At 71.6% G+C, this 57,671-nt stretch carries 43 protein-coding genes and 4 pseudogenes (2 of these 47 running past the window's edge); 24 read left to right on the top strand and 23 right to left on the bottom strand.

What is annotated here, in order from left to right; all coding sequences use genetic code 11:
* A protein-coding gene (locus F1D61_RS10580) for a protein adenylyltransferase SelO (protein WP_203157800.1) crosses the window boundary here: on the bottom strand, positions 1-899 show its 5' portion. It extends 535 nt beyond the left edge of the window; the window shows 899 of its 1,434 coding nt (coding positions 1-899); the start codon lies at positions 897-899; its stop codon lies beyond the left edge, outside the window.
* Between the two features lie 401 nt (positions 900-1,300).
* Between F1D61_RS10580 and F1D61_RS10575 the strand changes: the two genes are divergently transcribed.
* The 3 genes from F1D61_RS10575 to F1D61_RS10565 all read left to right on the top strand — a co-directional run bounded on the left by F1D61_RS10575 (position 1,301) and on the right by F1D61_RS10565 (position 2,745).
* The gene (locus F1D61_RS10575; RefSeq protein ID WP_203157799.1) at positions 1,301-2,080 is read left to right on the top strand and encodes a cold-shock protein; all 780 of its coding nucleotides are present in this window, start codon (positions 1,301-1,303) and stop codon (positions 2,078-2,080) included.
* 111 nt (positions 2,081-2,191) lie between these two features.
* Positions 2,192-2,410, top strand: a complete 219-nt coding sequence (locus F1D61_RS10570) for a hypothetical protein (protein ID WP_246775818.1) — start codon at positions 2,192-2,194, stop codon at positions 2,408-2,410.
* A gap of 128 nt (positions 2,411-2,538) precedes the next feature.
* Positions 2,539-2,745 (top strand): hypothetical protein, encoded by a 207-nt coding sequence (locus F1D61_RS10565; RefSeq protein WP_203157797.1) that lies wholly within the window; start codon positions 2,539-2,541, stop codon positions 2,743-2,745.
* Positions 2,746-3,316: 571 nt separating this feature from the next.
* On the opposite strand, the gene ppa is transcribed toward F1D61_RS10565, so the two are convergent.
* Both ppa and F1D61_RS10555 read right to left on the bottom strand, forming a co-directional pair.
* Positions 3,317-3,850 carry an inorganic diphosphatase gene (ppa, locus tag F1D61_RS10560; protein ID WP_048428447.1) on the bottom strand — a complete coding sequence of 178 codons (534 nt, stop codon included), beginning with the start codon at positions 3,848-3,850 and terminating at the stop codon, positions 3,317-3,319.
* Positions 3,851-4,102: 252 nt separating this feature from the next.
* On the bottom strand, positions 4,103-4,609 hold the full coding sequence (locus F1D61_RS10555; protein WP_203157796.1) for a GNAT family N-acetyltransferase: 507 nt from the start codon (positions 4,607-4,609) through the stop codon (positions 4,103-4,105).
* 197 nt (positions 4,610-4,806) lie between these two features.
* Between F1D61_RS10555 and F1D61_RS10550 the strand changes: the two genes are divergently transcribed.
* Positions 4,807-5,532, top strand: coding sequence for a fused DSP-PTPase phosphatase/NAD kinase-like protein (locus tag F1D61_RS10550; RefSeq protein ID WP_203157795.1), 726 nt, complete (start codon positions 4,807-4,809; stop codon positions 5,530-5,532).
* Positions 5,533-5,775: 243 nt separating this feature from the next.
* On the opposite strand, the gene F1D61_RS10545 is transcribed toward F1D61_RS10550, so the two are convergent.
* On the bottom strand, positions 5,776-6,096 hold the full coding sequence (locus tag F1D61_RS10545) for a 2Fe-2S iron-sulfur cluster-binding protein (RefSeq protein WP_093566727.1): 321 nt from the start codon (positions 6,094-6,096) through the stop codon (positions 5,776-5,778).
* A 142-nt stretch (positions 6,097-6,238) separates the two neighbouring features.
* Positions 6,239-6,556 (bottom strand): Hpt domain-containing protein, encoded by a 318-nt coding sequence (locus tag F1D61_RS10540; protein ID WP_203157794.1) that lies wholly within the window; start codon positions 6,554-6,556, stop codon positions 6,239-6,241.
* Between the two features lie 449 nt (positions 6,557-7,005).
* Here F1D61_RS10540 and F1D61_RS34800 point away from each other — a divergent pair, with 449 nt between their 5' ends.
* Together F1D61_RS34800 and F1D61_RS10530 are read left to right on the top strand one after the other, a co-directional pair.
* Positions 7,006-18,030, top strand: coding sequence for a hypothetical protein (locus F1D61_RS34800; RefSeq protein WP_203157793.1), 11,025 nt, complete (start codon positions 7,006-7,008; stop codon positions 18,028-18,030).
* Positions 18,031-18,319: 289 nt separating this feature from the next.
* Positions 18,320-18,814, top strand: coding sequence for a hypothetical protein (locus F1D61_RS10530; protein ID WP_203157792.1), 495 nt, complete (start codon positions 18,320-18,322; stop codon positions 18,812-18,814).
* Positions 18,815-19,020: 206 nt separating this feature from the next.
* Here the strand turns inward: F1D61_RS10530 and F1D61_RS10525 are convergent, their stop codons facing one another.
* Entirely contained in the window at positions 19,021-19,461 is a 441-nt protein-coding gene (locus tag F1D61_RS10525) for a DUF1489 family protein (protein WP_203157791.1), read from the bottom strand.
* Positions 19,462-20,716: 1,255 nt separating this feature from the next.
* Between F1D61_RS10525 and F1D61_RS10515 the strand changes: the two are divergent.
* The 6 genes and pseudogenes from F1D61_RS10515 to F1D61_RS10490 all read left to right on the top strand — a co-directional run bounded on the left by F1D61_RS10515 (position 20,717) and on the right by F1D61_RS10490 (position 26,484).
* Positions 20,717-21,882, top strand: a pseudogene (locus tag F1D61_RS10515) (MFS transporter).
* A gap of 154 nt (positions 21,883-22,036) precedes the next feature.
* The gene (locus F1D61_RS10510) at positions 22,037-23,119 is read left to right on the top strand and encodes an ABC transporter permease (protein WP_203157790.1); all 1,083 of its coding nucleotides are present in this window, start codon (positions 22,037-22,039) and stop codon (positions 23,117-23,119) included.
* 63 nt (positions 23,120-23,182) lie between these two features.
* Positions 23,183-23,931, top strand: a pseudogene (locus tag F1D61_RS10505) (ABC transporter ATP-binding protein); the annotation flags it as partial.
* Positions 23,932-24,115: 184 nt separating this feature from the next.
* Entirely contained in the window at positions 24,116-25,195 is a 1,080-nt protein-coding gene (locus tag F1D61_RS10500) for an MlaD family protein (RefSeq protein ID WP_203157789.1), read from the top strand.
* 119 nt (positions 25,196-25,314) lie between these two features.
* Complete coding sequence (locus F1D61_RS10495; protein ID WP_203157788.1) at positions 25,315-25,914, top strand: ABC-type transport auxiliary lipoprotein family protein; 600 nt, start codon at positions 25,315-25,317, stop codon at positions 25,912-25,914.
* Positions 25,915-26,139: 225 nt separating this feature from the next.
* Entirely contained in the window at positions 26,140-26,484 is a 345-nt protein-coding gene (locus F1D61_RS10490; RefSeq protein WP_203157787.1) for a MarR family transcriptional regulator, read from the top strand.
* An 11-nt stretch (positions 26,485-26,495) separates the two neighbouring features.
* On the opposite strand, the gene F1D61_RS10485 is transcribed toward F1D61_RS10490, so the two are convergent.
* The 4 genes from F1D61_RS10485 to F1D61_RS10470 form a co-directional block, all read right to left on the bottom strand.
* Complete coding sequence (locus tag F1D61_RS10485) at positions 26,496-27,116, bottom strand: helix-turn-helix domain-containing protein (RefSeq protein WP_203157786.1); 621 nt, start codon at positions 27,114-27,116, stop codon at positions 26,496-26,498.
* A gap of 136 nt (positions 27,117-27,252) precedes the next feature.
* A complete protein-coding gene (thiD, locus tag F1D61_RS10480) occupies positions 27,253-28,053 on the bottom strand; it encodes a bifunctional hydroxymethylpyrimidine kinase/phosphomethylpyrimidine kinase (protein WP_203157785.1) in 801 nt (266 codons plus the stop codon).
* A gap of 28 nt (positions 28,054-28,081) precedes the next feature.
* Positions 28,082-28,786, bottom strand: a complete 705-nt coding sequence (gene thiE, locus F1D61_RS10475; RefSeq protein ID WP_246775817.1) for a thiamine phosphate synthase — start codon at positions 28,784-28,786, stop codon at positions 28,082-28,084.
* A 125-nt stretch (positions 28,787-28,911) separates the two neighbouring features.
* On the bottom strand, positions 28,912-29,895 hold the full coding sequence (locus tag F1D61_RS10470) for a DMT family transporter (protein WP_203157783.1): 984 nt from the start codon (positions 29,893-29,895) through the stop codon (positions 28,912-28,914).
* Positions 29,896-30,163: 268 nt separating this feature from the next.
* Here F1D61_RS10470 and F1D61_RS10465 point away from each other — a divergent pair, with 268 nt between their 5' ends.
* The gene (locus tag F1D61_RS10465) at positions 30,164-31,039 is read left to right on the top strand and encodes a UDP-2,3-diacylglucosamine diphosphatase (protein ID WP_203157782.1); all 876 of its coding nucleotides are present in this window, start codon (positions 30,164-30,166) and stop codon (positions 31,037-31,039) included.
* Entirely contained in the window at positions 31,036-32,139 is a 1,104-nt protein-coding gene (locus F1D61_RS10460) for a glycosyltransferase family 4 protein (RefSeq protein WP_203157781.1), read from the top strand. The genes F1D61_RS10465 and F1D61_RS10460 overlap by 4 nt, the downstream gene beginning before the upstream one ends.
* Before the next feature lie 66 nt (positions 32,140-32,205).
* On the opposite strand, the gene F1D61_RS10455 is transcribed toward F1D61_RS10460, so the two are convergent.
* The 3 genes from F1D61_RS10455 to F1D61_RS10445 all read right to left on the bottom strand — a co-directional run bounded on the left by F1D61_RS10455 (position 32,206) and on the right by F1D61_RS10445 (position 33,614).
* Positions 32,206-32,778: a Fic/DOC family protein gene (locus F1D61_RS10455; RefSeq protein WP_203157780.1), complete on the bottom strand. Its 573-nt coding sequence runs from the start codon at positions 32,776-32,778 to the stop codon at positions 32,206-32,208.
* Between the two features lie 7 nt (positions 32,779-32,785).
* Entirely contained in the window at positions 32,786-32,992 is a 207-nt protein-coding gene (locus F1D61_RS10450; protein ID WP_203157779.1) for a hypothetical protein, read from the bottom strand.
* A 178-nt stretch (positions 32,993-33,170) separates the two neighbouring features.
* Entirely contained in the window at positions 33,171-33,614 is a 444-nt protein-coding gene (locus F1D61_RS10445) for a DUF488 domain-containing protein (RefSeq protein ID WP_203157778.1), read from the bottom strand.
* Between the two features lie 202 nt (positions 33,615-33,816).
* On the opposite strand from F1D61_RS10445, the gene F1D61_RS10440 reads away from it, so the two are divergent.
* Positions 33,817-34,677: a glycoside hydrolase family 25 protein gene (locus F1D61_RS10440; RefSeq protein ID WP_203157777.1), complete on the top strand. Its 861-nt coding sequence runs from the start codon at positions 33,817-33,819 to the stop codon at positions 34,675-34,677.
* 311 nt (positions 34,678-34,988) lie between these two features.
* Here the strand turns inward: F1D61_RS10440 and F1D61_RS10435 are convergent, their stop codons facing one another.
* Positions 34,989-35,999: a 1-aminocyclopropane-1-carboxylate deaminase gene (locus F1D61_RS10435; protein WP_203159010.1), complete on the bottom strand. Its 1,011-nt coding sequence runs from the start codon at positions 35,997-35,999 to the stop codon at positions 34,989-34,991.
* 167 nt (positions 36,000-36,166) lie between these two features.
* Between F1D61_RS10435 and F1D61_RS10430 the strand changes: the two genes are divergently transcribed.
* From F1D61_RS10430 to trmFO, 6 genes and pseudogenes are all read left to right on the top strand, one after another.
* Positions 36,167-36,631 carry an Lrp/AsnC family transcriptional regulator gene (locus F1D61_RS10430; protein WP_203157776.1) on the top strand — a complete coding sequence of 155 codons (465 nt, stop codon included), beginning with the start codon at positions 36,167-36,169 and terminating at the stop codon, positions 36,629-36,631.
* 199 nt (positions 36,632-36,830) lie between these two features.
* Positions 36,831-39,818 carry an excinuclease ABC subunit UvrA gene (gene uvrA / locus F1D61_RS10425; protein ID WP_203157775.1) on the top strand — a complete coding sequence of 996 codons (2,988 nt, stop codon included), beginning with the start codon at positions 36,831-36,833 and terminating at the stop codon, positions 39,816-39,818.
* 354 nt (positions 39,819-40,172) lie between these two features.
* A pseudogene (locus tag F1D61_RS10420) lies at positions 40,173-41,179 on the top strand (transporter).
* A gap of 253 nt (positions 41,180-41,432) precedes the next feature.
* A complete protein-coding gene (locus F1D61_RS10415; RefSeq protein ID WP_203157774.1) occupies positions 41,433-42,404 on the top strand; it encodes a S1C family serine protease in 972 nt (323 codons plus the stop codon).
* A gap of 815 nt (positions 42,405-43,219) precedes the next feature.
* Complete coding sequence (locus tag F1D61_RS10410; RefSeq protein ID WP_082173034.1) at positions 43,220-43,369, top strand: DUF1127 domain-containing protein; 150 nt, start codon at positions 43,220-43,222, stop codon at positions 43,367-43,369.
* A gap of 174 nt (positions 43,370-43,543) precedes the next feature.
* Positions 43,544-44,973, top strand: a pseudogene (gene trmFO / locus F1D61_RS10405) (methylenetetrahydrofolate--tRNA-(uracil(54)-C(5))-methyltransferase (FADH(2)-oxidizing) TrmFO).
* Positions 44,974-45,211: 238 nt separating this feature from the next.
* On the opposite strand, the gene F1D61_RS10400 reads toward trmFO, so the two are convergent.
* The 5 genes from F1D61_RS10400 to yajC all read right to left on the bottom strand — a co-directional run bounded on the left by F1D61_RS10400 (position 45,212) and on the right by yajC (position 49,548).
* Positions 45,212-46,078: a phytoene/squalene synthase family protein gene (locus F1D61_RS10400; RefSeq protein ID WP_203157773.1), complete on the bottom strand. Its 867-nt coding sequence runs from the start codon at positions 46,076-46,078 to the stop codon at positions 45,212-45,214.
* Between the two features lie 24 nt (positions 46,079-46,102).
* The gene (locus tag F1D61_RS10395; protein WP_246775816.1) at positions 46,103-46,492 is read right to left on the bottom strand and encodes an Mth938-like domain-containing protein; all 390 of its coding nucleotides are present in this window, start codon (positions 46,490-46,492) and stop codon (positions 46,103-46,105) included.
* Positions 46,493-47,440, bottom strand: coding sequence for a protein translocase subunit SecF (gene secF / locus F1D61_RS10390; RefSeq protein ID WP_203157772.1), 948 nt, complete (start codon positions 47,438-47,440; stop codon positions 46,493-46,495).
* A gap of 84 nt (positions 47,441-47,524) precedes the next feature.
* The gene (secD, locus tag F1D61_RS10385; RefSeq protein WP_203157771.1) at positions 47,525-49,132 is read right to left on the bottom strand and encodes a protein translocase subunit SecD; all 1,608 of its coding nucleotides are present in this window, start codon (positions 49,130-49,132) and stop codon (positions 47,525-47,527) included.
* Between the two features lie 86 nt (positions 49,133-49,218).
* Entirely contained in the window at positions 49,219-49,548 is a 330-nt protein-coding gene (gene yajC / locus F1D61_RS10380; RefSeq protein WP_203157770.1) for a preprotein translocase subunit YajC, read from the bottom strand.
* Positions 49,549-49,782: 234 nt separating this feature from the next.
* On the opposite strand from yajC, the gene F1D61_RS10375 reads away from it, so the two are divergent.
* A complete protein-coding gene (locus F1D61_RS10375; protein ID WP_203157769.1) occupies positions 49,783-50,676 on the top strand; it encodes an ATP-binding protein in 894 nt (297 codons plus the stop codon).
* Positions 50,677-50,949: 273 nt separating this feature from the next.
* Here the strand turns inward: F1D61_RS10375 and F1D61_RS35340 are convergent, their stop codons facing one another.
* Entirely contained in the window at positions 50,950-51,987 is a 1,038-nt protein-coding gene (locus F1D61_RS35340) for a peptidoglycan DD-metalloendopeptidase family protein (protein ID WP_432443241.1), read from the bottom strand.
* 123 nt (positions 51,988-52,110) lie between these two features.
* On the opposite strand from F1D61_RS35340, the gene F1D61_RS35335 reads away from it, so the two are divergent.
* Positions 52,111-52,692: a hypothetical protein gene (locus F1D61_RS35335; RefSeq protein ID WP_246776029.1), complete on the top strand. Its 582-nt coding sequence runs from the start codon at positions 52,111-52,113 to the stop codon at positions 52,690-52,692.
* Between the two features lie 25 nt (positions 52,693-52,717).
* Here the strand turns inward: F1D61_RS35335 and F1D61_RS10360 are convergent, their stop codons facing one another.
* The 3 genes from F1D61_RS10360 to serS are packed head-to-tail and all read right to left on the bottom strand — an operon-like array spanning position 52,718 to position 55,512.
* A complete protein-coding gene (locus F1D61_RS10360; protein ID WP_203157766.1) occupies positions 52,718-53,410 on the bottom strand; it encodes a protein-L-isoaspartate O-methyltransferase family protein in 693 nt (230 codons plus the stop codon).
* Positions 53,411-53,434: 24 nt separating this feature from the next.
* A complete protein-coding gene (surE, locus tag F1D61_RS10355) occupies positions 53,435-54,196 on the bottom strand; it encodes a 5'/3'-nucleotidase SurE (RefSeq protein WP_203157765.1) in 762 nt (253 codons plus the stop codon).
* On the bottom strand, positions 54,196-55,512 hold the full coding sequence (gene serS / locus F1D61_RS10350) for a serine--tRNA ligase (protein WP_203157764.1): 1,317 nt from the start codon (positions 55,510-55,512) through the stop codon (positions 54,196-54,198). The genes surE and serS overlap by 1 nt, the downstream gene beginning before the upstream one ends.
* Positions 55,513-55,936: 424 nt before the next feature.
* Between serS and argS the strand changes: the two genes are divergently transcribed.
* Positions 55,937-57,671: the 5' portion of an arginine--tRNA ligase gene (gene argS / locus F1D61_RS10345; protein WP_203157763.1), read on the top strand. 23 nt of this gene lie beyond the right edge of the window; the window shows 1,735 of its 1,758 coding nt (coding positions 1-1,735); it begins with the start codon at positions 55,937-55,939; the stop codon falls past the right edge of the window.

Below are 57,671 nucleotides of genomic sequence, written 5' to 3'. Positions count from 1 at the left end.
GCCTCGGGCTGGCGCCCGAAGGCGTAGAGGCCGTATTCGTCGAAATAGGCGGCGGTGAAGGCCGGGTCGTTGACCGGGGCGAAGCGCCACGGGCCGTAATCGAAGCTCTCGCCGGTCACGTTGATGTTGTCGGTGTTGAGCACGCCGTGGACGAAGCCCGCCGCCATCCACTGCGCGCCCATCCGGGCGACGCGGCGGCAGACCTCCGTGAGGAAGGCGGCGGCGCGGTCGGCCGGATCGTCTCGCCAGGCATCGGGCAGGTAGGTGCGGACCGTGTGGTCGAGGAGGCGGAGCAGGTTGTCGGTGTCGTTGTAGGCGCGGAAGCGCTGGAAGGTGCCGATGCGGACATGCGAGTGGCTGAGCCGCACCAGCACCGAGGAGCGGGTCGGCGACGGCTCGTCGCCGCGGCTCAGCGCCTCCCCGGTCTCGATCAGGCTGAACGACTTCGAGGTTTCGACGCCGAGCGCCTCGAGCATCGTGGTGGCCAGCACCTCGCGCACCCCGCCCTTGAGCGTCAGACGGCCGTCGGCGGTCCGCGACCACGGCGTCTGGCCGCTGCCCTTGGTGCCGAGATCGAGCAGGCGCCCATCCGCTATGTCGTGCGCCTGCGCGAACAGGAAGCCGCGCCCGTCGCCGAGTTCCGGGTTGTAGCTGCGGAACTGATGGCCGTGGTAGCGCAGGGCCATCGGCGCGGGAAAGCTGCCCGGCAGCGGCTCGAAGCGGCCGAAATGCCCGATCCACTCCGCCTCGGTGAGGCCGCCCAAGCCCACCCGCTCGGCCCAGGGCTGGTTGCGGTGGCGCACGATGTGGGCCGGGAAGCGGGCGGGCGCGACGACGTCGTAGAAATCGGGGCCGAGATCGGCGTGACGGCGCGACGGGCGATAGGTGTGGGCCGGCATCGGGACCTCGGATATTGGGCGTTGGAACGGCAGGACGGGTACGGGCGGGCAACGCGTCGCCGGGCGGGCGGGGTCCCGCGCAGCCTGCGCCTCGTGGCGTCGGGGCCGCTCTCGGGGCACGCGAGACCCCGTGCTCATACGCCACACTGGTGCATGATGGACACGGGGAAAAGATGGCGAATCGGGCTGTCAATCCGCGTCGCGACGTGAGAAAGTAACCCCTGTCATCGCCACGCGTCGCAGATCCGCCTTGCGGTACGGTCTGAGTTGCGTCAGGAGTGTGGCGGTCATCTTGGTCACCGCAGCCGGGAATGGAACGATCTCGAGGCGTCGGCTGTCAGGCACAGAGCGCACCGGGGTACAAGGGTGGTCGGCGGTTTTTACGTTTTGGCGAGCTTCTAATGGGACGTGGTCGTGATTTCCGGGAGCCGCGCCGTCGCGGCTTCGACGAGGGTGGTGGCGAGCCGCGGTGGCCTGATCAGGCGCCGCAGGGCAGCAGCTACGGCGGTGGCTATGGTGGCGGTGGCGGCGGCTACGGTGGTGGCGGCGGCGGTGGTTACGGCGGCGGCGGCTTCGGCGGCGGCGGCGGTGGCTTCGATCGCGGTGGCCCGCGTAACGCTGCCCCTTCCGGGCCGGAGCGTGATGCGACGGTCAAGTGGTTCAACAAGGAGAAGGGCTTCGGCTTCGTCGAACTCGGCGACGGTTCGGGCGATGCCTTCCTCCACATCCGCGCCGTCGAGGCGGCTGGCCACGCCGATCTGATGCCGGGCACCCGCCTGAGCGTCCAGACCGCGCAGGGCCAGAAGGGCCCGCAGGTGACCAACATCACCAGCGTGGACACCAGCACCGCCGAGGCGCCGGTCCGTCGCGATCCCCGTCCGCCGCGTGCCGGCGGCTTCGGTGGCGGCGGCTACGGCGACCGTCCCGAGCGTGGCGCTGGCGGCGGCGGTGGCCGCTTCGCCTCCGGTCCCTCGACCGAGATGAGCGGCACCGTGAAGTGGTACGATCCCGCCAAGGGCTTCGGCTTCGTTTCGGTGAATGACGGCGGAAAGGATGTCTTCATCCACCGCTCGGCGCTCGCTCGCGCCGGCCTCGAGTCCCTCGCCGAGGGCCAGCCTGTCACCATGGGCGTGGTCGAAGGCATGAAGGGCCGCGAGGCTCAGAGCATCAGCGTCGACTGATCCACGGTGCATCGTCGCCCGAGCAATCGATCGACGCGGACGGAGCGGTGGCCCCTGGCCACCGCTCCTTTCCGTTTGTGGGCTATCCTGCCGGGCCTAGCCCTGACGGCCGTGGGCGCCGGCCCGGCTGCGGCGGAGGACTTCACCGGCTTCTATGCCGGGGTGAATGCAGGCTACGGCTGGGGCAAGGAGCGGCACGAGGGCGTGACGCCCGGTACGGTCCCCCTCCCCGCCCGGAACGGCTCGCGGGCGGCCGACGGCCTGCCGCCGAGCGCCGCCCGGGCCGCCGACCGCAACCCGGCCCTGTCCGGCCGCGGCGGCGCGCGCTGACGAAGTCTCGAAACACCGGGGATAGGGGCCAGGGCGCGGCAGGGTTGCGGCAAGCGGAAGCGTGCGGAACCGCCGCGCTTGTGGCATGGTGCGGCTCGAACCCAACCGGGCTCGGGACCCCCTTCACCATGACCACCGTTCACGACGTCACCCCGGACCAGCTGCGCGGGCTGGAAGCCGCCGGCGAGGCCGCGCTCAATGCCGCGCTCGGCCGCCTCCCGGCCCAGGAGCGCGAGGCCTACTGGGCTTCGGTGCGCCGGGCCTACAATGCGCCCTACAACGATGCCGTGAAGAAGCCGCGGACGGGTGCGGCGGTGCAGACGCAGGTCGTCTGAGGGAGCGCTTCGACCGGGGATGGGATCCCGCGCGGGTCGTGCGCATGGAGCCCTCCCCCTTCTGCCGGGCTAGCGGATTCACACTTCTCCTCTGAGAGCTAACCCATTGTAAGTAAAGGCACTTACCCTCCCCCCTTGTGGGGAGGGGTTAGGGGTGGGGGTGGTGCAGGAGGCACCGCTAAGCCCTATCCGGCACCACCCCCACCCCCTTACCCCTCCCCACAAGGGGGAGGGGAGGTGCGCTACCTTCATTGGGGACATCGCTCAGACCCGAAATGTATGAATGCGCTAGCTCTGCCGGGAAGCCCGGCCCCGCCGTCGGCAGGAGCCGGGAGAGAGAGGCAGCGCGGCGCTGATCCGGAGGGCGCCTTCAGAGAGGGTCCGCCTCACCCGGACGCGTGGTTCCCCTCTCCCGCCCCGGCACGACTGCTTCGCACGCGCAGCGGGGCACCCTCCCCCCATCCCAAGTCGAGCTTGTCCGATTTGGGGTCCGTAGATGTGGAACCCGGGCAAGCCCGGGTTCCGTGCGGGCGTGGCCGTGGGCCTCGTCCGTCTGACGGCGCTTGCCGACTTACTTCGCCTTCTTGGCGCGCTCGATGCCTTCGAGGATCAGGCGCTGCGCCTCGGCCTTGTCGCCCCAGCGCACGATCTTCACCCACTTGCCCGGCTCGAGATCCTTGTAGTGCTCGAAGAAGTGCTGGATCTGGTGGATCGTGATGTCGGGCAGGTCGGTGTAGTTCTCGACGCGGTCGTAGCGCTTGGTCAGGTTGCGCGACGGGACGGCGATGATCTTCTCGTCCTCGCCGGCATTGTCCTCCATCACCAGCACGCCGACCGGGCGCACGCTCATCACGGCGCCGGGCACGATCGCCCGGGTGTTGGCGACCAGCACGTCGCACGGATCGCCGTCGCCCGACAGGGTGTGGGGAATGAAGCCGTAATTCCCCGGATAATGCATCGCGGTGTAGAGGAACCGGTCGACGATCAGCGTCCCGGCATCCTTGTCCATCTCGTACTTGATCGGCTCGCCGCCGACCGGAACCTCGATGACGACGTTGACGTCTTCGGGCGGGTTCTTGCCGATGGAGATGGCATCGAGGCGCATGAGCAGACTCCCTGCAAGGGCGGATGCGCCCCTGAATGGCGCGGTCCTTAGAGGGCCGCGGGCGCCCGCACAAGCGCCGGGACGCAACGGCGGCGGTGACAGTCGAGGACAAGTTCCGCCGCGGCCGCATCGGGCGTGAGAACCGGCCGCGCCGGGTCGATTGCTGCGGATGAACGCCGATTGTGCAAATGACGCCCGCGGGCGATGAAACCGGAGGCAGGGCGGCGAAGCGGCGGGCCGCCCCCGCCCCGTTCAGCCGAACAGGTAGGCGACCTTGTGCAGCTCGGCCCCGGCGATGCGGTCGCAGGATTCGGCCACCACGCGTCCGCCCATCCGCTCGTAGAAGTCCCGCGCCCGGTCGTTCTCGGTCAGCGACCACACGGCGATCCGGCGCACCTCCCGGTCGGCGAGGTCGTTGCGCACCGCCCGGAACAGCCGGGTGCCGTAGCCGAGGCCCTGGTAGGTCGGCGCGAGGTAGATCTCGTCGATCTCGCCCTCGGCCTTGAGGGAGCGGTCGCGGCAGCGGCCGTAGGAGACGTAGCCGATGACACTCTCGCCCAGCTCCAGCACCACCAGCGGCCGGTTGCGGCCGATGGTGGAGCGCCACCAGCGCGGACCGCGCCGGGCCAGCATCCGGTCGAGGGCGACACCCGGGATGATGCCCTGGTAGGCCTCGCGCCAGGCGGCGTCGAAGATCTCCGACAGCATCCCGGCATCCTGGTCCCGGGCCCGACGCATGCTGACGACCTGAGTGCTCACGGCCTTCCCCCTCGATTGTTAGCCGATGGATCGCGTCCCTACGATGCGGGGGGGACATCGCAAGCGCAATGCCAGGCTTGTGCGCCGGCTCATCGGCGGCGGCGTCGTTGCGGCCGGGTCACGCGGCTGCTAGAGCGGCGTGCTGCCCGCTCCGGCGAATCGCTGATTTTCCCTTAAAGCCAGGCGCCTGCCCCTTCGTGCTCAACCGCTTCCTCCCGCCCGAGACCCGCTACGCCCGCCGCATGGCCCGCATCGCCCGCTGGGAGCAGCCGATCGCCGGCCCCGGCGGACGCCTGCGCGCCTGGGCCAACATGCTGCTCGTCGATCACGGCGTGTTCCGGCTGGCCTATCTCAACCGGCACCGGATCGGGCGCGGGATGGTGTGGCGCTCGGCCCAGCCGGGGCCGCACGACCTCGCCTGGTTCCGGCGCCAGGGCGTGCGGACGATCATCTCGCTGCGCGGCGGGCGCGAGCACGGCTCCTGGCAGCTCCAGCGCGAGGCCTGCGAGCGCGAGGGGCTGCAACTCGTCGAGTTCGTGATGCGCTCGCGCGAGGCGCCCGACAAGGCGACGCTGCTGGCCGCCAGGGACTTCTTCGCCGGCCTCGCCTACCCGGCGGTCCTGCACTGCAAGTCCGGCGCCGACCGGGCGGGGCTCGCCGCCGCCCTCTACCTGATCCTGCACGAGGGCCGGCCGGTGCGCGAGGCGGCGCGCCAGCTCTCGGCGAGGTTCGGCCATTTCCGCTTCGCCAAGACCGGCATCCTCGATGCGTTCTTCGAGCGCTACCTCACCGAGGGCGAGCCGAAGGGCCTGAGCTTCCTCGACTGGGTCGAGCACGTCTACGATCCCGACGCGCTCCGGCGCGACTTCCGCACCGGCCTGTGGTCGGACCTGCTGGTCGACCGGCTGCTGCGGCGGGAGTGATCCGCAGCATCGGGTCCGGTATCCCGCACCCTGCACGAACGTCCCGGCCCGGCCGAGGCCGCGACAGGTCCCGTGGCCGGGCGTTCGATGAAGGGCGACGAGGCCCTTGCGCCGGGCTTCTTGGTGCGAGAACTTTCGGCGTCCCGGCCCGGTATCGCGACCTGCGAGGATCGGCCCGCCGCCACGACCCGGGATCGGCCGCCCTGGTGGTTCGGGGCGACCGGGACGGGCCGTCCGCGCGCGTCAGCCCTGACGGGCCGGGGTGGTGACGGTGAGGCCGTCGAGCTCGGGCTTGAGGCGGATCTGGCACGACAGGCGCGAGCTCGGCCGCACGTCCGAGGCGAAGTCGAGCATGTCCTGCTCCATCGGCTCGGCCGGGCCGACGGCTTCCGCCCAGTCCTCGCCGACATAGACGTGGCAGGTCGCGCAGGCGCAGGCGCCGCCGCATTCTGCGTCGATGCCCGGCACGTTGTTGCGGATCGCGGTCTCCATCACGGTCGAGCCGACCTCGCCCTTCACGGTGCGGGGCGTGCCGGCGGCATCGACGTAGGTGATCTGGACCATCTGGGACTCCGCAAGCCTCGAGCGCGGCCGCAAATCGGACTCAAGCGACGCGGCGCGGTCTGATTGGCGGCTGCCGCCCCGGAATGCAAGCGCGCCGTGCGTCGCGCGGCGCAGCCGCCGCAGCAGGCGGCGCGGACTTTCCCTAGAGGAGCGCCAGCGTCTCGCGCACGGCTTGCGCCAAGGCCGGCTCCAGGCCCTGCGCCGTCTCCCCCTCGCCGGCCCGCAGGGCCGCCTCCAGCCGGTCGGCGAGGGCCGCCACGCGGGCGGCGCCGACGCCGAGGGCCGAGCCCTTGAGGGTGTGGGCGAGGTCCGCCCTGGTCCCGGGTGCCAGGCCCGGATCGGCGAGGCCGGGGGTCAGCCGGGCGCATTGTTCCGAAAACAGCCCCAGGACCTCGCGGGCGAGGTCGGCGTCGCCGAAGGTCTGTCGGTCGAGGTGCGCGCGGTCGAGGAGCGTCTCCATGGGGCCTCCCTGGCGTCTCTCTCTGCGAGCCGTGGTGCGGTGACGGCCGGACCCCAGATCCCCCGGGCCTCGGCCGCGCGCAAGGCCCGGGAGGCCCCTCGCCTGTGGGCGGGAGCGGTTCCGGCGGATCCGGTGGACGTCTTTCCACAGCGAGCTCGCGGTCCGGCCCGCCCGGCTCCCGGCCCGGCAAAGTCGAGACTCTGCGGCAGGATAGCGGCATCGGACGCGGGCCGCCGCCCTCATGGTAACCATTCGATTAAGCTTTTGGGGAGGGTTGGCGCGGTCCGGGTATCCGTCTGGTACTCCTTGCGTCTAAGGTTCTCGTGGTAAACCGCTGAGATCGCGTCGGCTGGCGGCACGGCGCGGGTTTCGCGGGATCTTCGGGGATGATGCGGCGCGGCGGCCCTCGCGGGCTGCCCGGCGGCGTTCACGGCGTAACGGGGCGTTCGATGGCGACGGAAAAGAAGCTCAAGGATCCGGCGGAAGCGGCGCTGTCGGCGATTGAGCAGGCCCTGAACCTGGACCATCCGGCGGGGCCCGATCCCCGCTCGCCCGACGCCCGATCGATCGACACCCTCGACGGCAGCCGGGTCGAGCCGCGCCTGCCCGACGTGCACGATGCCGATCCCCTCTCCGATCCGCTGGCCAATGCCGGGCCCGCCCGCGAGCCGGGCTTCGACGGCAGCCCCCTGCCCGGTTCCCGCGACGGCCGCCGCGAGGGCGGGCTCCTGCGCGAGGGAGGGCTCCTGCCGCCCGACCGCTCCCTCGTCGCCAACGACGACCGCCGCAGCGTCGGGGCCCTGCAGCAGACCCTGCGCATCGAGCCGTCGCGCACCCCCTACGTCGTCGCGAGCCTCGCCGCCCTCGTCTGGCTCGCCGGCTTCACGGTCCTCGCCTGGATCCAGTCCGGCGGTGATCTCAGGGGCTTCGCCGCCGGGCTCGGCGGCCTCCAGGGCGCGGTCGGGGCCGCGGCCGTGCTCGCCCCGGTGATGCTGTTCTTCATCGCCGCGATGCTGGCGGTGCGCGCCCAGGAGATGCGCCACGTCGCCCGCGCGGTCGGCGAGGTCGCGATCCGGCTCGCCGAGCCCGAGGGCTTCTCCACCGACGCGGTCCTGACCATGTCCCAGGCGGTCCGCCGCGAGGTCGCGGCGGTCGGCGACGGCGTCGAGCGGGCGCTCGCCCGCGCCGGCGAGCTCGAGACCCTGGTGCGCGGCGAGATCTCGACCCTCGAGCGTGCCTATTCGGACAACGAGATCCGCATCCGCTCCCTCGTCGAGGAGCTGGTGACGCAGCGCGAATCGATCGTCGCCAATGCCGAGCGGGTCCGCGGCGCGATCCAGGGTTCGCACCAGAACCTGACCCAGGAGCTCGACACCGCGGCCGAGCGCATCGTCACGGCGGTGGACGGGGCCGGCGAGCGGGTCAGCGCGGCGCTCGGCGCCCGCGGCGACGCGATCACGACGGCGCTCGGCGAGCGCGGCGACGCGGTCACCGTGGCGCTCGCCGCCGCCGGCGACCGGGTGGTCGAGGCGGTGGCCGGCCGCGGCGACGACCTGGTCCAGCGCCTCGTCGCCACCAGCGAGACCGTGAAGGCCGATCTCGGCACCGTCGGCGATTCCCTGAGCCGGTCGCTCGAGACCCGCGCCGTCGAGGTCACGGAGGCGTTCGAGCGCACCGGCGGCCTCCTTACCCGGACGCTGGCCGAGAATGCCGGCACCGTCGCCCGCACCCTGGCGGAGACCGGCGCCGAGGTGATCGAGGCCCTCAACCGCGAGGGCGCGCAGGTCCGCGAGACCTTCGAGCGCTCGGCCCAGGGGCTGGAGGAGCGCTTCCTCGCCCGCGGCAGCGACCTCACCGAGCGCTTCGCCGAGACCGGCAGCGCCATCACCGAGCGCTTCGCCGCCTCCGGCAGCGCTATCGCGGCCCATATCTCGGATCGCGGCATCGCGCTGCGCGAGGAGATCGAGCAGGCCGGCAACGGCGTCGCCGCGGCGATCGAGACCCGGGCGGCGGCCGCGGAGGCGGGGCTGACCCGCGCCAGCGACGGCGTCATCACCGCCTTCGGCGAGCGCGCCACCAAGGTCCGCGACGATCTCTCGACGCTGGTCGAGGACGCCGCCCAGGCTCTGGGCGTGCGCGGCGCCGATCTCGCCTCCCGCATCGAGGAGACGATCGGGCGCGTCGAGGAGGTGCTGGTCGGCCAGGGCGGCAGCTTGGAGCGCAGCCTGGACCAGACCGGCGAACGCGTCGCCGCCCTGGTGACCGAGCGTACCGGCGAGGCCGAGGGCCGGATCGGCCAGGCGCTCGGCGCGCTGGCCGCCGCCTTCGAGGCCCGCAGCCGCGACCTGGCCGAGGGGCTCGACCGGCGCACCCAGGAGACGCAGGCCGCCCTGGCGCTCGCCGCCGACACCCTGCAGAGCGGCTTCGAGGCCCGCACCGCCGGCGCCGGCGAGGCCCTGCGCCGCACCGCGGACGAGATCGGGGCCGATCTCGACGCCCGTGCCGCCGCGCTGGCCGACCGCTTCCGGCAGGCCGCCGAGGCGGCCACCGGCCATGTCGGCGAGCAGGCCGAGACGGCCGCCGCATCCTTCGCCCGCGCCGCCGACGAAGCCGGCCGCTCCGTGGCGACCCGCACCCTGTCCCTCGACGAGACCCTGCGCGGCACGATCGAGCACCTGACCCGCCAGGCCGGCGACATGTCCGCGGCGATCGCCGCCGCCGCCGAGCAGGCGACCGGTCATTTCGATGCCCGCACCCTGGCTGCCGCCTCGGCCTTCGCCCGTGCGGCGGAGGAGGCCGGCCGTCTGGTCGCCGAGCGTGGCGAGAGCACCGACGCGGCCCTTCGCGGCACGGTCGAGCACCTGACGCGCCAGGCCGAGGACGTGACCGCCGCCCTCACGCTCGCCGCCGAGAGCGCCACCGGTGCCCTCGACGGGCGCACGGCGTCGGCCGCCGCCGCCTTCGTGGCCGCCGCCGCGGAGGCGAGCCGCCTGATCGGCGAGCGCACCGAGACCGCCGACGCCGCCCTGCGCACCGCGCTGGCGGGTCTGGCCGAGCGGGCCGAGGCGGCGGCTGCCGCCCTCACCGCGTCGGCGGACACGGTCGGCGACGCGCTGCAAGGCCGCTCGGCGGAAGCCGCCGAGATCATGCGCCGCGCCGCCGAGCAGGCGACCGGGGCGCTCGGCACCCGCACGGTCGAGGTCGCGCACATCTTCCGGCGTACCCTGGAGACCACCGGGGCCGAGCTCGATGCCCGCAGCCAGGCCGTGGCCGAGCTGTTCCAGAAGGCCACCCTCGCGACGACCGGCGAATTGGGCGCCCGCGCCGAGGAGGCCGCCGAGGTCCTGCGTCGCGCCGCCGAGACGGCGACCGGCGCGGTCGAGGCCCGCACGGCCGAGAGCGTCGAGGCGTTCCGGCAGGGCGCCGAGGAGGCGTCGGGTGCGCTGCAGGCGCGCCTGGCGGATGCCGCGTCGTCCTTCGCCCGGGTGGCGGAGGAAGCGGCGCAGGTGATCGGTCTGCGGGCCGGCGAGGCCGATACGGCGTTGCACGGCGCGGTGGTGGGCCTGGCGGGGCGGGCCGAGGAAGCCGCTCTCGCGATCGGTCGTGCCGCCGAGACGGCGACCGGCGCCCTCGACGAGCGCACGCTCGCGGCAACCACCGCCTTCGCTCGGGCCGCGGAAGCGGCCGGCCAGCTTGTGGCTGAGCGGGCGAGCCTGGCCGACGCGACCCTGCGGGGCGCCGTTGACGGCCTGGTCGAGCGGGCCGAGGAGGTCGCGTCCGCCATCGCCAATGCGGCCGAGACGGCGACCGGTCATTTCGATGCCCGCACGCTCGCGGCGGCCTCGGCCTTCGCCCGCGCGGCGGAAGAGGCCGGCCGCCTGGTCGCCGAACGCGGCGAGAGTACCGACGCGGCTCTTCGCGCCACGGTCGAGCACCTGACGCGCCAGGCCGAGGACGTGACCGCCGCCCTCGCGCTCGCCGCCGAGAGCGCCACCGGCGCCCTCGACGGGCGCACGGCCTCGGCCGCCGCCGCCTTCGTGGCCGCCGCCGAGGAGGCGAGCCGCCTGATCGGCGAGCGCACCGAGACCGCAGACGCCTCGCTGCGGACCGCTCTTGCCGGTCTGGCCGAGCGGGCCGAGGCGGCGGCTGCCGCCCTCACCTCGTCGGCCGACACGGTCGGGGACGCGCTGCAAGGCCGTTCGGCGGAAGCCGCCGAGATCATGCGCCGCGCCGCCGAGCAGGCGACCGGGGCGCTGGGCACCCGCACGGTCGAGGTCGCGCACATCTTCCGCCGCACCCTGGAGACCACCGGCGCCGAGCTCGATGCCCGCAGCCAGGACGCGGCCGAGCTGTTCCGGCAGGCCGCGACCGCGACGACCGGCGCTCTGGGCGCTCGCGCCGAAGAGGCCGCCGAGGTGCTGCGCCGCGCCGCCGAGACGGCGACGGGTGCGGTCGAGGCCCGCACGGCCGAGAGCGTCGAGGCGTTCCGCCAGGGCGCCGAGGAGGCGTCTGGTGCGCTCCAGGCGCGCCTGGCGGATGCCGCGTCGTCCTTCGCCCGGGTGGCGGAGGAAGCGGCGCAGGTGATCGGTCTGCGGGCCGGCGAGGCCGATACGGCGCTGCACGGCGCCGTGGTGGGCCTGGCGGGCCGGGCCGAGGAAGCCGCTCTCGCGATCGGTCGTGCCGCCGAGACGGCGACCGGCGCCCTCGACGAGCGCACGCTCGCGGCGACCACCGCCTTCGCGCGGGCTGCGGAAGCGGCGGGCCAGCTTGTGGCCGAGCGGGCGAGCCTGGCCGACGCGACCCTGCGGGGTGCCGTCGACGGCTTGGTCGAGCGGGCCGAGGAGGTCGCCTCCGCCATCGCCAACGCGGCCGAGACGGCGACCGGTCATTTCGATGCCCGCACGCTCGCGGCGGCCTCGGCCTTCGCCCGCGCGGCGGAGGAGGCCGGCCGCTTGGTCGCCGAACGCGGCGAGAGCACCGACGCGACCTTGCGCGCCACGGTCGAGCACCTGACGCGCCAGGCCGAGGACGTGACCGCCGCCCTTGCGCTCGCCGCCGAGAGCGCCACCGGTGCCCTCGACGGTCGCACGGCCTCGGCCGCCGCCGCCTTCGTAGCCGCCGCCGCGGAGGCGAGCCGCCTGATCGGCGAGCGCACCGAGACCGCCGACGCCGCCCTGCGGACGTCGCTCGCGGGTCTGGCCGAGCGGGCCGAGGCGGCCGCTGCCGCCCTCACTTCGTCGGCCGACACGGTCGGGGACGCGCTGCAAGGCCGCTCGGCGGAAGCCGCCGAGATCATGCGCCGCGCCGCCGAGCAGGCGACCGGGGCGCTGGGCACCCGCACGGTCGAGGTCGCGCACATCTTCCGGCGCACCCTGGAGACCACCGGGGCCGAACTCGATGCCCGCAGCCAGGACGCGGCCGAGCTGTTCCGGCAGGCTGCCACCGCGACGACCGGCGTGCTCGGCGCCCGCGCCGAAGAGGCCGCCGAGGTACTACGTCGCGCCGCCGAGACGGCGACGGGTGCAGTCGAGGCCCGCACGGCCGAGAGCGTCGAGGCGTTCCGCCAGGGCGCCGAGGAGGCGTCTGGCGCGCTCCAGGCGCGCCTGGCGGATGCCGCCTCGTCCTTCGCCCGGGTGGCGGAGGAGGCGGCGCAGGTGATCGGTCTGCGGGCCGGCGAGGCCGATACGGCCCTCCACGGCGCCGTGGTGGGCCTGGCGGGCCGGGCCGAGGAAGCCGCTCTCGCGATCGGTCGTGCCGCCGAGACGGCGACCGGTGCCCTCGACGAGCGGACGCTGGCGGCGACCTCCGCCTTCGCGCGGGCTGCGGAAGCGGCGGGCCAGTTGGTGGCCGAGCGCGCGAGCCTGGCCGACGCGACCCTGCGGGGCGCCGTCGACGGCCTGGTCGAGCGGGCCGAGGAGGTCGCCGCGGCGATCACGGCCGCGGCCGAGCACGCGACCGGGCAGGTCGATGCCCGCACGCTCGCGGCCACCGCGTCCTTCGCGCAAGCGGCCGATGCCGCCGGACGCCTGTTCGGCGACCGGGCGAAGGCGGTCGATTCGTCCCTCCGGGACGCCGTCGACGGCCTGGCCGAGCGCGCCGAGGCCATCGCCTCCGCGATCGCGGCGGCCGCCGAGCAGGCGACCGGGCATGTCGATGCCCGCACCCTGGCAGCGGCCTCGTCCTTCGCCCGCGCCGCGGAAGAGGCCGGCCGCCTGGTGGCCGAGCGGACCGAGACCACGGACGCCACCTTGCGCGGCGCGGTCGAGCATCTGGCGCGCCAGGCTGAGGACGTGTCGGCGGCCCTCGCGCTCGCCGCGGAATCCGCCACCGGCGCCCTCGATACCCGCCTCGCCGAGGTCGGCTCCGCCTTCGAGGGCAACAGCCGTGCGCTGACCGACATGATCGGCCGGCACGCCGAGGAGACCCAGACCCGCCTCGCCGCGACCGGCCGCGACATCGTCGTGGCGGTGGCGAGCCAGGGTGCCCGGGTCAACGATGCCCTCGACAAGACCGGCACCGCGCTCGCCAGCGCCGCCGAGAACGGTGGCCGCGCCATCGACGAGGTGCTGACCAGCCGCCTCGCGGCGCTCCAGGACACGATCGCCCGCGGCGACATCCTGGCCGACCGCATCTCGCGCGACACCCACCACCTCACCGAGAGCGTGTCGGGGCGCCTGGAGGAGATGGACCGCCTCATCACGGTCCAGGGCCGCGCCGTGGCCGAGACCATCGCCGAGCGCACCCGCGAGGCCCGCGAGGCCGTCGAGGCCCAGCTCGGCGCCCTCGAGGACCGCTCGGCCAAGCGCACCGCCGAGATCGGCGCCACCTTCAGCACCATGGTGGCCCATGTCGACCAGCATATCGGCGCCCGCGCCACGGCGCTGAACGAGGCCCTGATCGTGCGGGCCGGCGAGATGGCCCGGGTGATGGCCGAGGGCGGCCGCGAGGTCGCCCAGGCCCTCGACGGCCGCGCCGACGAGCTCGCCCGCGCCATCACCGCCCGCAGCCAGGCGATGAGCGACACCCTGACCGCCCGCGTCGGCGAGATCGGCGACGAGCTCGGCCGCCGCACCGAGGAGCTGACCCGCTCCCTCGATGCCGGCGCCGCCCGCTTCGACGAGCGGGTCATCGCCCGCCTCGAAGGCCTGGCCCAGGCCCTCGACGAGCGCGGCCGCGTCGTGGAAGAAACCTTCGGCCTCAAGGCCGAGGAGGCCCTGGCCCTGATCGAGAGCCGCACCCGCCGGCTCGACGAGGAGCTGGGCGCCCGCACCCGCGAGCTGGTCACCTTCGTGGAGAACCACAGCGGCGAGGCGAGCCGCGACCTCGCCCAGCGGGCCGAGGCGATCCGCGCCGCCTTCGAGGGCCGCAGCGAGAGCCTGGCGCGCCTCGTCGACGAGCGCACCGCGGCGCTGGCCGGGGAGATCGACGCCCGTGGCCAGGCGGTGGTCGGCGCGCTCGCCGGCCGCATCACCGAGCTGGCGCGGCTGTTCGACCGCGGCGGCAACGCGCTGTCCGACCTCATCGGCCAGCGCGGCGAGACGCTGCTCGGCCGGCTGCGCGAGACCATCGAGGAGGCCGACCGGGTGCTCGACGAGGGCACGGGCCGGCTCGGCACCGCCCTGGGCGACCGCGGCACGGCGCTCGCTTCCCTGCTCGACGAGCAGGCCGCCTCCCTGCGCGGTCTCCTCGATGGCCGCTCGGCGGCTTTGCAATCCGGCTTCGACGACCGGATCCGCGCCCTGCACGACGCGCTGGAGCAGCGCGCCGACGCGGTGCGCCGCCTGCTCGACGATCAAGCCGGCACCCTCGGGGCCGTGCTGGACGATCGGGTCGGCACCCTGCGCGGCGTGATCGCCGAAGGCGGCGACGCCCTCGCCGCCACCCTGGAGGAGCGGGTCGGCCACGCGGTCGGCACCCTGGATGCCCGCACCCGCGACCTGTCGGGCCTGTTCGACGACCGCCTCGCCGCCCTCGACCACCTGGTCGAGAGCCGCGGCGCCGCCTTCGCCGAGGCGGTGGAGGCCCGTGCCCAGGCGCTCGCCGGGATGCTCGATGCCCGCACCGACGCCTTCGCCCGCGCGGCGCAGGCCGGCGGCACCCAGCTGTCGGGCCGCGTCGACGCCGCGCTCCGCGACCTCGACGGCCTGATCGAGGCCCGCGCCCAGGCGCTCGAGACCAGTCTCGACCGTCGCGGCGAGGCCCTGGCGGGCCTGATCGCGGCACGGAGCGAGGAGGCCGCCGGCCTGCTCGAATCCCGCGTCGCGACGCTGGGTGATGCCGTGTCGCGCAGCGCCCAGGCCGTCTCCGGCCTCCTCTCCGAGCGCCAGGCCGGCCTCGGCGACGCCCTCGACGGGCAGCGGACGGCTCTGGCCCAGACCCTCGACCATCGCGTCGAGGCCCTGGCGGCCCTGCTGCGCGAGCGCGAGGACGCCATCGCCGGCACGATCGAGCAGGGCGGCGGCAACCTGGTGCGGCTGATCGACGGCCGCCAGCGGGCGCTGGCCGAGCTGACCGGCGCCGGCGACGTGCTGGCCCGCCGGGTGCAGGAGCGCATCGACGTGCTGGCCACGACGATCCGCAGCGGCGGCGACGCGCTCGCCGGCCTGCTCGACTCGCGCAACAGCGACCTCGCCGAGACCTTCGACGATCGCGGCACGGCGCTCACCGCCCTGCTCGATGCCCGCGTGGCCGAGCTGTCCGGGGCCCTCGAGCGCAGCCGCGCCGCCCTCGATGCGGTGCTCGGCGGGCAGGTCGAGCTCATGGCCCGGACCCTCGATGGCGGCGGGGCGGCCCTGGCCGAGCGGCTGCGGGCGAGCGTGGACGCGCTCGGCGGCACCGTCGAGGAGCGGGCCGCGGCCTTCGGGATGCTGGTCGACGCCAAGGCGGCGGAGCTCGCCGCCCTGATGCAGGCCCGCACCGAGGCCCTGTCGGGCAGCGTCGACGAGCGCTCGGCCGCCTTCACGGCCCGGATCGACGGCCGGATGCGCGCCTTCGCGGCCCTGGTGGCCGCCCGTGGCGAAGCCCTGGCCGACGCCTTCGACGACCGCAGCGACGCCTACGCGGCCCTCGTCGATGCCCGCACGGCGGCGCTCACCGCGGCTCTCGACGAGCGGGTGGCGAGCCTGCACGGCGCCATGGACGAGCGCTCCGCGGCTCTGGCCGCGGCGGTGGACGAGCGCAGCGCCCAGCTCAGCTCCGGCTTCGACCGCCGGGCGGCGGCCTTCGCGGCGCTGATCGACCAGCGCAGCACCACCCTCACCCGGGCGCTCGCCGAGACCGCCCGCGACCTGACCCAGACCATCGACGGGCGCGGCAACGAGCTGAATCGCGGCCTCGCCGAGCGGGTCGAGACCCTGCGCCAGATCGTCGACGAGCGCGGCGGCTCCCTGAGCAAGACCCTCGAGGCGACCACCGCCTCGCTGCAGCGGACGATCGACCAGCGCGGCGGCGCCCTGGTGGCGGCGCTCGCCGCAAGCGGCGAGACCGTCGAGGGGCTCGACCGCCAGGTGGCGCAGTTGCGCGACCTCGTCGAGGGCCCCGGCAGCGAGCTGGTGAGCGTGCTCGCCCAGCGCAGCGAGGCGCTGGAGCGGGCGGTGACCGAGGGCGTGGGCGGCGCCGTGGCGGTGCTCGGCGAACGGGCCGAGACGCTGGCGGCCCTGTCCTCCGAGGCGGCCGAGACCCTGCGCCGGGCGGCCGACCAGGGCGCGGCCCGGGCGGTCGAGGCCCTGACGACGGTCAACCAGCGCGTCGGAGCCGAGCTCGGCGGCCTGATCGGCCGCATCGAGGGGGCTTGCGGTGCCCTCCAGGACCTCATCGGCAAGTCCGGCGAGAACCTGTCGGCGATCGAGGGCGGGCTGTCCGGCCAGGTCCAGGAGATCCAGTCGGCCCTGGCCGAGATCGCCGCGGAGACGGGCAAGGCCTCCGACCGGGTCGCCGAGCAGGTCGGCGCGCTCCAGGGCGCGGCGACGGGAGCGCTGCGCCAGGCCACCGGCCTCGCGGCGACGCTCGACGCCCGCGGCAAGGCGCTCACCGAGACCGCCCGCCAGCATATCGGCGACCTGACGGCGGCCGCCGGGGCGCTCGAGGGCGCCGAGGGCCGGGTCAACGCCTCGCTCGGCGAGCGCAGGGCCGAGATTGACGCGCTGCTCGGCAGCATCGACGCCCGCTCGGCGGCGCTCGCCGCCGCCACGGAGGGCGTCGGCGCCCGGGTCGAGGCGACGCTCAAGACCATCGAGGCCCGCACCCAGGCGCTCGGCCGCGAGATCGAGACCAGCGCCCGCCAGGCCGGCAGCGCCGTCACGGAGGCGTTCGAGCGCCTGCGCGCCGGCACCGGCCAGGAGGGCGAGCGGGCGGCCGAGACGGTCCGCCAGGCGGTGGCCGGCGCCTCGGGCGAGATGCGCGAGGCCTTCGGCGACGCCGCCGAGCGCTTCCAGGGCACGGTGGATTCCATGCGCGGCATGGCGACCGAGATCCGCCGCACCCTGGAGGAGATCCGCGGCGACCTGCAGCGCGGCGTGGTCAGCATCCCGCAGGAGGCGCAGGACGCCACCGGCGAGATGCGCCGGGTGGTGGCCGAGCAGATCAAGGCCCTGAACGAGCTCTCGGCCCTGGTCCAGCGCTCGCCCCGCGCGGTCGATGTGGCACAGCCCTCGGCGCAGCCCCGCGCCGCGGAAGCGGGCCGTCCGGCCGCCGCGGTCCAGGCGCCCGCGAGCCAGAAGCCGCAGGCCCAGGTCCGGGCCCAAGTCCAGGCTCCTACCCAGGCCCCTGCCCAGGCTCCCGCCGCCAAGCCGTCGGCGCCCGCGCCGTCGGTGCAGAAGCCTGCGGCTCCGGCTCCCGTGACCCCTGCGGCCGCAGTCCCGGCGCAGGCCCGACCGGCGCAGGGGCCGGCCCGCCCGGCCGCACCGCAGGCCGCGAACCGGTCCGCCGCTGACGCGCGTCGCGACGCCGCCCTCCCCCGCGCCGGGTCCGGCGGGTGGCTCTCCGACCTCCTCAGCCGCGCCTCGCAGGAGGACGAGGATCAGGCGCCGGTGGCCGGCAAGGCGGTGGCCAAGGCCGACCCGGGCAAGGCCGACCCTGGCAAGGCCGGCCAGGTCAAGTCCGACCCGGTCACCGATGCCGATCGGGCCGGGGCGGCGGCGATCGACTCGATTTCCAGCAACATCGCCCGGATGATCGAGCACCCCGCCGCGGTGGACCTGTGGGAGCGCTACCGGCGCGGCGAGCCCGACCTGTTCACCCGCCGCCTCTACACGGCGGAGGGCCAGAAGACCTTCGACGAGATCCGCCGCCGCTACCGCGCCGAGCCGGATTTCCGCCGGACCGTCGATCACTACGTGCGGGAATTCGAGCGCCTGCTCGGCGAGGTCTCCCGCGCCGACAAGGACCCGCGCCGGGCCAACGCCTACCTCACCTCGGAGAGCGGCAAGGTCTACACGATGCTGGCCCATGCCAGCGGGCGGTTCGAGGGGGCGTGAGCCTCGCCGAACACCTCGCTCTGACGTGACGAAGGCCTCTCCGGTCGAGCAGACCGGGGAGGCCTTCTTCGTTCGGGGGACGGCGTCTCTGCTCCGACGATCCTGGCGGATGACGAAGGGTAACCATCGCCTGTTCGTTGCATGACGGAGTTTTCATGATGCTGGCGCGCAACGTCGCCGGGGGCGGACACGTTCTTCGACCACGAGATCATCGGATCGCCTGCCGGATCATTGTCCCTTGGGTGATCCAGCGACCGACGCGGTCCTTCCCATCGCGTGAGGAGATGTCATGAGCATTCGATCCCGCCTCCCCTCCCTGGCCCTGGCCGGCCTCATGGTCCTCGCGGCATGGCCGGCGGCCGCCGACGGTCTCGCCTGCCCGGGCAACGGCAAGGGGGCGCCGGACGGGCCGCTCTTCGAGGCCATCGCCAAGCCGGGCGCCGCCGCCGGATCGAACCCCGATCTCCGCGTCGCGGTGCAGCGCCTGCGGGGCGAGGGCCTGTCGAACGGGGCTATCATCGACCACGCGGTCGCGTCCTACTGCCCGGTGGTCGACCGCGATGCGAGCCTGACGCTGCCGCAGAAGCAATCGGCCCTGCGCAGCTTCGCCGCGCAAGTGACGACCCTCGTCTACGAACCGGCCCAGGACGCGACGCGGATCCTCGTCACCGTGCCGGTCTCGACCGCGCTCTCCGACCAGATCGACGCTGCGGCGGCCAAGGCCAAGCAGACCCGCGACGCCTGGATCGTCAAGACGCTGGAGGCGGGGGTCGGCGGGCGCTGAGAGTCTGCTCGATCAATCTTTGTAGAGCTTCAGCCCTCCGCGCCAGTCCAGGCACCGCTTTCGCGGTCTCGGGCTGACGTGGTCAAATCGAGATGAGTGGGTTCTGGCCAAACAGCTTGTTGATGTAGGCGCTTGTCCTTGGGGGTTGCAAGCCGCTACATCAATCCGGGGTGAAAGCCGAGAACATCTCCCGGCAGCCCGCCCCGTCAGAGCAACCCCAACGCCGCCAGCTCCCGCCGCATCGTCTCCGGCATCGCCGCGAGGTCGCCGGCGGCGTGGCGGGAAATGTCGCGCGGGGCGTCCTTGGGGGCGAGGTAGCGCCAGCCCTGGAACGCCCGGCAGGGCCGGGGCTCGACCGGGGTGACCTCCGGGTCGAGGACCAGGCGGCAGCGGCCGACGCCGTCGGCATCGGTGAAGGGGCGGATCGCCAGCACCGGCTGGCGGCAGGCGATCTGGCCGCGGATCACCCAGTAGAGCGAGCCCGCGCCGACGATCTCGTCGCCGCGCTTCGGCACCATGCGGGTGATGTGGGCCTGCTCGTGCGGGCGGCCCAGCCGCGTCGCCTCGGCCCGGCGGGCGGCGATCCACTCCTCGAGGTCGGCGATGGAGTCGCAGCCGACGCAGAGCTTGAGGAGGTTCAGGGACATCGCGGCCAGGAGTGGAGGTTGAAAAGGAGGCGGGCTCCCTGCGGGGCAATGGTGGCGCCGCGAGGGCGTTCGCCCCGCGCCGTGACGCCGCGCCTCAGGTGAAGCGGGCGATCTTCTCGTCGACGGCGAGGTCGTCGATCTCCGCGAAGGCATCCTCCAGCGCCATCGCGTCGTCGGCCATGGCCGCCGGCTCCTCGCGGATCGGCTCGCGGACCGGCACGAAGGCGATGTCGTCGTCGGGCATGGCCGGCTCGACCAGGCGCAGGCGCGGCGCCGGCTCCTCGCCCGGGACCGGCCGTCATCCTTGCCGGTGGCCACGATCTGGTCGACGTCGTTCTGGTCGAGGGTGGTCTGCGGCACCTCGGCCCTTTGCGCGGCCGGGGCCGGCGGGTCGTCCTCGCTGGCCCAGATCTCGATCATCGCGGTCAGGCGCTGCTCGAGGTAGCGCAGGGTGTTGACGATGCGGCTGGTGCGCTGCGCCGTCAGGTCCTGGAACGAGCAGGCGGTGTAGATCTGGGTGGCGTTCTGGTCGAGGCGGTCGCAGACGCTGCTGTCGGCCCCGGTCTCGCGCAGGGTCCAGGCGACCTCCTGCACCTCCTCGGCGGCCTGGAGGATGTCGGAGGTGGCGCGCTCGGTGGTGCGCACGATGCCGTCCAGCGCCTCGGAGGCGGCGCCGAGCTGGCTCTGGTCCTGGTCGGGGGTGTGGATCGCCGCGATCTCGGATTTGGTCCGGCTGATCGCCTTGGCCATCTCGATCAGGTCGAAGCGCAGGCGCTCCATCCCGGAGGGCCCGCGATCGCCGACCACCGCGTTCTCGAGCCGGCCGATGGCGTGGAGCAGCACGTCGGTGTCAGCCGAGCGGTTGCGCTTGGCGTATTCGCTCAGGAACCAGCGCCCCCGCGCCGTTTCCAGCATCGCACCCTCGATGACGTCGTACTCCTCCCGCGGAGCGGGGAGCGAAGGGGTCCCGACCATCTCACCTGCCCTGTCATACGCTTTCCGGTTGATCGCTTCGCGATGCGGAAAGCGGCTTCGCTCAAGCGCCGCACGGGCTGATGAGACGGTCTCCGGAAGATTCCTTCCGGAGACCGTCTCATCGCCGGGCCGAGGCGTCGGCACGGCGGTGTCGCCCGGAGGCGTGTCTGTCTTCACGCTTGACATCCCGGCGTTAACGGCCGCTTACGCCAGGCCCGCCCCTGGCGGACTGATTCGGTCCGCCCCGGCCTCCTTCGCCCCCACAAGCCCCGACATCCCCGTGCCGCCCTCCCCGCTCCCCCTCGGCGACGGTCCGCGCCTTGCCCTGCTCTACGCGGCGGTATTCGCCGGCATCGGCGTGGCGATGCCGTTCATGCCGCTCTGGCTGTCCGGCCTCGGCCTCGGGCCGGAGCTGATCGGCGCGCTCGTCGCCCTGCCGATCCTGGTGCGGATCGCCGTCACGGCACCGCTCCTCGGCCTGATCGATCGCGGCGTTCCGGCGCGCCGGCTCATGGTCGCCGGCAGCCTCGGGCTTGCCGCGACCTACGCGCTGATGCCGGCCTCCGCCTCCCTCGGGTGGCCGGTCCTGGCGGCGATCATCGCCCTCAACGCCGTCGGCGGCGCGCCTCTCGTGCCGTCCCTCGATTACCAGAGCCTCGCCGCCGTGCGGCGCGATCCGCGCCTCGACTACGCCCGGATCCGGCTGGGCGGCTCCCTCGGCTTCCTGGCGGCGAGCCTCCTCGGCGGGTGGCTGCTCGGGATCATGGGGACCGGCAGCATCCCGGGCTTTCTGGCCGGGCTTGAACTGGCCTCGGCCTGCGCCGCCGCCCTCCTGCTCCGCCGGGCGGAAGGCGGTCCGCCGCGTCCCCGCAAAGCCGGACGGATGCACCTGCCGCCGGCCCTGTGGCTCGCCATCGCGGCCGGCGCGGCGATCCAGGCGAGCCACGCGGCGGTCTACGCCTTCGGCTCGATCCACTGGGTCGGCCTCGGCCTGGCGCCGGCGACGACGGGCCTCGCCTGGGGCGTCGGCGTCGTCGCCGAGATCGCGTTCTTCGCCCTCGTCGGCCGCATTCCCGCTCTCCGCGACGCGCCGTTCCGGCTCCTCGGGCTCGGGGCCGTCGCCGCGCTCCTGCGCTGGGCGGGGCTTCTGGCGGTGTCCGGCCTGCCGGCCCTGGTGGTGCCGCTCCAGGCCCTGCACGGCCTGACCTTCGGGCGACGCAGCTCGGCGCCATGGCGGCCCTGTCGCGGCTCGCCCCCGAAGGCGGGCGCGGCGCGGCGCAAGGGGTCTACGCGGCCTGCGCCGCCCTCGCCTCGGCCTCCGCCACCCTGGCGAGCGGGGCGGCCTACCGGGCCGGCGGCGGCGCCTTCGCCTTCGGTCTGATGCTGCCGGTGGCAGGCCTCGGCCTCGTCCTGACGCTCGCCGCGGCGCGGGCCGCTCGCCGCTGAGTTGCGGCGCGCGCGCCATAGTTTGCGAATTGTTAGCATGACGGGGTATAGGACCGGCCCGAGGGGATTCTTTTCAGGCGAACGAGGGAGGCCGGCCCGTGCCGACCGCACCCATCACGCGGGGGCCGATCCGGCCCGCGTCGCGGTCGAGCGCATGCGCGACGGCGTCGCCGCGCGCCTCGCCGGCCGCTGGACCGCCGACCAGGCCCCTGCCGTCGAGGCCGCCGCGGCGGAGATCGTCGCAGCCGGCGCACCCGTCGTCATCGATCTCTCCGGCCTCGCCCGCCTCGACACCCTCGGTGCCTGGGTGCTGGAGCGGACCCGCGCTGCCTTGCCCGCCGGCACCGCCTATGCGGGCGCCTCCCCCGAGCACCTGATCCTCCTGCGCGAGGTCGCGTATCGCGAGGCCGCGCCCAGCCCGCGGCGCCGGCGCTTCCACCCCCTCGATCCGCTGGCGAGCTTAGGGTCCGGGGTCCGCAGCCTCGGCAGCCAGGGCCTGGCCGGCCTCGCCTTCCTGGGCGAGGTGGTGGCGGGCTGCCTGCGGGTGCTCGCCCGCCCGCGCAGCTTCCGCGGCCCGGCGCTGATCAACCAGATCGAGCAGATCGCCCTTCGCGGCGCGCCGATCATCATGTTGATCTCGTTCCTCGTCGGCTGCATCGTCACCCAGCAGGGCATCATCCAGCTCCAGCGCTTCGGCGCCCAGAGCTACGTCGTCAACATGATCGGCATCCTGACCCTGCGCGAGCTCGGGGTCCTGCTGACCTCGATCATGGTGGCGGGGCGCTCCGGCTCGGCCTTCACGGCGGAGATCGGCTCGATGCGGATGCGCGAGGAGGTCGATGCCCTGCGGGTCATGGGCCTCGATCCGATCGAGATCCTGATCGTCCCGCGCATCCTCGCCCTGATGCTCGCCCTGCCGCTGCTCGCCTTCCTGGCCGACCTCGCGGCGCTCGCCGGCGGCGCCTTCACGTCGTTCCTCTATGGCGGCCTGTCGCTCGAGGCGTTCACCTTCCGGCTCCAGAACGCGATCGGCTTCCGCCACCTCGTCATCGGGTTGATCAAGGCGCCGTTCATGGCGCTCATCATCGGCATCATCGCCTCGGTCGAGGGGTTCATGGTCGAGGGGTCGGCCGAATCGCTCGGCCGCCACGTCACCGCCTCAGTCGTCAAGTCAATCTTCATGGTCATCGTCCTCGATGGACTCTTCGCGGTGTTCTTCGCGGCCATCGATTTCTGAACGAGGCGGCCTCGACCCTTGATCACGAGCCCCACCCACCCCGCCCTTGCGAGCCGCGACGCGATCATCCGCGTGCGCGACCTCGTGGTCGCGTTCGGCGACCGCACGGTGCTCAAGGGCCTCAACCTCGACATCCGCCGGGGCGAGATCCTGGGTTTCGTCGGGCCGTCCGGCCAGGGCAAGTCGGTGCTCACCCGCACCCTGCTCGGCCTGGTGCCGAAGCGGTCGGGCACGATCGAGGTGTTCGGCGAGGACGTCGACCGCCTGAGCCTCGCCCAGCGCCGGGTGATCGAGCGGCGCTGGGGCGTGCTGTTCCAGCAGGGCGCGCTGTTCTCGGCGCTCACCGTCAAGCAGAACATCCAGGTGCCGATGCGCGAGCACCTGGCGCTCTCCGAGCGACTGCTCGATGAATTCGCCCGGCTCAAGATCGAGATGGTGGGCTTGAAGCCCGACGCCGCCGACAAGCTGCCCTCCGAGCTCTCCGGCGGGATGATCAAACGCGCGGCGCTCGCCCGCGCGCTCGCCCTCGACCGGAGGTGCTGTTTCTCGACGAGCCGACCTCCGGCCTCGACCCGATCGGCGCCGGCGAGTTCGACGAGCTGGTGGCGACGCTCCAGCGCACGCTGGGACTGACGGTGTTCATGGTCACCCACGACCTCGACAGCCTCTACACCGCCTGCGACCGCATCGCGGCCCTCGGCGACGGCCAGATCATCGCCGAGGGGCCGATCGACGCCATGCTGGCCTCCGATCATCCGTGGCTGCGCTCCTACTTCCACGGCAAGCGCGCCCGCTCGATCGTCGTGCCGGAGATGTCCCCGACATCCGGCGCGGTTTCATCCCCCGGTCTCGCGGGGGGCTCGCCTGATGTGCGCTCCCGCACCCGCCGGCCGTCCGGCCTCGCTTACGCTCGGTAGACGAGGCCATGCCACTGGGGCCGCTCCCGGGCCTTCCCTCCTGCCCTTCGCCCCGCACGCGCACGGAAACCGTTAAGGCATGGAAACCCGCGCCAACAACGTCCTGATCGGGGCCTTCACCCTGGCGGTGATCGCGCTCGGCTTCGCCTTCGCCTTCTGGCTGCGCGGCTCCTCGTCGAACCAGGCCCGGATGCCGGTGCGCATCGTGTTCTCGGGCGGCGTCGGGGGGCTGGCCAAGGGGGCGGTGGTCACCTTCAACGGCATCCGGGTCGGCGAGGCGACCGACGTGCGGCTGCTGCCGCAGGACCCGCGCCGGGTGACGGCGATCGTGGAGGTCAACCGCGGCACGCCCCTGCGGGCCGATACCCGCGCCCGCCTCGACATGACGATGCTGACCGGCGTCGCCTCGATCGCGCTCGCCGGCGGCAGCGCCGACGCGCCGCCGCTCGCCCCGACCAACAACGATCCGGTCCCGACGATCTTCGCCGACGCCTCCGACATCCAGGACCTGATGGCGGCGGCCCGCACCATCGCGCAGCGCGCCGACGACATGCTCCAGCGCCTCGACCGGGTGGTTGCCGGCAACGAGGGCGCGATCAACCGCACGCTCGCCAATGTCGAGCGGTTCTCCAAGACGCTCGGCGACAGCGCGCCGGCCCTCGACGCCCTGACCAAGGCGGTGGACGGGCGCAAGCTCGCCAGCCTGGTCGACAATGCCGACAAGTTCTCCGCGGCGCTCGCCGCCGCCTCGCCGGACATGCAGGCGGGCGTTCACGATGCGCGGGCGCTGGCGGGCAAGCTCAACGCCTCCGCCGACCGGCTCGACGCGGTGCTGAAGGGCGCGGAGGGCTTCCTCGGCTCGGCCTCGGGGGATGCCGGCAAGAGCACCTTCGCGGAGGTGCGCGAGGCCGCGATCTCGATCCGCGAGGCGGGCCGCGCCTTCCGCACCATGTCGGAGAACCTCGACAAGCGCACCGCCACCCTGACCTCGAGCGTCAGCCGTCTCAGCGGCGCCGGCCGGCGCGAGGTCCAGACCCTCTCGACCGACGGCCAGCGCACCCTCAACAGCCTCAACAGCGCCGTGCGCAAGATCGAGCGCGACCCGTCCCAGGTGATCTTCGGCGGCAAGCCGTCGTTGCCCGAATACAACGGTCGCTGACCATGTTGCAGTGCGGCCTCGCGGCGGTTGCAGCGCTGCGCCCGGCCGGGCGTTGTCCCCCCATCTCTGGTCAAGCTTCCGGGCCCGTCCCGGCCCCGCCTTCCGGTCCCTCCGCTCCCATGCTCCTCAAGGCCCCTTCCCCGCGCCGCGCTCCCGGTTTTCTCGCTGCCGGACTCGCCCTTGTCCTCGGCGCCTGCGGCAGCGGCGCCGTGCCGGCCACCTTCGACCTCACCGCCCTGCCGGGGGCGGCGCGCAGCGGTGCGGCGCGGCGCTCGATCGTGGTGGCGGAGCCGGTCGGGCTCCAGCCCTTCGAGGCCGACCGGATCATCGTGCGCGCGCCCGGCGGGTCGGTGTCCTTCCTCGGCGGCGGCCAATGGGCCGACCGGCTGCCGCGGCTCGTCCAGACCCGGCTGATCCAGAGCCTCGAGAACGCCAACCGGCTGAAATCCGTGAGCCGCCCGGGCGACAAGGTCGCGGCGGACACGATCCTGATCACCGAGTTGCGCGCCTTCGACATCAATGCCGGCACCCGCGAGGCGGTGGTCGATCTCTCGGCCAAGCTGGTCCAGGACAGCACCGGCACGGTGGTGGCCGCCAAGGTGTTCCAGGCCCGCGTCCCGGTGACGGAGGTGAGCGCCCCGGTGGCGGCGAACGGGCTGGATCGGGCCTTGTCGATGGTGCTGGCGGATCTGGTGCGGTGGATCAACGCCGGGGGATGACGTAGCCTTGCGACGTTGAAACGAGTCGTGGTCCTCCATTCCCTATCGCGACCTCATCCTGAGGTGTCAGTCGATCGAAGATCGACTGACCTCGAAGGAGGGCTCCAGGGATTGCCGAGACTTCTGGAGCCCTCCTTCGAGGCTCCCTGCGGTCGAATGCGATCTTCGATCGCCAGCACCTCAGGATGAGGTCGCGGGTCGGATCGAGGAGAGGGGGAGCCCGTCATGAGGACCGTGACCATCGGTGTCTCCGGGATCGCGGAGACTCAGGCCCGGTTGAGCGCAGCGTTCCGTGGCGAGAAGCAGGGCGCCTTCATCTCCTTCGCCTCGGTCGAGCAGCTCTGGACCGTGATGACGCCGCGCCGATGGACGTTGCTGCGCGCCCTGGTCGGCCATGAGCCGCAGTCGCTGTCGGCCCTGTCGGATCGGCTGGGCCGCGACGCCGACGAGGTGCAGGCCGACATCGACGCCCTGGCGAAGGCCGGGGTCGTGGAACGCGTGGCGGACGACCGGGTCAGCTTCCCGTTCGATTCGGTCCATGTCGACTTCACGATGGGCCGGGCCGCCTGAGGGCTATCCCCTCACTCCATCACCGCCGCCTTCATGATCACCACCATGATGGCGCGCCCGGTCATGTCGCTGACGCAGCGCACGGTGTGGGGACGGTCGCAGCGGTAGCGCAGAGTCTCGCCGGCCCGGGCCCGCTGGATCGCCCCGGCCACGTCGACCTCGAACTCGCCCTCGGTGACCGACAGGCACTCGACCGAGCCGCGCTGGTGGGCGTCGGAATCGAGCACCCCGCCGGGATCGGCCGAGAGGTCGTACCATTGCAGCCACTCGACCGTCTTGATCCAGCCGATGATGGCGAGCCGCATCCGTCCGTCGTCGGAGACCAGGATCGGCGTGTCGGCCCGGGACGACTTCTCGATGAAGGGTTCTTCGTCGCCGGTGGCGAGCACCCGCTCGATCGAGACGTCGAGGGCCTGGCTCAGGCGCCAGATCGTGGCGAGCGTCGGGTTGGTCTCGTTGCGCTCGATCTGGCTGATGATCGACTTCGCGACGCCCGACTGCTCGGCCAATTCGGAGAGCGACAGGTTGTAGGCCTTGCGCAGGCGCTGGATGGTCTTGCCGAGCTGCCCCGACAGCACCTGTGCCCCGGTCAACAGGTCCTTGCCGCGTTCCCGCCCCCGCTCGACACCCATCGCCCGCCCTTGAACCCCGCTGGATCGTCACGAAGCGTTCCGCATTCCGAACGTCCGTACGCTCCATCAAACGCAATCGCGGGATGGGCGCAAGGGTTCATCCGGCCGCGCAGGGAGATTCCGGGGAGTTGGTGCGTCAGCCCCACCAGGCGTGGAAATGATGCACTGGACCGTTGCCGTGCCCGATCCGGATCCGGTCCGAGGCGGCCAGCGCCGCGCTCAGGTAGGCCTTGGCGGCCCGCGCCGCCTCCGGCAGCGTGAGCGAGCGGGCGAGCCCGGCGGCGATGGCCGCGGACAACGTGCAGCCGGTGCCGTGGGTGTTGCGGGTCGCGATGCGGGGACCTTCGAGGCGCAGGACATGGTCGCCCGGCCCGATCAGCAGATCGACGCTGTCCGGCCCGGCCGCGTGGCCGCCCTTCATCAGGACGGACCGGGGCCCGAGCGCCAGGAGGCGCCGTCCCTGGTCGAGCATCGCGGCCTCGGTCGTCGCGATCCCCTCCCCCAGCAGCACCGCGGCCTCGGGCAGGTTCGGGGTCAGCAGGGCGGCGTGGGGCACGAGCTTGACCCGCAGCGCCTCGACCGCGTCGTCGGCGAGCAGCCGGTCGCCGCTCGTCGCCACCATCACCGGATCGAGGACCAGGGGCAGGCCGGCGCCATGGCGGGCGAGGCCTTCGGCCACCGCCGCGATCGTCGGGATGCGCGAGAGCATGCCGATCTTCACCGCCTTCACGTCGAGGTCGGTGAAGACGCTCTCGATCTGGCGGGCGACGAATTCGGGCTCGACGTCGTGGATCGCCTGGACGCCGCGGGTGTTCTGGGCTGTGAGCGCGGTGATCACGCTGGCGCCGTAGACGCCGAGCGCCGAGAAGGTCTTGAGATCGGCCTGGATGCCGGCGCCGCCGCCGGAATCCGAGCCCGCGATCGTGACGGCGATCATGCCTGGCCTCCGATCGTGCGACACCCGATCATGCCGAACCTCTGGCGGCGAGCGCCCCGTCGATCACGCCGCGCAGGTCGCGCGCCCGCGCCTCGACGTCGCGGCCGGTGCCGAACAGGGCCGAGATCAGCGCGATCCCGTCCGCCCCCGCCCCGATCGTCGCCGCGGCGTTGCTGCGGTCGATCCCCGCGATCGCCCCGACCGGCAGGTTGCCGCCACGGGCGAGGCGGGCCCGGAAGACGATGCGGTTGAGCCCGTCGAGCCCGACCGGCGGGTCCGGGTTGTTCTTGCTGGTGGTGGAAAAGACGCCGCCGATGCAGGCGTAATCGACCGGCAGGCGATAGAGCTCGTCGGCCTGGGCGGCGTTCTTGACGGTGAGCCCGATGATCGCGCCGCGGGGCAGGAGGCGCCTCGCATCGGCCGGGTGCAGGTCCTCCTGGCCGAGATGCACGCCCTCGAGGCCGGCGGCCAGCGCCAGGTCGACCCGGTCGTTCATCAGGAGCGGCACGCCGGTGCCCTGGAGAGCCGCGTGGATCCGGCGCAGGCGCGCCACGGTCTCGCGGGCGTTGGCGATCGTCTTCTCGCGGTATTGCAGCAGGGTGCATCCCCCCGCCGCGGCCTCCGCCGCCATCCGGGCGAGGTGCTCGGCGTCGCCGCCGCACACCCCGACATCGAGGAGGCCGTAGAGCCGCAGGTCCACCGGCGCGGTCGCGTGCCCGCCCTCGGACTTCACGAGCGTGCTCCTGTGGGGCGGGGGCATGCGGGCATGGGGCGCTTCCTGCTGGGCCCGGCGATCGCGGGCCGATCGGCGATCCCCCGGAGTAAGGGCGAGCGAGCGGGGGCGTCAACGGCCCGTCTTCAGCCCGCCCGCGCCCCGCCGGCCGCCGCCTCGCGGGCCCGCTCCACCACCAGGCGCCGCTCGCGCCAGACCACGAACACGCCGGCCGCCGCCACGATGCCGCCGCCGACCGCGATCGCGGCCGTGGGAAGCTGGCCGAACACGAACCAGCCGATCAGCACCGACCACAGCATGGTGGTGTACTCGAACGGCGCGACCAGCGAGGCGTCGCCGTGGCGGTAGCTCTCGGTGAGCAGGATCTGGCCGATGCCGCCGAGCACGCCGACGACCACGAACAGGGCGAGATCCGACCAGCCCGGCATCTTCCAGCCGAGAGCCAGGGTCGAGAGGCCGAGCAGCGAGGTGAACAGGAAGAAGTACAGCACGATGGCGCCGGTGCGCTCGGTGCCGGTGAGCTTGCGCACCTGGATGGTGGCCGCCGCCGAGCAGGCCGCGGCCAGGATCGCGAACAGGGCGCCGGCGGCGCCGCCGCCATTCGATCCGCCGAACTCGAGATGGGGGGCGAGCGTGATCAGCACCCCGAGGAAGCCGACCGAGACGCCGGCCCAGCGATAGGCCTGGACCCGCTCGCGCAGCACCACGGCCGCCAGCACCACGACGAGGATCGGCGAGGCGTAGCCGATCGCCACCGCGTCGGAGAGCGGCAGGTAGGAGAGGCCGGCGAAGCCCGCGAACATCCCGCAGGCCCCGATGATGCTGCGCAGCACGTGGCCCTTGAGGTTCTGCGTGCGCACGGCGTCGATCACCCCGCCCTGCCAGCGCAGCCACAGCAGCAGCGGCGCGATGGCGATGAAGCAGCGGAAGAACACGATCTCGCCGGTCGGGAACCGGTCGGCCAGGACCTTCACCCCGGCGGACATCAGCGTGAAGGCGAGCGCCGAGAGAACCTTCAGCCCGATCCCCAGATAGGGTCGCGCGGCCGCGCGGCCCGACGCGCCAGATCCGGTGACCGACCGGCCGGGGACGACGAGGGGGGCTGCCATGGGCGTGGTGCTTTTCTTGCGGAGAAGCGGGGGAGAGGCCGGCCGCGAGGCGCGGCGGGGCGTCCTGTCAGAACCACGGATCGGCACGGCCGAGATAGAGGTTTGCTCGGGCGTCTGACCTGCGCGATCCGCATGGTGGATGTTAAGCCTTCGCCAATGGATTCCGGCTTGCCGCCCCCGGCGGTGGTGTCCGGCTCCGTCCCCGCGTCATCAAAGTGATACGCGAATAGGGTTTGGCTGGCGCGAGACGCCGCCAAGGAGAATGCACGTGGCCGAGGACGCCGACGCGCTTCGCGTGCGAACCCTGTTCCTCTCGGATCTCCATCTGGGGACGAAGGGCTGCCAGGCCGATTTGCTGCTCGACTTCCTGCGCGAGGTCGATGCCGACGAAATCTACCTCGTCGGCGACATCGTCGACGGCTGGAAGCTGCGCTCGGGCTGGTACTGGCCGCAATCGCACAACGACGTGGTGCAGAAGCTCTTGCGGAAGGTGCGCAAGGGGTCTCGCCTCGTCTACGTGCCGGGCAACCACGACGAGTTCCTGCGCGACTTCCTCGACATGCATTTCGGCGGCATCGAGATCCAGGATCAGGTGCTGCACGAGGCGGCGGACGGCAAGCGCTACCTCGTCATCCACGGCGACCAGTTCGACCTCGTGGTCCGCCACGCCCGCTGGCTGGCCCTGCTCGGCGACGGCGCCTACACGGCGGCGCTCTTCGTCAACACCCATCTCAACTGGGTGCGCCGGCGCCTCGGCCTGACCTACTGGTCGCTCTCGGCCTGGGCCAAGCTCAAGGTCAAGAACGCCGTCAACTTCATCGGCCGCTTCGAGGAGTTCCTGATCGCCGAGGCCCGCCGGGCCGAGGCCGACGGGGTGATCTGCGGCCATATCCACCACGCGGCGAGCCGCATGGTCGACGGTCTGCACTACCTCAATACCGGCGACTGGGTCGAATCCTGCACCGCGGTGGTCGAGCATTACGACGGCACGATGGAGGTGATCCGCTTCGCCGAGTGGAAGCGGGCCCATGCCGAGGCGGGGCAGCCCCTCACCTCCCGCGGCACCCCGGTCGAGGAACTGGCGTCCGCCGCCCGCGCGCCCTTGCCCGCCCCTTCCGTCGCCGGCACCCGGGCGGTCGCGTGAGGCTCCTCGTCGCGACCGATGCCTGGCATCCCCAGGTCAACGGGGTCGTCCGCTCCCTCGAGCACATGATGGCGGCGGGGCGCCGGCGCGGCCACGACCCGGTGATGCTGACGCCGCTGGACTTCGCCAGCGTGCCCTTGCCGGGCTATTCCGAGATCCGGCTCTCGCTCGTCACCGCCCGCGGCGTCGCCGCCCGGTTCCCAGCTCTCGCGCCGACCCACGTCCACATCGCCACCGAGGGGCCGATCGGGCTCGCCACCCGCCGGGTCTGCCTGGCGCAGGGGCGGCCCTTCACCACGAGCTACCACACCCGCTTCCCCGAATACCTCGCTGCCCGCCTGCCGGTGCCGGAACGCTGGAGCTATGCGTGCCTGCGCCGCTTCCACGGTGCGGCGAGCGGCACGATGGTGAGCACGCCGTCCCTGGAGCGTGATCTGACCGGGCGCGGCTTCACCCGGCTCATGCGCTGGACCCGCGGCGTCGATACCGAGCTGTTTCGCCCCCGCGACGGTGAATTACTGCCGGAGGCACTGTCGGGCCTGCCCCGCCCGTTCTTCCTGTTCGTCGGGCGGCTCGCGGTGGAGAAGAACGTCGAGGCCTTCCTGCGCCTCGACCTCCCCGGCACCAAGCTCGTCGTCGGCGACGGGCCGGACCGGGCGCGGCTCGCCGGGATCGCTCCCGCGGCGCGCTTCCTCGGCACGCTCACCGGCGAGGCCCTGGCCCGCGTCTATGCGGCCTCCGACGTCTTCGTCTTCCCGAGCCTGACCGACACCTTCGGCATCGTGCTCCTGGAGGCCCTGGCGAGCGGGCTGCCGGTGGCGGCCTATCCGGTCACCGGCCCGCTCGACGTGATCGGCGGCACGGCAGTCGGGGTTCTCGACCACGATCTCGGTGCGGCGGCTCGCGCGGCCCTCGCGATCCCGCGCGAGGCCTGCCGCGCGGAGGCGCTGCGCTACACCTGGGAGGCGAGCGCCGACCAGTTCTACGGCAATATCGAGCGGGCCCACGCGGAGGGGGCACCGGCCCGGCGCGGGCGGCGGCTCGGGTTGCTGCGGGCGTTGCCGGGCGAAACGCCCATGCCGCGGGTGGGCGAGGGCTGAAGCCGCTGGCACTGGCTACACGCATCCGTGGCCCGTCTCGCCGTGAACCGTGATGCGCCGATCCCGCTATACGATGAGCGCCATGAGATGCGTCGCCAGCGGCTCTTCGTTGCCGTGGAAGCTGGCGATCATGGCTGACAGGAACGCGGCCGGATCAAGCCGCCCGAGATCGAGTGGATGTCCGGCTTGAGCCGCGAGCAGGGCGACGAAGGCGAGCTGCGCACGGCCGTTGCCGTCCCGGAAGGCGTTGATGGCGTTCAGCTCGGCAAGGAAATGTGCCGCGCCGGCTGCGAAACCGGCCCTATCCCGTCGGCGAAGGACTCCGCTCCGCCGGAGATTCTCGAACACGCGTCGTAGTTCGATAGCGAGACGCTCCGGGTAGCAGAAGACGCTGTCGCCCTTGGAGATGCGGACCGTGCGCAGCCGTCCCGCCCACGGATAGACGTCCTGGAAGATGTGGTGGTGAACGGCGCGATAATGTCGAACGCTCCAGCGTCCTCCCGGCATCGCTTCTTGAAAACGGCGTGCCGTTGCGATCGCCTCGAACCGATCGAGTTCGGCGTGTGTGATCAGGCCGGGTATATTTTTGAGAACAGTCGAATTTGGATAGCAGTACGGGTCGGAAATGGACTCGTACATGAAGTCGTCAAGCCAGTTTCCGTCCGTACTTTTCCGTGATGAAGCGCGTGCGCTCCTCGGAGCTCATGCTGCGCTGCTCGAATGCGTGAAGGTCGCGCTTCATCTCGTCGGTGAGCCGGATTCCTTCGATGGCGCTGATCTTCTCGAACGCGCCGAGCCCGAGGACGAGTCCTCCAGACAGCTTCTTCACTTTGCCGGCGCGTGCTTTGCTCATGCGTCGAGGTTAGCACGATCGACGGCTCCTGCCATCACGTCCGGCGATCGGCTGGGAAGAGGAGCCTGAAATCCCTCGACCACATGACGGTGCGCGGTAGCGAGGCGGTTCAGGCCGATTCGGCGAGCAAACACGGATTCATCGTCCCGGCGCGGGAATGCGGCCGCTCTCCCGCACCTCACGCGAACAGATCCACCACCGCGAACCCCCTCCCCGCCAGCCGCTCGCTCAGGATCCGCCGGTGGCAGCGTTCGGGGTCGCGCTCGAAGCAGAGCAGGCAGGTCGGCCCGGCCTCGGCCAGAGCCGTCAATTCGTCGAGGGCGGCCTGGCCTGTGCCGGTTTCCAGCACCTCCTCGCAGTAGATCCGGCGCATCAGCCCGGCATCATGGGCGCGGGCCGCCTCGCGGCCGGCCTTCGGCGTGCCTAAGGTGCGCAGATGCGTGTAGCCGATGCCCGCTTCGGTCAGGCCAGCGGCGAGCGCGGTCTTCGAGAAGCCGCGCTTGCGCGAAGCCGCCACAGCCCGCACATCGGCGAGTCTCGCCACCCCGGCCGCGCGCAAGGCAGCGGTGAAGCGCTCGGTATCCGCGCCTTCGTACCCGATGGTAAACAGAACCTTGGCCATGGCCCGTCCCGGCAAAGATGAGATCTGGCGGGGGCTTATGCCCGATGGGGGAGGCGCGGGCGAGCCGCCGGGAGGCCTTACGTGGCTTATCCGCCACGCGTTTCGGAATTCCGTCGCGATCCCGTCAAGGTCCCATTAACCGGCCCCGTCGCATCGAATAGCCATAGTGTTCCGCGTGAAGTCAGGCCGCGCCCCGATGCCGATGGAGTCGACGATCCTCTCCGCCCCGTGGTCCTCCGCCGTGTCGCGCGGCCTTCGGTGGGGCAAGCGCGCCCTGGCGGCGGCGAGCCTCGCCGCGCTCGCGGCCTGTGCCGGCGGCGGCGCCGATTTCTACCCGACCAAGGGCGACGTGAAGCCCCATCCGGGCGTCGCCAAGGCGAAGCTGCACCCGATCCAGGGCATCGACGTCTCGAAGTGGCAGGGCCCGATCGACTGGATGTCGGTGAAGGGCGCCGGCACCCAGTTCGCCTACATCAAGGCGACCGAGGGCGGCGACCACGTCGACGATCGATTCCGCGAGAACTGGGACGGCGCCGGCCGGGCCGGCGTGCCGCGCGGCGCCTACCATTTCGTGTTCTGGTGCCGCTCGGCCAAGGACCAGATGGACTGGTTCAAGCGCAACGTTCCCAACGACCCCACCGCCCTCCCCCCGGTCCTCGACGTCGAGTGGAACGGCCATTCGCAGCTCTGCCCGAAGAAGCTGCCCAAGGCCCAGGCGCTCGCCATGACCGAGTACATGCTGCGGGAGATGGAGATCTATACCGGCAAGCGGCCGATCATCTACACCGACATCACCTTCCACAAGGACGTGCTGGAGGGCGAGCTGCCGGATTACCCGCATTGGGTCCGCTCCACCGCGGCCGAGCCGGAGCAGCGCTACGCCAACCGCGACTGGATGCTGTGGCAGTTCACCTCGACCGGCCGGGTGCCGGGGGTGCGCGGCGACGTCGACCGCAACGCCTTCTACGGCACCAAGGCCGAATGGGCCTCGTTCCTCGCCACCGATTGCGACCCGCGGCACCATCGGCGGTTGTCGGAGGCGGGGTTGTGCACCGACAAGTGACGGTTATTGAGTATCGAAGATGAAGAAGCCCGGTCCGTGACGAGCGGCCGGGCTTCTTCTTTTCGCATGGATGGTTTCTCGCGATCGGATCTGACATTCTCAGTGTCATCCCGGGGCTCGGCAAAGCCGAGAACCCGGGATCCATAAACGCTGACGTGGAAGAACGAGGCGGTCTGCGTACCGCTTCATCCTGCATCGTCGGCGGTTATGGATCCCGGGTTCCGCTGCGCGGCCCCGGGATGACACGGAGGGTGGCACATCCGTCGGTGCGCTCGGGGCGAGCATCAGCCGCCGAGCGCGCCCCGCCCGCCTCAGCCGTTACGGAACGTATAGCTGTAGCCGTTCAGCGCCGGCGCGCCGCCGAGATGCGCGTAGAGCACCTTCGAGCCCTTGGGGAAGAAGCCCTTCTGGACGAGGTCGATCATGCCCTGCATCGACTTGCCCTCGTAGACCGGGTCTGTGATCATCGCCTCGAGCCGGGCCGCGAGGCGGATCGCCTCGACCGTCTCCTTCGAGGGCACGCCGTAGACCGGGTAGGCGTAGTCCTCCTTGATGACCACGTCGTCCTCGGTGATCTCGCCGGCACCCACCAGAGCCGAGGTGTTGCGGGCGATCTCGAGCACCTGCGCCCGGGTCTGGGCCGGGGTGCAGGAGGCGTCGATGCCGATGACCTTGTCGGCGCGGCCGTCGGGCTTGAAGCCGACCACCATGCCGGCATGGGTCGAGCCGGTGACGGTGCAGACGATGATGTAGTCGAAGCGGATGCCCATCTCGGCCTCCTGCTTGCGGACTTCCTCCGCGAAGCCGACATAGCCCAGGCCGCCGAACTTGTGCACCGAGGCACCGGCGGGAATCGCGTAGGGCTTGCCGCCCTTGGCCTTCACGTCCTCGATCGCCTGTTTCCAGCTGTCGCGGATGCCGATGTCGAAGCCCTCGTCGACGAGTTGCGATTCGGCGCCCATGATCCGCGTCAGCATGATGTTGCCGACCCGGTCGTAGACCGCATCCTCGTGCGGCACCCAGGCTTCCTGGATCACCCGGCACTTCATGCCGATCTTGGCCGCCACCGCCGCCACCATGCGGGTGTGGTTCGACTGCACGCCGCCGATCGACACCAGGGTGTCGGCATTCGAGGCGATCGCGTCCGGCACGATGTATTCGAGCTTGCGCAGCTTGTTGCCGCCATAGGCGAGGCCCGAATTGCAGTCCTCGCGCTTGGCGTAGATCTCGACGTCGCCGCCCAGATGCGCGGTCAGGCGCGGCAGGTGCTCGATCGGGGTCGGGCCGAAGGTCAGGGGGTAGCGCTCGAACTGCGACAGCATCGATTGGGTCATCGCCGGGGTCCTGTGTGGAAGCCGCGTTCACCCTATCAGGCGTTCGATGAAAGGTGCTCTCGAATAGCACCGATATTTGGATCGAGGAACGTTTGTTTTTGCCATCCTCGTGCTACGAGCATCCATCTTCGGGCTTCTGGATGGAAGGATCTCTCATGAGCACCGGGCTCGACCGCATCGACATGAAAATTCTGCGGCTCCTGCAAGAGGATGGCCGGATCGGCAACGCCGAGCTCGCCAAGCGCGTCAACACCAGCCCGGCCACCTGCCACCGTCGCACCCAGCGCCTGTTCGACGAAGGATACTTGCGCGGCGTGCGCGGCGTGGTGGCGCCCGAGAAGGTCGGGCGTGGCTCGCTGGTCCTGGTCGGCGTGGTGCTCGACCGCTCGACGCCGGAGAGCTTCTCAGCCTTCGAGACGGCAGCGCTCGCCATGCCGACCCTGCTCGACTGCCACCTCGTCGCCGGCGACTTCGACTACTTCCTCAAGATCCGCGTCTCCGACATGGCCGACTTCAACCGGATGCACAGCGAGATCCTGATCGCCCTGCCCGGCGTGCGCCAGACCCGGACCTTCTTCGTCATGAAGGAGGTGATCGACAACGCGCCGCTCAGCTTGTGAGATCGCGGCGGTTGCCGATGTACGCAGTTTGTTCTAGTCATCGATCGAGATTGTCCGGAGCCTTGGCCCGGAGGCCCCGGCGCCCCATCTGGTCAACCAATACGGTCGACAGGGTTCTCGGCATCGCGGGCTCCCGGCCGGTCCCCGGTCCCACCAAGCCTGGCCGCGCCCCGTTGGCGGCGGCCCGGAGCCTTCCTGCATGGCCTCTCTCGACAAGCTCTTCGACCGTTCCGCGGACGCGCGCGTGATCGCGGTGCGGGGTGCCCGCGAGCACAACCTGAAGAACGTCGACCTGACGATCCCGCGCGACAAGCTGGTGGTGTTCACCGGCCTGTCCGGCTCGGGCAAGTCGTCGCTCGCCTTCGACACCATCTACGCGGAAGGGCAGCGCCGCTACGTCGAGTCGCTCTCGGCCTATGCGCGCCAGTTCCTCGAGATGATGTCGAAGCCCGACGTCGACCAGATCGACGGGCTGTCGCCGGCGATCTCGATCGAGCAGAAGACCACCTCGAAGAACCCGCGCTCGACGGTCGGCACCGTCACGGAGATCTACGACTACATGCGCCTCCTGTGGGCGCGGGTCGGCATCCCGTACTCGCCGGCCACCGGCCTGCCGATCGAGAGCCAGACGGTCAGCCAGATGGTCGACCGGGTGCTGGCTTTGCCCGAAAAGACCCGGCTCTACCTGCTGGCCCCCGTCGTGCGCGGCCGCAAGGGCGAGTACCGCAAGGAGATCGCCGAGTTCCAGAAGAAGGGCTTCCAGCGCCTGCGCATCGACGGCGAGTACTACGCCATCGACGACGTGCCGAAGCTCGACAAGAAGCTCAAGCACGACATCGACGTGGTGGTTGACCGGATCGTGGTGCGGGCCGACATGGCGTCGCGGCTGGCCGATTCGTTCGAGACCGCCCTGGAACTGGCCGACGGCATCGCGGTCGTGACCTTCGCCGATGCCCCCGAGGAGGGCGAGGCGCCCGAACCCATCACCTTCTCGTCGCGCTTCGCCTGCCCGGTCTCCGGCTTCACGATCCCGGAGATCGAGCCGAGATTGTTCTCCTTCAACAACCCCTTCGGCGCCTGTCCGACCTGCGGCGGCATCGGCCACGAGATGCGGATCGACCCGACGCTGGTCATCGCCGACGAGTCCTTCAGCCTGTCGCGCGGCGCCGTCGCGCCCTGGGCGAAATCCACCTCGCCCTATTACGGCCAGACCCTGGAGGCGCTGGCGCGTCACTACCGCTTCCGCACCGACACGCCGTGGTCGAAGCTCACCGAGGCCGCCCGCCAGGTGGTGCTCTACGGGTCCGACGGCGACGAGATCCGCTTCGCCTACAATGATGGGCTTCGCGCCTACGAGGTGTCGAAGCCGTTCGAGGGCGTGATTCCGAACCTCGAGCGGCGCTACAAGGAGACCGACAGCGACACCGCGCGGGAGGATATCGGCCGGTTCATGGCCGAGACGCCGTGCTCGGCCTGCGGCGGCAAGCGGCTGAAGCCCGAGGCCCTGGCGGTGAAGATCGCCGGCTCCGACATCGGCGACGCCACGGTCCTGTCGGTGCGCGACGCCCATCGCTGGTTCGGCGACTTGCCCGAGCACCTGACGCAGAAGCAGAACGAGATCGCGGTTCGCATCCTCAAGGAGATTCGCGACCGGCTGACCTTCCTGGTCGATGTCGGGCTGGAATACCTGACGCTCGCCCGCGGCTCGGGCTCCCTGTCGGGCGGCGAGAGCCAGCGCATTCGCCTCGCCTCGCAGATCGGCTCCGGGCTGTCCGGCGTCCTCTACGTCCTCGACGAACCCTCGATCGGCCTGCACCAGCGCGACAACGAGCGCCTGCTCGGCACGCTGAAGCGCCTGCGCGACCTCGGCAACTCGGTCATCGTGGTCGAGCACGACGAGGACGCGATTTTGCAAGCCGATTACGTCGTCGATGTCGGCCCCGGCGCCGGCATCCATGGCGGGCGGATCGTGGCACAGGGCACGCCGCCGGAATTGCTGGCCGACCCGAACTCGCTCACCGCCAAGTACCTCACCGGCGCCCTCTCCGTGCGGGTGCCGAAGATGCGCCGCAAGGCCAAGACGGTCCCGGCCGCCACGAAGGGCGAAAAGCCTGCGCCGCAGATGCTGCGCCTCGTCGGCGCACGCGGCAACAACCTGAAGGACGTGACCGCGGAGATCCCGCTCGGCACCTTCACCTGCATCACCGGGGTCTCGGGTGGTGGCAAGTCGACGCTCGTCGTCGACACGCTCTACAAGGCGGTGGCGCGCAAGCTCAACGGCACACTGGAGCATCCCGCCCCGCACGATCGCCTCGAAGGGCTGGAGCATCTCGACAAGGTCATCGACATCGACCAGTCGCCGATCGGGCGCACGCCGCGGTCGAACCCCGCGACGTATATCGGCGCCTTCACGCCGATCCGCGACTGGTTCGCCGGCCTGCCCGAGGCCAAGGCGCGGGGCTACCAGCCCGGCCGGTTCTCGTTCAACGTCAAGGGCGGGCGCTGCGAGGCCTGCTCGGGCGACGGCGTCATCAAGATCGAGATGCACTTCCTGCCCGACGTCTACGTCACCTGCGACGTCTGCAAGGGCAAGCGCTACGACCGCGAGACCCTGGAGGTGAAGTACCGCGAGCGCTCGATCGCCGACGTGCTCGACATGACGGTGGAGGAGGCGGCCGACCTGTTCAAGGCGGTGCCGGCGATCCGCGAGAAGCTCGAGACCCTGGCCCGGGTCGGCCTCGGCTACGTCCGGGTCGGCCAGCAGGCCACGACGCTCTCGGGCGGCGAAGCCCAGCGCGTGAAGCTCTCCAAGGAGTTGTCGAAGCGCGCCACCGGCCGCACCCTCTACATCCTCGACGAGCCGACCACCGGCCTGCACTTCCACGATGTCGCCAAGCTGATGGAGGTGCTGCACGAGCTGGTCGACCAGGGCAACAGCGTCGTGGTGATCGAGCACAACCTCGAGGTGATCAAGACCGCCGACTGGGTGATCGACATGGGCCCGGAGGGCGGCGACGGCGGCGGCGTGATCGTCGCGCAGGGCACGCCCGAGGACATCGCCGCCTCGGAGGCGAGCCATACCGGCCGCTTCCTGCGCGAGGTCCTGGCCCGCCGCCCCGCCGCGAAGCCGGCCGCGAAGGCGCCGCGGGCGCGCAAGCCGGCGACCAGCAAGCAGGCGGCGGAGTAGATTCACGCCCCAAAACCCCCGCGAAGCTTGGCCGCACGGGCGCGAAACCCGCCTGTGCGGCGCAGCAAGCCGGCATTTGTTGCCGATTTCTTGCTCTGTACCACCAAAGTACAAAGTGGCGCCCGCATGACGAGAATGCGTCATTTGCGCAACGCTGCCGCATCCTCTGCCTCTCCAGCGAGCAAAGGGCTGGCAATCCGGGACAATCTGGAAGACCATCGTGGTGTTCAGACTGTGTCGCCGGGCGGGGGCCGGGTGCAACAGGGCTTCGGTCGAAGCGCGCTGCGACGACGCGCGGATCGAGCCTGCGATTCGACGTGCCCCGGTCCGTTATCATTTAGGGAAGGAAGGACCATGGGCAAGTATTGGCTGGCCGCGGGGGCGGCTGCCCTGTCGTTGAGCGTTTCGGCGAATGCCGCCTTCGCGCAAACCACGACGGTTCCGGGTGAGCAGGTCGGCCTCGCGATCGGCGCGCCGCTGCCCGAGGGTGTCTATGCCATCAACACCTTCACCTATCGCAGCCCGGACGGCCCGAACCTCACCTCCACCGACACCGCGGTCAACATCCCGGTCCTGGTTTGGTCGACCCCGTGGAAGATCCTCGGCGCCCGCGTCGAGGCCGTGGTCGCTCCGCCGACCGTGTTCACCTTCTCCCGCGCCCCCGGCGGCCGCGACACCAGCATCAACGTCGGCACCTTCGTCGGCGGCATCTTCGCCTGGGATCTCGGCAACAACATCGGCGTCAGCTACCTGTCCGGGGCGTCTACCTCAACGAACTGAATGCCGGCCGCGGCGGCGGCCTGCCGATCCTGGCCTCGAACACCTACCGCCAGGGCTTCGCCATCAGCTATACCGGCGACGGCTGGAACGTCACCGCCAACCTCACCTACAACTTCTACGACACGCCGGCCCGCTTCAGCGGCCGCAACGGCATCCCGGGCTTCTACGGCAGCCAGTTCCCGACCGACGCCCTCAACCTCGACCTGACCGCGACCAAGAAGTTCGGCAAGTTCGAGATCGGCGCCATCGGCTACGGCACCGCCAACCTGCCGAACCGCGCCCAGCTCGCCAACGCCGCGCCCTGCGCCGGCAACTTCGCCACCTGCGGCACGGTGGTGGGCGGCGGCGGCGGCCGCTTCGCCCTCGGCGGCCTCGTCGGCTACGATTTCGGCAAGTTCACGGTCCAGGCCTGGGTCGCCCGCGACGTCGCCACCTCGGCGCGCCAGATCTCGCCGCTCACCGGCCTGGCGACCGACCGCCGCGCCTACTCGACCGAGGGCTGGTTCCGCGTCGTCGCCCCGCTCTACACCGTCGCGGCGGCGCCCGAGCCGGCGCCGGTGCCGCTGGTCCGCAAGTACTGAGGACGGTTCGGGCCCGGCACCTGTCCGGGCCCGTTCGAGAGTATCCAAGCGGCGCCTCCTCCGAGACGCCTCGTTTCGAGACCCCTCCTCTCCCGCCCGGCTCGTCGAGCCGGGCGTTCTTGTGTGTGGCGCAAGCGATGCCTGTTGCGCCCGGCTCCGCGACCTATAACGGGAGCGAACGGGCGGGGCGTCGCGCTCCGCCGGACGACACGAGACACGGGGCGCGCACGAGACGCCCCGGCAGGAGACCATCATGGCGGCGCCCGGCGACTGGAAGATTCCCTCCGCGGTGCAGCCCCGCCCCTCCGCCTATTCCTACGATCTCGACCAGACCCTGACCGCCGTCGTCGCCCTGTCCTCGCGGGTGCCCGAGGGGGCCTACACCGCCGAGATCCTGGGCACCGAGCGGGCCGGCAACGGCGTCCTGATCGGCGAGGACGGGCTGGTCCTCACCATCGGCTACCTGATCACCGAAGCCGAGAGCATCTGGCTCACCGCCCATGACGGCCGCACCGCGCCGGGCCACGTGGTCGGCTACGACGCCGCCACCGGATTCGGCCTGGTCCAGGCGCTGGGCCGCCTCGACCTGCCGTACCTGCCCCTCGGCAGCGCCGCGGACCTGCGCGTCGGCGACCGTCTGGTGATGGCCGGGGCCGGCGGCCGTACCCGCGCCGTCGCCGCCGAGGTGGTGGCCCGGCAGGAATTCGCCGGCTACTGGGAATATCTCCTCGACGACGCGATCTTCACCGCGCCCTCGCATCCGCATTGGGGCGGCGCGGCGCTGATCGGCCCGGCGGGCGAGCTCACCGGCCTCGGCTCGCTGCAATTGCAGCAGGGCGGGCGCGACAGCCGCCCGATCAACATGGCGGTGCCGATCGATCTCCTGAAGCCGATCCTGAACGACCTGACCACGTTGGGCCGGGTCTCCGGCCCGCCCCGCCCCTGGCTCGGCCTCTACGCCACCGAGATGGACGACCAGGTCGTGGTGATGGGCCTCTCGCCTCGCGCGCCCGCCGAGACGGCCGACCTGCGCGCCGGCGACATCCTGCTGGCGGTGGGCCAGACCGAGGTGGCCGACCTCGCGGGCTTCCTGCGCGCCGTCTGGGCGCTCGGCCCCGCCGGCATCACCGTGCCGCTGACCGTGAACCGCGACGGGCGGACCTTGACCATTCCGGTCGTGTCGGCGGACCGCGCGTCCTTCCTGGTGGCGCCGCGGCTGCATTGAGGGCGGCTGCAGCTCGTTTTCTTCCTGCGACAGCGGGGCTGTTCAGGAAAGCCTCCAGGGCGAGACGATCGCGGGATCCCCTCTCCAGGCAATGCCGGGCTAGCCCAGTATCGCGGCAAGGTGTGGGAGAGGGGTAGGGGCGATCGAAGATCGCACAGGCTGGAAACGGCGCCGGATAAATCCGAGCCGTTCCGCTGCCGGCACGACGCTGTCAGCTTTCCCCTGAAACGTGCCACTCTCACCCCCAACCCCCTCCCACCAGGGAGAGGGAGACGCGCAACGATTTTCTCCGGACGACCCTGCCGCAAGGGGGAGAAACCGCGTCATTCGTCTCATGCATCGCTGTTCGACACATGCTGACGGGCGAGTCGGCGCACCCGTCCGGTCCGGGACGCCTCGCGGCGTGTGAAGGCGGGAGCCTGCGCCCCATGCAGACACGCGCATGCTGCCAGAATCGGCACCGACCGCGCGTGTTGCCGCACTGCACACCGGCTCATCACCGACTGCCGCCTGCCTGTGCTTCACCCCTCCCGAGCATCCCTTGGCCCCCCGCCGGCACCACCGCCCTTCGCGTGTGCAGCATAGTGCCTAAATGCCCGCAATCCTTGCGCTTCATGCGCCAGAGTGCTGCCAAATCGGCGAGCACAGGGGTTGGTTGACGATTCCCTGCGCGCTGCATGCGGATCGTGCATGGCTGGCTTACGCGACTCCCTCTCCCACCACCGCAGCCGTTTCCCATATGGTGCGTTGCAACAGAGACAGGCAGCCGCTGCCGAAACGGTTCGCACCGGCTGCCCGTCCAGAGGTCAAATCCGATGTTCGTCTCCCTCATCCTCAGCAAGATCCGCTCCTACCTCCGCTACCGCGAGACCGTGCACGAGCTGTCGCGCCTCTCGGACCGCGAGCTCGACGATCTCGGCATCAGCCGCTTCGAGATCCAGGGCATCGCCCGCTCGGTCGCGTAAAGCGCCTCTCCGCGTACCAGTACCGCGTACCGAGTACCCCCAAGTCGATCATAGGCCCCTCGGGCCGTTCATCGTCTCGCGCGCCCGCCCCTTCCGGCGGGCGTTCGCATGTCCGGACCTCGACACGCTCCCGGCGGTGTTGCATCGACGGCCCCCGATCCGATATGCCGCGTCATGTCCGGATCAGACCCCATTCACGTCGTCGGCGGCGGCCTCGCCGGTTCCGAAGCGGCCTGGCAGATCGCCGAGGCCGGCCTGCCCGTGGTGCTGCACGAGATGCGGCCCCTGCGCGGCACCGAGGCGCACCAGACCCACGACCTCGCCGAGCTCGTCTGCTCGAACTCGTTCCGCTCCGACGACGCGGAGCAGAACGCCGTCGGGCTGCTGCACCAGGAGATGCGCCGCCTCGGCTCGCTGATCATGGCTTGCGGCGACGCCAACCAGGTCCCGGCCGGCGGCGCGCTCGCGGTGGATCGCGAGGGGTTCGCCCGGGCGGTCACCGCGGCGCTGGAAGGCCATCCGAACGTCACCCTCGTCCGCGAGGAGATCGACGGCCTGCCCCCGCTGCCTGGGACAGCGTGATCCTGGCGACCGGCCCGCTCACCGCACCCGGCCTCGCCGAGGGCATCCGCGGCCTCACCGGCGCCGAATCGCTCGCCTTCTTCGACGCCATCGCGCCGATCGTGCATCGCGATTCGATCGACATGGGCAAGGCCTGGTTCCAGTCCCGCTACGACAAGGTCGGGCCGGGCGGCACCGGGGCCGACTACATCAACTGCCCGCTCGACCGCGAGCAATACGCCGCCTTCATCCAGGCCCTGATCGACGGCAAGAAGACCTCGTTCAAGGAATGGGAGGCTTCGACCCCGTATTTCGACGGCTGCCTGCCGATCGAGGTGATGGCCGAGCGCGGCCCCGAGACCCTGCGCCACGGGCCGATGAAGCCGTTCGGCCTGACCAACCCGCACAACCCGACGGTCAAGGCCTACGCCATCGTCCAGCTGCGCCAGGACAACGCGCTCGGCACGCTCTACAACATGGTCGGCTTCCAGACGAAGCTGCGCCATGCCGAGCAGGTGCGGGTCTTCCGTACGATTCCGGGCCTCGAGAATGCCGAGTTCGCCCGTCTGGGCGGCCTTCACCGCAACACCTACCTCGACAGCCCGCGCCTCCTCGACGCGACCTTGCGGCTCAAGGCCGAGCCGCGCCTGCGCTTCGCCGGCCAGATCACCGGCTGCGAGGGCTATGTCGAGAGCGCCGCGATCGGCCTGATGGCCGGCCGCTTCGCCGCCGCCGAGCGCCAGGGCCGCACGCTGGAGCCGCTGCCGGTCACCACGGCTTTGGGCGCCCTCATCGGCCACATCACCGGCGGGCATGTCTCGGCCGAGGATGCCGGCACGCCGCGCTCGTTCCAGCCGATGAACGTCAATTTCGGCCTCTTCCCGCCACTCGACCGGGCGCCGAAGGCCCCCGACGGCAAGCGCCTGCGCGGCACGGAAAAGGCGCAGGCGAAGAAGCGCGCGATGACCGACCGGGCCCGGGCCGCGCTCGGCGAATGGCTCGGCGAGGCGCCGGAGCCTTTGCCGGCCGAGGCGGCGGAGTAGGCGTCGGACGGCTCCAGCGAATGAAGCGTGGGATCGGAGTGCCGGGTCCGGGCCGACGATCCCAGACCGTCCGCGTCATCCCGGGGCCGCGTAGCGGAACCCGGGATCCATAACCGCTGACGGTCGAGGTTGGGGCGGCACGCGATCCGCCCTGTTCTTCTGCGTCAGCGGTTATGGATCCCGGGTTCTCGGCTGCGCCGAGCCCCGGGATGACGTCGAGGGCATGGAGATTTAGGGTCTACCTGACCGACCGCGCCGCCCACCACAGCCGCCAGATCCGGCGCCAGTTCGGCACCTCGATCACGCTCGCCAGCGGGTCGTAGCCCGGCCGCTCCATCTGCGCGAGATAGGCCTCGACGAGGGCGACCGGCAGGAAGGCCGGGGCCGCCACCGCGGCGATGCTCGCCCGCTCGGCCGCGTAGGCCGCGAGGTGGCGGCGCACCAGCGCCCGCATGTCGGCGCAGGCGCCGAGCAGGCCCGGCCCGCCGCGGCCCGCCACGATGTCTTCCCGGGTGACGCCGTGGGCCTTGAGCACGTCCGCCGGCAGGTAGACCTGGCCGCTGCGGGCGTGCCAGGGCAAGGCCCGCAGGAGGCCGGTCACCGCGTAGGCGACGCCGGCATGGCCCGAAGCGGCGGCGCCGCCGGGCTCGGAGCCGTTCGCCAGGATCAGGCTGCCGAGGCGGATCAGGCAGGAGGCGGTCTCGCCGCAATAGCCTTCGAGGTCGTTCGTCGTCGGCATCGGGTCGTCGTAGAGGTCGAAGACCCGGGCATCGACGAGATCGACGAGGGGCTGGCGCGGCAGCCGCGCCTTCACCAGCGTATCGTCGAGGGCGGCGGCCACCGGATGCGCCCGCACGTCGCCCCGCGCCTCGCCCTGGAGGGCGTCGCGCCACCATTGCAGGCGCAACTCGCCCGGCATCGGGCTCGACACCGCCTCCCGCACCCGCGCCACCTCCAGGCTGAAGGCGGCGAGCGCGTGGAGATGCGGGCGCATCTCGGCCGGGGCGTAGAGACTGGCATACCAGCGGTCCGGGTCGCCGGCCCGCACCAGGGATTCGCAATGGGCGTAGGCCCAGGCCGGATCCCGCGTCTCGGGCTGGCTCATGAAACTCGGCTCACGACATTCGGTTCATGGCACCGCGATCAGGGCGGCGGCGACCTTGCGGTTCTCGGCCATCAGGATGTTGTAGGTCCGGGCCGCCGCGCCGGTCTGCATCACGTCGAGGCCGATGCCGGCCTCCTTGAGGAACCGGCGCAAGGCATCGGGTACGAACACGATCTCGGCCCCGGTGCCCAGCAGCAGCAGGTTCACCGCGCCGCCCTCGGCGACGAGGGGGCCCAGGCTCTCCGGCGTGATGCCGTCGGGCTCGGTCACCTCCCAGGCCCGCACGCCGGAGGGCAGCGCGAGGATCGAGCCGCGATGCGACATCTCGGCGAAGCGGAAGCCGCCGCCGCCATAGGCGTCGATCGGGTAACGGCCCGGGACGAAGCCGTCCTGCTGGCGCTCGGGAGCCGCCACCTACTCGGCCGCCTGTGGCAGGGCCGAGGTGTCGCGCGCCTGCGTCCGGCTGCCGCCGGCCTGGAGCCCGATATAGATCAGGAACGGGGTCGAGACGAAGATCGCCGAATAGGTGCAGATCACCACGCCGGCCAGCATCACCACCGAGAAGCCCTTGATCGCCTCGCCGCCGAACAGCACCAGGGCGAGCAGCGACAGGGCCGTCGACATGGCGGTCATCACCGTGCGCGACATGGTGGAGTTGATCGAGAGGTTGAGCAGCTCCTCGGTCGGCATGGTCTTGTAGCGCCGCATCAGCTCGCGGGTGCGGTCGAACACCACCACGGTTTCGTTGAGCGAGTAGCCCACGATGGTGAGGATCGCGGCGATCGAGGTCATGTTGAACTCGATGCGCGTGATGACGAACAGCCCGACCGTGATGACGATGTCGTGCAGGGTGCCGACGATGGCGCCCAGCGCCAGTTCCCGCTCGAACCGGAACCACAGGTAGAGCAGCACCGCCACGACCGAGAGCACGACACCGATCGTGCCCGACTGGACCAGCTCGCCCGAGACGCGGGGACCGACGGTCTCGACGCGATCGAAGGCGTAATCCTTGTCGAAGGCGGCGTGCGCCTTCTGCATCACCAGGGTCTGCCCGGTCTCGCCGCCGGCCTGGAGCGGGAAGCGCACCGAGATCGAGCCCTGGCCGAGCTCCTGCACCTCGGTCTCGCCGAAGCCGAAATCGTTGGCGGTGTGGCGCACCGCGCCGACATCGGAGGTCACGCCGGCCTTCGGCCGCAGCTCGACCAGGGTGCCGCCCTTGAAGTCGATGCCGAAATTGAGCCCGACCTGCAGGAACAGCACCACCGTGGCGACCGAGATGAAGGCCGAGAGCGGGAAGCTGAAGCGCCGCAGGCGCATGAAGTCGAAGTGGGATTCGTCGGGCCAGAGGCGGAGGAGGCGCATCGTCGGTCTCGAAAAGGGTGTGTCGGCGCGCCCCTCGGAGCGCAGCGCAGGTCCGGGCGGTCGCGAGGACCGCCCGTCGAAGCCTTAGATCGGCAGGGTCTTGGGCCGCAGGCGCTGGTACCACAGGGCGATCATCATACGGGTCAGGGTCACGGCGGTGATGACCGTGGTCAGGATGCCGAGGATGAACACCACCGCGAAGCCGCGCACCGGCCCCGAGCCGAGGAAGAACAGGATCACCGCGGCGATCGCCATGGTGGAGTTGGAATCCACGATGGTGGCGAAGGCGCGGTCGAAGCCCGCCTGCAGCGCCGAGGGGATCGAGCGGCCGGCCCGCACCTCCTCGCGCACGCGCTCGTAGATCAGCACGTTGGAGTCGACCGCGGTGCCGATGGTGAGCACGATGCCGGCGATGCCCGGCAGCGTCATCGTGGCCTCCAGCACCGACATCAGGCCGAGGATCAGGCCGACATGGACCAGCAGCGCGATGTTGGCGAACAGGCCGAACACGCCGTAGGCCGCGAACATCAGCACGACGACGAGGATCGTCGCCACGATGGTGGCGTTCTTGCCGGCCTCGATCGAGTCGCGGCCGAGGCCCGGGCCGACGGTCCGGCGCTCGATCACGGTGAGCTTGGCCGGCAGGGCGCCGGCGCGCAGCAGCACCGAGAGGTCGTTGGCCTGCTGGACCGTGAACCGGCCCGAGATCTGGCCCTGCCCGCCGGTGATCGGCTGCAGGATGCGGGGGGCCGACACGACCTCGTTGTCGAGGACGATCGCCAGCGCCCGGCCGACATTCTCGCTCGTCGCCTGGCCGAATTTCTGCGCGCCGCGCAGGTTGAACTTGAAGTTGACGATCGGCTCGTTCGACTTCTGGTCGAAGCCCGGCTGGGCGTCGGTCAGGTCGGCGCCGTCGGCGAGCACCCGGCGCTCCACCGGCACCTTCTGGCCGTTGGCGTCCTTGGAGGGCAGCATGTCGACGTCGCCGGCCGGGCTGTCGGCGAGCATGCGGAAGGTGAGCTTGGCGGTCTTGCCGAGCTGCTCCTCGAGCCGGGCCGGGTCCTGGAGCCCCGGGACCTGGACCAGGATGCGGTCGGCGCCCTGCTGCTGGATCGACGGCTCGGTGGTGCCGCCGAGATCGACGCGGCGGCGGATCACCTCGATCGCCTGGGTCACCGCGCGGCGCACCCGGGCGTTGAAGCCGGCATCGGAGAAGGCGAGCTGGATCAGGCCGTTCGGCTCCTCGCGCAGGTCGAGGGTGCGGGCGCCGGTCTGGCCCAGGGTCGCGTCGGTGACCGGCTGCGACAGGGCCTGCAGCTTCGGAATCGCCTTGGCGCGGGCGGCCTCGTCGGTGATGCGCAGCTGCACGCCGCGGGGCAGCAGCTGGATCCCGCCGGAGGCCTGCACACCGGCCTCGCGCAGCGCCTGGCGCACGTCGTCGCGCAGGCCCTCGGCCATGCTCCGCGCGAGGTCGTTGCGGTCGACCTCGAGCACGATCTGCGAACCGCCCTGGAGGTCGAGGCCGAGCACGATGGCGCGGGTCGGCACGATCCAGGTCGGGAACCAGGACGGCAGCCCGGCGATGAAGCCCTTGCGCTGCTCGGCCGTGAAGAAGCTCGGCACGGCGAGCATCAGGCCGACCAGGATCACGGCGAGCGTCGCGACGGCCTTCGTGGTGGAAATACGGAGCATCCGCGGCGTCCCAACCGGTCTCGAATGTGTGAGATAGGGCGGCCCGGCGCCTTCGTCCGGGCCTCTCCCTTGCGTCAGGCGAAGTCTCAGGCGGCCTTGACCGGCTCGCCCTTGGCCCGGACCTCGGAGATCATGCCGCGGACGACCTTGACGTTGACGTTCGGGGCGATCTCGACCTCGATCTCCGGGGCCTCGGTCACCTTGGTGACCCGGCCGACGATGCCGCCGGTGGTCACCACGGTGTCGCCGCGGCGCACGTTCTTGATCATGTCCTGGTGCTCCTTGGCGCGGCGCTGCTGCGGGCGCAGGATCAGGAAGTACATGATCACGAAGATCAGGATGAAGGGGACGACCTGCACGAGGATGTCCGTGCCGCCGGACATCCCGGCTCCCTGCGCGAAGGCGGGCGTGATCACTCTCGAGGTCTCCCGAACAAGACGAAAACGGGCCGGGCGGGTCCCCGCCGGCCTTGCAAAAGCGCGCGGACTATAGCCACGGACGACCCGAAAGCAACGTCGGGGACCGGCTCTCTCCCGTCCGATCCCGGCGGGGTTTCGTCCGTGGCGCCTCGGGGTTTTCGCCCGTGGGGCTTGGGATTAAGAGGCGCCACCCGCACGTCCGCCCCTGCGCAAGGAGCCCGTTTACCCGCGATGACCGACCCGACACCCCCCTCCCCGTCCGAGACCGACCTGCTTCCCGTCCTGCTGCGCATCGCCGCGGCCCTGGAGCGCAGCGCCCCGCCGGCGCGCCCCGGCCCCGACTTCGCGGCGGCCGACGCCTTCGTGTGGCAGCCGGAAGGCCGGCTCCAGCCGGTGCCGCGGGTCAACCGGGTCGAGATGGGCCTGTTGCGCGGCATCGACCGGATGCGCGACATCCTGTTCGACAACACCGAGCGCTTCGCCCGCGGCCTGCCGGCCAACAACGCCCTGCTCTGGGGCGCCCGCGGCATGGGCAAGTCGTCGCTGGTCAAGGCGGTCCATGCCGAGATCAACGCCAAGCTCGATGCGCTGTCGATCAAACGGCCGCTGAAGCTGGTCGAGATCCACCGCGAGGACATCGAGGGCCTGCCGGCCCTGATGGGCTGGCTGCGGCCGGACCCGCACCGCTTCGTGGTGTTCTGCGACGACCTGTCCTTCGATGCCGAGGATACCTCGTACAAGTCGCTCAAGGCGGCGCTCGACGGCGGCATCGAGGGCCGGCCCGACAACGTGATCTTCTACGCCACCTCGAACCGGCGCCACTTGCTTCCCCGCGACATGATGGAGAACGAGCGCTCGACGGCGATCAACCCGGGCGAGGCGGTGGAGGAGAAGGTCTCGCTGTCGGACCGGTTCGGCCTCTGGCTCGGCTTCCACAAATGCACCCAGGACGAGTACCTGGCGATGATCGACGCCTACGTGGCGCGCTACGGACTCACGCTCGAACCGGAGCGGCTGCGGGCCGAGGCGCTGGAATGGTCGACCACCCGCGGGGCGCGGTCGGGCCGGACGGCGTTCCAGTACATCCAGGATCTCGCCGGGCGGCTGGGGCAGCGGCTGGACTGAAGATCCTCAGACGCGCAGACATCGTCATATCCCACCCGCGACCTCGTCCTGAGGTGTTGGTCGATCGAAGATCGACTGACCTCGAAGGAGGGCTCCAGAAGTCTCCGAGCGAACTGGAGCCCTCCTTCGAGGCTCCCGTTGGTCGCACCTCAGGATGAGGTTGTGGACACGATCGGGCGCGCACGAGTTTCCAGGGGAACTCTCGAGCCGACCCTGAACACGAAAAAGCGGGACGCTCGCGCGCCCCGCCTCCCCTCTCAGCCTGATCGAATGTCAGTTGCTCGCCAGGTGCGGCACCGGATCGACCGGGGTCGCGCCCTTGCGGATCTCGAAGTGGAGCTGCGGCGAGGTGACGTTGCCCGACGCGCCGGACTTGGCGATGGTCTGGCCGCGCTTCACCTTCTCGCCGGGGCGCACGTCGATCTCGCCGTTATGGGCGTAGGCCGAGACGTAGCCGTTGGAGTGGCGCACCAGCACCAGCTTGCCGTAGCCCTTCACGTCGCTGCCGGCATAGGCCACCGTGCCCTCCTCTGCCGCCTTCACCGGGGTGCCCTCGGGCACCGCGATGTTGATGCCTTCGTTGCCGCTCGAGCCGTAACCGGAGATCACCCGGCCGCGGGCCGGCCAGCGGAAGCTCGATTGCGGATCGGGCGCGGGCGCCGCCGGGGCGACGGCCGGAGCCGGGGCCGGCTCGGGCGCCTTCTCGGGCAGGGCCGCGACCTTCACCGGCTTCACCGGCTCGGGCTTCGGCGCGGGCTTCACCTCCGCGACCTTCTTGGGCTCGGGCTTGGGCGCCTCGGCGACCTTGGGCTCCGGCTTCTTCACCTCGGCCTGCTTCACCTCCGCCTTCTTGGGCTCGGGCTTCTTCGGCTCGGGCTTGACCGCCTCGGCGACCTTCCTGACCTCGGGCTTCACCTTCTCGGCGACCTGCGGCTCGGGCTTCTTCGCCTCCACCTTCTTCGGCTCGGGCTTGTGCTCGGCCTTGGCGGCGGCCTTCGGCTCCGGCTTGTGCGGCTTGGCCGCCACCGTCTCATCCTCGTCGTCCTGCTGGCGCGCGGCCACCTTGGCGACGGGCTTCGGCTCAGGCCGCTGCGGCTTGGCGGCGACCCGCTCCTCCTCGCGCGGCTCGGGCTTGCGCGAGTTGAGCTTGGCGGCGCGTTCGGCGGCGGCGGGCGCCACGGGCTTCGCCTCGGCCTGGCCCGGACGGACCTTGCGGACCGGCTCGGGGGCCGGCTCCGGCTCGGGCTCGCGCCGCGGGGGCTCGCGGCGGACGGGCTCGGGCCGGGGCGCGACCTCGGCGACCCGGCGCACCGGCTCGGCCGGACGGGTCTCGGCAACCGGAATCCGGGGGCGGGCGCGGCCGGCACGGCGCGGGCGCTCATCGCCGGTGCGCCGTTGGCGTGATAGACCGGGATCACGATCTGGCGGCCGGCGGTGACCTGCGCGGCGCTCGACAGGCCGTTGGCCTGGAGGATCGCGGCGGCGGGCACGCCGAAGCGGGTCGACATCTGGTTCAGGCTGTCATTGGCGCCGACCGTGATGGTGGTGCCGCCCGCGGCCGACCAGCCGGCCGGGCCGCCGGTCACCGGGGCCGCAGCCGCGACGCGGGGCGTCAGCACCGGCGCCGAGACCTGGCGGTTCGACAGCGGCGCGGCCGCCAGCGGGGCCGAGAGCGGCCGCGACTGGATCGGCGTCGAGCGCACCGCCGGCGCCACCGCCCCCGCGTCGGGAAGGCTGCCGGTGGCACCCGGATCCCCGCTCGCACTCGATGAGAACGGGTTCGAGAACGGGTCGAGCCGCACCGCATCGGTGCTGCAGGCCGCAGACGCGCCCCCGATCAGCCCGATGAGGGCGAAGCGCGACAGCGCCCGCATCCCCTTGCCTGTCCCGCGTTCCGGCATCGACGCACCCGTACATCCACGCAACCGTATGAGGTGGATTCAAAGCGGATTCAGGTTAAGCTTCCGTTTCGGGGCGGCGTCGGGGCTTCACCCTGAGGGCCGGATTCCGGCCTAGATAGGTCGAGGGTCGGGCGGGTGCGTCAGAGCACGGCCGCCAGGCCCGGGGTCAGCGGAGCGATGCGCAGGGGCGTCTCGCGCACCTGCCGCCACGGGCCGTCGGCCTCCTGCGCGATGGCGACGAGGCGGGGGCCGGCCGGCGTGCCGATCGCCCCGACGAGGCGCCCGCCCGGGTTCAGGCGCTCGATCAGCGTTGCGGGCACGTCGCGGAGCGAACCGTTGACCAGGATGCGGTCGAAGCTGCCGGCCTCCTCCGGCGGGGCGCAGCCATCGGCGAGGCCGACCATCGCGGCGCCGAAGCCGAGCGCGTCGAGGCGCGAGCGGGCGTTGCGGGCGAGCGTGGCGTAGCGCTCCAGGCTGACCACCTCGGCGGCCCCGAGACGCAGCAGCAGGGCCGTGGCGTAGCCCGAGCCGGTGCCGATCTCGAGCACCCGGGCGCCCTGCACGTTGAGCGCCGCCAGCATCGTGGCGATGACGCTCGGCGCCGTCATGGTCTGGCCGCAGGGCAGCGGCAGGGCGATGTCGCGGCGCGCCAGGTCGCGGAAGGCGAGCGGCGCGAAGGCCTCCCGCGGCACCCGCTCCATCGCGCCGAGCACCGCGGCGTCGCGCACCCCGCGGGCGCGCAGGCCCAGCACGAAGGCCGCGGTCTCGACCGCGCCGGACGATTCCCCGGCACCGTCAGGTCCGGAGGCGTCCGGCTCGCTCTCGTCGGTCACGCGAAGGCACTCACTTGAAGGCACTCATGTGAAGGCTTGGGCGAAGCGCGTCAGCGTCGGCTCGTCGGTGAGGTCGAGGCGCAGGGGGGTGATCGAGATGTTGCCGTCGGCGATCGCCTTCAGGTCGGTGCCGTGGCCCGGCTCGAACCGCGCCTTGGCGAAGGCGAGCCAGAAATACGGGTTGCCGCGCCCATCGACCCGCTCGTCGATCGAGAGCAGCGCCTGATTGCGCACGCCCTGCGCCGCCACCGCGATGCCCTTCACGTCCTCGGGCTCGCAATCCGGGAAGTTGACGTTGACCAGGATGCCGGGCTCGATCCCGACCTCCAGGACCCGCCGGACCACCGCGGCGCCGTGATGGGCGGCGGTGTGCCACTTCACGTTGGCCCGCCCGCCGATGCCGTAGGCCTGGCTCAGCGCGATCGCCTTCACGCCGAGGATCGTCGCCTCCATGGCACCCGCGATGGTGCCCGAATAGGTCACGTCCTCGGCGACGTTCTGGCCGCGGTTGACGCCCGAGAGCACGAGGTCCGGTCCGTGATCCTTCAACAGGTGGCGGATGCCCATGATGATGCAGTCGGAGGGCGTGCCCTTCACCGCAAAGCGCTTCTCGCCGGCCTGGCGCAGGCGCAGGGGATCGTTGAGCGACAGCGAGTGCGACACGCCGCTCTGGTCGGTCTCCGGCGCGACGACCCAGACGTCGTCCGAGAGTTCGCGGGCGATGTCCTCCAGGCAGCGCAGGCCCGGCGCGTGGATGCCGTCGTCGTTGGTGACGAGAATGCGCATCACCGGTGTCCTTCGATGCGGGTGAGGCCGCCCATGTAGGGCGCGAGGGCCGACGGGACCGTGATGCTGCCGTCGGGGTTCTGGTAGTTCTCCATCACGGCGATGAGCGCGCGGCCGACCGCGACGCCCGAGCCGTTGAGGGTGTGGACGTAATGGACGCCCTTGCCCTCCTTCGGGCGGTAGCGCGCCTCCATCCGGCGGGCCTGGAAATCGCCGCAGACCGAGCAGGACGAGATCTCGCGATAGGTCTTCTGGCCGGGCAGCCAGGCCTCGATGTCGTAGGTCTTGGTCGAGGCGAAGCCCATGTCGCCGGTGCAGAGCGTGACGACCCGGAACGGGATGTCGAGGCGCTTCAGCACGGCCTCGGCGCAAGCCAGCATCCGGTCGTGCTCCTCGGCCGAGCGCTCGGGCGCGGTGATCGAGACGAGCTCCACCTTGCTGAACTGGTGCTGGCGCAGCATGCCGCGGGTGTCGCGGCCCGCCGCCCCGGCCTCGGCCCGGAAGCAGGGCGTGAGGGCGGTGAAGCGGAGCGGCAGCTCGTCCTCGGAGAGGATCGATTCCCGCACGAGGTTGGTGAGCGGCACTTCCGCGGTCGGGATCAGCCAGCGATTCGGCGCACCGCTCTCCTGCGCCATCTCGGGCGAGCCCTGGACGGCGGCGAACTGATCGTCGCGGAACTTCGGCAATTGCGCCGTGCCGAACATCGCCTCGTCGCGCACGAGAAGCGGCGGCACCACCTCGGTATAGCCGTGCTCGCCCGTATGCAGGTCGAGCATGAACTGGCCGAGCGCCCGCTCCAGCCGGGCGATCTGACCTTTGAGCACCACGAAGCGCGAGCCCGAGAGCTTCGCCGCGGTCTCGAAATCCATCAGGCCCATGGCCTCGCCGAGCTCGAAATGCTGGCGGCCGTCCTCGCTGAGGCCGCGGCCCTCGAACCGGCTCTTCTCGACGTTGCCGTGCTCGTCGCGGCCCTCCGGCACGTCGGGGCCCGGGATGTTGGGAATCGCCGACAGGCGCTCGGAGAGCGCCTTGCCCGCCGCATCGGCGGCCGCGTCGAGGGCCGGCGCCTCTTCCTTCAGCCGGGCGACCTCGGCCATCAGCTCTTGCGCCCGCGCCTCGTCCTTCGCCTTCTTGGCCGCGCCGATCTCCTTCGACAGGGCGTTGCGCTTCTCCTGCGCGCCCTGCGCCGCCGAGATCGCGGCCTTGCGCGCGTCGTCGAGGGCGATCAGCTCCTCCGAAAGCGGCTCCAGCCCGCGGCTCGTCAGGCCCTTGTCGAAGGCGGCCGGGTTGTCGCGGATGGCCCGGATGTCGTGCATGGCGTGGTCCGAATCGTTCTGTCTCTGCAGGGCCGGCGAATCCGGCCGGTGACGTGAGGACGCTTTGCAGCATCGGCCCTGCGGCGACAAGGGAGTGAACGGGGGTGTTCGGCGGACCGCGCGGGTGGTCGCGTGTCGGTCTTTTAATTCAACTCCTTGAAAAGGTAGGCGCTTTCCCCTCCCCCTTGTGGGGAGGGGTCAGGGGTGGGGGTGGTGCCGCGTAGGGCTCGGCACTCAATCCTGCACCACCCCCACCCCTAGCCCCTCCCCACAAGGGGGAGGGGAAGCGCTTTGCTTTCATATCGAAGAGGGCGTCCCTTGCCGCCCCGCTTGCAGCCGCCCGCCCCGGCGTGAGAAGAGCCCGGCGCGCCGGTCACGGTCCCGCGACCGGATCCGGCCCGAACTTTGCAGAACTGGTCAACGCATGAACATCTTCGCCGCCTTCGAGGCCCGCATCGGCGAGGCGCTCGAGACGCTCACCCGCGCCGGCACCCTGCCGGAGGGGCTGGACCGTGCCCGCGTGGTGGTCGAGCCGCCGCGCGACCCGAGCCACGGCGACCTCGCCACCAACGCCGCCCTGGTGCTGGCAAAGGAAGCGCGCACCAACCCGAAGGCGCTCGCCGAGGCGCTCGCCGCCGACCTGCGCACGGATCCCCGGGTGACGGAAGCCAGCGTCGCCGGACCGGGCTTCATCAACCTGCGGCTCGATCCCGCCATCTACGCCGAGGTGGTCCGGGCGGTCCTGCGCGAGGGCGAGGCCTACGGGCGCGGCGCGCCGGTCCCCGGCGGGGTCAACGTCGAGTACGTCTCGGCCAACCCGACCGGGCCGATGCATGTCGGCCACGGCCGCGGCGCGGTGTTCGGCGACGCGCTGGCGAACCTCCTGGTCGCCGCCGGCCGCGACGTGACGCGCGAGTACTACATCAACGATGCCGGCGCCCAGGTCGACGTGCTCGCCCGCTCGGCCTTCCTGCGCTACCGCGAGGCGCTCGGCGAGACGGTCACGATCCCGGACGGCCTCTATCCGGGCGACTACCTCGTGCCCGTCGGCGAGGCCTTGAAGGCGCAATACGGCGAGACGCTGCGCGACAAGCCCGATTCCGAGTGGCTGCCGCTGGTGCGCGACTTCGCCATCGACCGGATGATGGACCGGATCCGCGAGGATCTGGCGGCGATCGGCATCCACCACGACGTGTTCTTCTCCGAGCGCACCCTCCAGGCCGGCGGCGAGGGCGGCGCGGTCGCGGCGCTGATCGCCGACCTGCGGGCGAAGGGCCTGGTCTACGAGGGCCGCCTGCCCCCGCCCAAGGGCCAGCTGCCGGAGGATTGGGAGGACCGCGAGCAGACCCTGTTCCGCGCGACCGCCTTCGGCGACGACATCGACCGGCCGCTGCTCAAGTCGGACGGCAGCTTCACCTACTTCGCCTCGGACATCGCCTATCACCGCTCCAAGGTCGAGCGCGGTGCGGTCGAGCTGATCGACGTGCTCGGCGCCGACCATGGCGGCTACGTCAAGCGGATGCAGGCGGCGGTGAAGGCGGTCTCCGACGGGAAGGCGGCGCTCGACGTCAAGCTGTGCCAGCTGGTGCGCCTCCTGCGCGGCGGCGAGCCGGTGAAGATGTCGAAGCGCGCCGGCGAGTTCGTCACCTTACGCGAGGTGATCGACGAGGTCGGGCGCGACCCCGTGCGGTTCATGATGCTGTACCGCAAGAACGACGCGACCCTCGATTTCGACCTCGCCAAGGTGGTCGAGCAGTCGAAGGACAACCCGGTCTTCTACGTCCAGTACGCGCATGCCCGGGCGGCCTCGGTGTTCCGCCAGGCCCGCGAGGCCTTCCCCGATCTCGACCTGGCGCCGTCTGCCCTGGCGGGGGCCGATTTGTCGGGCCTGACCGATTCGGGCGAGCTCGAGATGATGCGCCTGATCGCCCAGGTGCCGCGGGTGATCGAGGCGGCCGCCGCCGCCCACGAGCCGCACCGCATCGCCTTCCACCTCTACGAGCTGGCGAGCGCGTTCCATAGTTTCTGGAACAAGGGCAAAGACTTGCCGCAATTACGGTTTGTTAATCAAAACGACAGAAAGTCCACCGAGGCGAGGCTGGCCCTCGTCGCCGCCCTCAAGGGGGTGGTCGCGTCCAATCTCGGGATCCTCGGCGTCG

This window comes from Methylobacterium aquaticum (assembly GCF_016804325.1).
Taxonomy (GTDB): Bacteria; Pseudomonadota; Alphaproteobacteria; order Rhizobiales; family Beijerinckiaceae; genus Methylobacterium; species Methylobacterium aquaticum_C.
The sequence above is the reverse complement of the archived record's forward strand: the minus strand, read 5'-3'. Positions and strand labels throughout refer to the sequence as shown.

Bases quoted from the DNA above. Each gene is read 5' to 3' on its own strand.
- F1D61_RS10455 (WP_203157780.1), bottom strand. From the start codon at position 32,778: ATGTACGAGTCCATTTCCGACCCGTACTGCTATCCAAATTCGACTGTT.
- F1D61_RS10485 (WP_203157786.1), bottom strand. From the start codon at position 27,116: ATGGGTGTCGAGCGGGGGCGGGAACGCGGCAAGGACCTGTTGACCGGG.
- F1D61_RS10435 (WP_203159010.1), bottom strand. From the start codon at position 35,999: ATGCTGTCGCAGTTCGAGCGCTACCCCCTGACCTTCGGCCCGACCCCG.
- F1D61_RS34800 (WP_203157793.1), top strand. From the start codon at position 7,006: ATGGCGACGGAAAAGAAGCTCAAGGATCCGGCGGAAGCGGCGCTGTCG.
- uvrA (WP_203157775.1), top strand. From the start codon at position 36,831: ATGGCCTCTCTCGACAAGCTCTTCGACCGTTCCGCGGACGCGCGCGTG.
- F1D61_RS10565 (WP_203157797.1), top strand. From the start codon at position 2,539: ATGACCACCGTTCACGACGTCACCCCGGACCAGCTGCGCGGGCTGGAA.
- F1D61_RS10400 (WP_203157773.1), bottom strand. From the start codon at position 46,078: ATGAGCCAGCCCGAGACGCGGGATCCGGCCTGGGCCTACGCCCATTGC.
- F1D61_RS10510 (WP_203157790.1), top strand. From the start codon at position 22,037: ATGCGCGACGGCGTCGCCGCGCGCCTCGCCGGCCGCTGGACCGCCGAC.
- F1D61_RS10450 (WP_203157779.1), bottom strand. From the start codon at position 32,992: ATGAGCAAAGCACGCGCCGGCAAAGTGAAGAAGCTGTCTGGAGGACTC.
- ppa (WP_048428447.1), bottom strand. From the start codon at position 3,850: ATGCGCCTCGATGCCATCTCCATCGGCAAGAACCCGCCCGAAGACGTC.
- F1D61_RS10500 (WP_203157789.1), top strand. From the start codon at position 24,116: ATGGAAACCCGCGCCAACAACGTCCTGATCGGGGCCTTCACCCTGGCG.
- F1D61_RS10495 (WP_203157788.1), top strand. From the start codon at position 25,315: ATGCTCCTCAAGGCCCCTTCCCCGCGCCGCGCTCCCGGTTTTCTCGCT.
- thiD (WP_203157785.1), bottom strand. From the start codon at position 28,053: ATGATCGCCGTCACGATCGCGGGCTCGGATTCCGGCGGCGGCGCCGGC.
- secD (WP_203157771.1), bottom strand. From the start codon at position 49,132: ATGCTCCGTATTTCCACCACGAAGGCCGTCGCGACGCTCGCCGTGATC.
- F1D61_RS10470 (WP_203157783.1), bottom strand. From the start codon at position 29,895: ATGGCAGCCCCCCTCGTCGTCCCCGGCCGGTCGGTCACCGGATCTGGC.
- F1D61_RS10415 (WP_203157774.1), top strand. From the start codon at position 41,433: ATGGCGGCGCCCGGCGACTGGAAGATTCCCTCCGCGGTGCAGCCCCGC.
- F1D61_RS10530 (WP_203157792.1), top strand. From the start codon at position 18,320: ATGAGCATTCGATCCCGCCTCCCCTCCCTGGCCCTGGCCGGCCTCATG.
- secF (WP_203157772.1), bottom strand. From the start codon at position 47,440: ATGCGCCTCCTCCGCCTCTGGCCCGACGAATCCCACTTCGACTTCATG.
- F1D61_RS10410 (WP_082173034.1), top strand. From the start codon at position 43,220: ATGTTCGTCTCCCTCATCCTCAGCAAGATCCGCTCCTACCTCCGCTAC.
- F1D61_RS10575 (WP_203157799.1), top strand. From the start codon at position 1,301: ATGGGACGTGGTCGTGATTTCCGGGAGCCGCGCCGTCGCGGCTTCGAC.
- F1D61_RS10540 (WP_203157794.1), bottom strand. From the start codon at position 6,556: ATGGAGACGCTCCTCGACCGCGCGCACCTCGACCGACAGACCTTCGGC.
- F1D61_RS10545 (WP_093566727.1), bottom strand. From the start codon at position 6,096: ATGGTCCAGATCACCTACGTCGATGCCGCCGGCACGCCCCGCACCGTG.
- F1D61_RS10375 (WP_203157769.1), top strand. From the start codon at position 49,783: ATGACCGACCCGACACCCCCCTCCCCGTCCGAGACCGACCTGCTTCCC.
- F1D61_RS10525 (WP_203157791.1), bottom strand. From the start codon at position 19,461: ATGTCCCTGAACCTCCTCAAGCTCTGCGTCGGCTGCGACTCCATCGCC.
- F1D61_RS10440 (WP_203157777.1), top strand. From the start codon at position 33,817: ATGGAGTCGACGATCCTCTCCGCCCCGTGGTCCTCCGCCGTGTCGCGC.
- serS (WP_203157764.1), bottom strand. From the start codon at position 55,512: ATGCACGACATCCGGGCCATCCGCGACAACCCGGCCGCCTTCGACAAG.
- surE (WP_203157765.1), bottom strand. From the start codon at position 54,196: ATGCGCATTCTCGTCACCAACGACGACGGCATCCACGCGCCGGGCCTG.
- F1D61_RS10430 (WP_203157776.1), top strand. From the start codon at position 36,167: ATGAGCACCGGGCTCGACCGCATCGACATGAAAATTCTGCGGCTCCTG.
- F1D61_RS10445 (WP_203157778.1), bottom strand. From the start codon at position 33,614: ATGGCCAAGGTTCTGTTTACCATCGGGTACGAAGGCGCGGATACCGAG.
- F1D61_RS10490 (WP_203157787.1), top strand. From the start codon at position 26,140: ATGAGGACCGTGACCATCGGTGTCTCCGGGATCGCGGAGACTCAGGCC.